Source organism: Ruegeria faecimaris (assembly GCF_900182615.1).
GTDB lineage: Bacteria > Pseudomonadota > Alphaproteobacteria > Rhodobacterales > Rhodobacteraceae > Ruegeria > Ruegeria faecimaris.
In genome coordinates, this window is record NZ_FXTE01000009.1 from 55,892 (window position 1) to 112,790 (window position 56,899).

Sequence of the window (56,899 nt, forward strand, 5' to 3'; positions counted from 1 at the left end):
ATTTCGATCATCAAATCTACATTGGACCCGCGATAATGGCCGGTCTCATCGGCCAACGCATGGCCGGGGTCATAGATGCGCGACAGGTCGCGATGATCAAGCTTAACGCGCCCGGTCTCGACCATTTGCGCACCATCTTTGCTGACCGCTTCAAACGGCACGGTTTTGCGCCGATATCCCGGCGTATCCGCGTTCGAGATGTTTTCGGAGACGTGCCGCAAACGGGCCGCCTGCGCGCGCAGGGCGCTGGCCGAGGCGGAAAGGGAATGGGAAAAATCGCTCATCTCTCAGCCCTCCTCACCCGCGACCAAGGCTGGTACGCAGGATGCCAATCGAGGATTTATAGATCGCCAACGCGCGGTCATGTTGACGCTTGACCTCGACCGCTTTGAGCATTTCTTCCTCAAGGGAAACGCCATTTCCGTTGGGATCGCCCGAGGGTGCGGCATCGAACTCGGCCCAGGGCTGGGCTGCGGCGGCGCCGTTCAGATGCCCGGCCCGCGTGGCGGTCATCGCAACCTCATGCCCGGAATTTTCGAAAGCTTCCTGAAAGGCCTCGATATCGCGGGGCTGATAGCCCGGCGTATCCGCATTTGCCATGTTTCGCGCAATGACAGACTGCCGTTGCCCGGCATGGGTTGCCATTGCGTACGCAGTCTTAAAGACGTTCAGGTCAGAGAACATCGGGGCTTCTCCCTCGATCAATTTCAATCAAGGCTTAACCCCGATTCCTTTAGAAACCGTTTTCAGAAACCCGTTGGAGAACCCACGATGACCGATCTCGACCCGATGCTTCTGAAATGCGAATTCGACCGTTTGTCTGCCATGCGCCATATGGGCCGCGTGGCCAGTGTTGGGCGCGGCGTCATAGAAATAGAGGGGTTGGAGTGCGTTGCCCGCATCGGCGACAACCTGACCCTGCGGCGGCGCAGCGGCCCTGATCTGGCGGGTGAAGTTCTGCATGTCGAATCGGATCTGATCCACATGTTACCCGCCGCTGCACCCGATGGGGTTTGCTTGGGTGATAGGGTGATTCTAAATCAGACACCGGCATTTTCCCCCGGACTGCACTGGCTGGGTCGGGTCATTGATCCCTTCGGCAAACCGCTGGACGGCAAGCCGTTGCTGTCGGGCACTCAGGAAAGAGATATCCTGCAAAATCCGCCACCTGCCGTTGTCCGCAAACCGCTGGGCGCACGGATGGAAACCGGGCTGAGCATTATGAACACCATGTTACCTGTGGTGCAGGGGCAGCGTATCGGCCTGTTCGCCGGGTCAGGGGTCGGCAAGTCGACCCTGTTGGCCACGCTGGCGCGGTCGATGCAGGCAGACGCGGTTGTGGTCGCTCTGGTCGGCGAGCGGGGTCGTGAGGTTAATGAGTTCGTTGAACATGCGCTTGGGGCCAAGGGGTTGGCACGATCCGTGGTTGTGGCGGCAACTTCGGATCAGTCAGCACTGGCCCGCAGGCGCTGTGCATGGTCGGCACTTTCAGTCGCGGAATTCCTGCGGGATCAGGGGCTGAACGTCCTGTTTCTGGCCGATTCGGTCACCCGCTTTGCCGAGGCGCACCGCGAAATCGCCGTTGCGATGGGTGAGGCCCCCTCTTTGCGCGGGTTCCCACCTTCGGTCACGCCCTTGATTGCAGGTCTGTGCGAACGAACCGGGCCGGGCACCGCTGATCAGGGTGATATCACCGCGGTATTCAGCGTTCTGGTCGCGGGCTCGGACATGGATGAACCGATTGCCGACATTCTGCGCGGTGTCCTGGACGGGCATATCATCCTGAGCCGCGACATTGCCGAGCGTGGCCGTTTCCCGGCCATTGACCTCAGCCGGTCGGTTTCACGCAGCCTGCCCGCGGCTGCCTCGGATGCGGAAAACCGGATGATCTCGGAAACCCGCAAGCTGGTTGGCAGTTACGAGCAATCCGAGGTTATGATCAAAGCCGGGCTTTATGCCGAAGGGGCAGACCCGTTATTGGATCAGGCAGTCCGGGTTCATGATGAGCTTGATGGTTTTTTCGGCAAGGCCGAACCGGACGGAATCAGCAACAGTTTCAACCACCTGCAACTGATTCTGCGACGTGCCGGGGCCGCGCTTCCGCAGTAAGGAATTCAAGACAGTTTTAAGTGTTAAGCCCACCTTAAGACCTGCCCGGCTACCCCTGTAACTGGGTGATAAAAAGGTGGTGGAGATGGGTGCGCAATCCAATGTGGCGCCAATCATCATCAAGAAGAAACGTGTGTCAGGTCGCGGTGGTCACCACGGTGGCGCGTGGAAAGTCGCATATGCCGACTTTGTCACGGCCATGATGGCGTTCTTCATGTTGATGTGGCTGCTAAATGCAACAACGGAACAGCAACGCAAAGGGCTTGCGGACTATTTTTCGCCGACCATTCCCATAAACCCGGTTTCGGGTGGCGGCGATGGGGCCTTTGGCGGCAATAACATGTTCTCCGAGGAAACTCTGGTCATGGACGGCACCGGCGCCAGCAAACGCAGCCCGACGCCCGCGCGACAAGCGCGTGGATCGGTTGGCGTCAGCTCGGACGGCGGCGGAAAAGAAACGGTCCAAGACTTTTCCTCACTGGAATCAGAGCTTATGGGGCGAACCGGCGAAAGCATGGTGTCCGACAAGGTCCTCAAACATATCGTCACCCGCGTGACGGATGAGGGTCTGGTGGTCGAACTCTTCGCCACCAAGGATCAACCTCTGTTCGAATCAGGGACGAACCAACCAACCAATATGCTGCGTGCTCTGACATTGTTGGTGGCCCGATCCTCTGATCTGGTGACAAATGACATGGCGGTCGGAGGACATGTCGGTTCCTCGCCGGTGGTTCTGGCCAAAAACCCGGCCTGGGATTTGTCTACCTCGCGCGCTCAGCAAGTTCGCCAAATGCTGCAGGACAAGGGTGTGGCGCCGCTCAGGTTGGACCGCGTAACCGGCCATGCCGACCGAAAATTGTCGGATGAAAACCCGATGGCCGCACGCAACAACAGGATCGAGATTATCTTTCTGCGCGGCACCTGAGAATAAAAGGATAGACGGCATTTTACCTGTTAGCGCGCTGTTAAGGCCCAGCGCGTTAGCTGTTGCATCAAGATTTTACGCAACAGAAGGGCGTGCCAATGACAATTTCCTCTTCGCTGAACGCTGGCGTGGCCGCATTGAAGGCCAACGCAAACCGGCTGGCGACGATCTCGGACAATATCGCGAATTCGTCAACCTTCGGGTATAAACGGGTGGAAACTGATTTCCATTCTATGGTCACCTCCGGCCAGGGCGGCAGCTATTCCGCTGGGGGCGTTCGCACTACCAGCCAACGCCTGATCGACCAGCGCGGTTCGCTGGTGACAACCAACAACTCCACCGACCTTGCGGTGCGTGGGCGCGGCATGATGCCTGTACGACCAAGTTCTCAGATCGCGGCCGGTTCGAATGAGATGTTGCTGACCACGACAGGGTCGTTCCGCACCAATGAAGAAGGATATCTGGTCACCGAATCAGGGCTTGTTCTGCTGGGTTGGCGTGCGAATGCGGATGGAACCATCCCTGCGGTTCCGCGTGACACGCCAGCTGCGCTTGAACCCATTCAGCTCAGTGTTAATCAACTGTCGGGCGCGCCCACGACGCAGATGAATCTGCGCATGAACCTGCCCGCGACCGCTACGGATGCGGGTTCCCCTGGCGACATGCAGCCCTTGTCCGTTGAATATTTCGACAATCTGGGAAAATCCGAAAGCGTTGATATCGAACTTGTCCCTACAGTGCCGGCCACCGGCAGCAGTAACGAATGGACGATGATCATGCGCGATTCAGCCTCGGGCGGCGCCATTATCGGTGAATACACCCTGACCTTCACCGATAGCCGAACTGCGGGTGGCACGCTGGCCAGCGTAACTGCGGTCACCGGCGGTGCATATGACCCAGCAACCGGCAGCGTTGTGGTGAACGTGGCCGGCGGCCCGATGGAGATCAATATAGGGGAAATCGGGGATGCCGACGGAATCACGCAACTGTCCGATACATTTGCACCAGTTTCGATCACGCGCGACGGTTCGGCGGTCGGCACCATGACCAGCGTTCAGGTTGACGAAAACGGGTATGTTTATGCGTTCTACGATACCGGCGTCAGCCGACGCATGTACCAAATCCCATTGGCGGATGTTCCGAACCCAAATGGACTGACCGCGCTGGACAGCCAGACCTATGCACCATCCCGGGAAAGCGGGACGTTCTTTCTATGGAATGCGGGGGACGGGCCAACCGGCGACCTGGTTTCTTTCGCACGAGAAGAATCCACTACCGATGTGGCAACCGAGCTGACCTCGATGATCCAGACACAGCGGGCTTACTCTTCCAGCGCAAAGGTTATCCAAACGGTGGATGAGATGCTTCAGGAAACAACCAATATCAAACGCTGATCAGGGTTTTGATTCAGGAAAGGGACCTGCAGAATGAATATGTCCACAGCATTGAACAACGCGTTGGGCGGCCTGACCGCCGCCAGTCGCGGTGCGGCGGTTGTGTCCGAAAATATCGCAAACGCATTGACGCCCGGCTACGCGCGCAGGTCACTGGAACTGGCAACCAATACGATTTCCGGTCACGGCGTGCGTACCGTAGGTGTCATTCGTCATCAGGATCCCGTCCTTACGTCCAACCGCCGGGCCACGGATGCCGATCTGGCCTTCCACACCACCATTTCAGACTTTCACACAAGGTTGGAATCTTTGGTAGGGTCCGCCGATGATCCCGCATCGCTTTCGGTTCGGCTGGCTGATTTTGACAGCAGCCTGCTAACAGCGGCAAGCCTGCCGGATTCCAGTGAACGACTGGACCAGGTAGCGCGCACGGCTCAGGATCTGGCACGCGGCCTGAACGCAGCCTCTGAAGGGTTGCGCCAGATGCGATCCGACGCGGACCGATCCATCGGCAAACAGGTCGATACCCTGAACCAGACCCTAAAAGACATTGAAGAGCTGAATGCCAAAATCCCGGCCATCAAGTATTCCGGCGGCGATATCGGCGGGCTGCTGGATCAGCGACAGGTTCTGATTGATCAGGTCAACGAGCTGGTCCCGGTGAATGTGATCCAAAGGGAAAATGATCAGGTCTCGATTTACTCCGATGGCGGCTTGATATTGCTGGAAAACACTGCGGCCGAGTTCTCCTTTTCGACAACCGGCGACACCAAGCCCCATATGACCCTGGCAAACGGGTTGTTGTCCGGGCTTGAGATGAACGGAAACCCTGTCCGCACCAGTGGCGATTTTGCCCAAATTCGCGGCGGTGCCTTGATGGCCCAATTCCAGATTCGGGATGAAATCGCGGTTGAGGCTCAGGTCGATCTGGATGCCGTTGCGCGCGATCTTATCGAAAGGTTCGAAACGCCGGGGCTGGATCCGACGGCGCTGGCCACTGATCCGGGCGTTTTCACCGATGATGGCAGCCGGTTTGATCCGGCATCGGTGACGGGATTGGCCTCGCGCATCAGCTTGAACGCAATCGTCGACCCGGACGCCGGAGGAGACAGCTGGAAACTTCGCGCCGGGCTGGGTGCGACCGCCCCCGGCAGCGCCGGAGATGCCAGCCAGCTGCGCGCCTTCATCTCAATTCTGAACGACGAACGCCCTGTTTCCGGCGCTGTTTTCGGGGCCGGAAACATGCGTGCCGCAGACATCTCAGAGGCGCTGTTGTCACGGATTGGGTCGGACGCAAATGTGGCCGATGGGCGGCGGGTGTTTGCAAACAGCGCCAATCTGGAAATGACGGCCATTGAGGCCGAACAGGGCGTCGATACCGATCAGGAATTGCAGCGGCTAATGCAAATCGAACAAGCCTATGCGGCAAATGCCAGACTGGTTTCGGTCGTCGATGAACTTATGGACACGTTGTTGAGGCTGTGATGATGAATGTAACCTCTATGGGCGACCTAGCGCGCGGATTGACCCTGAAATCGCGGTCGATTGATATCAAAAATCAGATCGAAACCCTGTCATACGAGATGTCTTCAGGCAAGGTGCAGGATGTCTCCGGCCATCTGGATGGGGATTATTCCTATCTTCTGGATATGGATCGAAACCTGTCACGCCTGGATGCCTTTCAGGTGGCCACAGCCGAAGCTGGCCTGTTCACCGACGCTATGCAGCTTAGCCTTAAAACGGTCAACGACGCGGTGAGGCGCCTGACGTCATCCTTACTGGCATATGGGACCTCCAATCAGGCGGTCACGCATGAACATGCCTCTGTTCAGGCCAGAAATGAGCTGGATACGGTCATGTCGGCATTGAACACCCGTGCGGGTGGCCGAAGCCTGTTTTCCGGCGTGGATACTGATGTGTCGCCTCTGGCATCTGCGGATACCTTGTTGACCGCGTTAGAGGCGGAGTTGACGGGGCTGACAACACTCACGGACATCACACAAGCTGCGGAAGACTGGTTCAATGATCCTGCGGGTTTCGATGCGGTTATCTATCAGGGCGCAGACACAACTCTGGCACCGATGAGCATTTCGGAGAATGAAAGTGTCTCTATTCCGATCACTGCGACCGATCCGACGCTCAAAGCCGCGTTGCGGGACATCGCCGTCGCCGCTCTGGTTTCGAACGATAATCTGGGACTTCCCAATGATCTGCGGACATCCTTGTTTACCCAGTTGGGTGTCGAGCTTGCCAATACGCAGGACGGCACAGTGAATTTGCGGGCGGATGTTGGCGCCTCCGAAGCCAGAATTGAACAAGCCGCCACGCGCAATGCGGCGGCGCGTACAAGCCTGGAATACAGCCGAAACTCTCTGATCGCCGCGGACCCGTATCAAACCGCAGTGCAACTGCAGACTGTCCAATTTCAATTGGAAAGCCTGTATTCTGTCACCGTTCGCAACGCGAACCTATCGTTGGTGAATTTCCTGAGATGAGATTACTTGCCATTCTCTTGATCCTGCTTCCGAGCCTGTCTTTTGCCGGGGCAATCCGGCTGAAGGACCTTGTCGATTTCGACGGGGTGCGCGGCAATGACCTTGTTGGCTATGGCCTTGTGGTCGGATTGAATGGAACCGGCGATGGGCTCAGGAATTCTCCGTTCACCGAAGAGATCATGTCCAATATTCTGGAACGGCTTGGTGTGAACGTGAATGGTGAGGATTTTCGCCCCAAAAACGTGGCCGCCGTTCTTGTAACCGCCAGCCTGCCCCCCTTTTCGCGGGTTGGTGGGCAGATTGACGTCACCGTTTCGGCAATCGGCGATTCCAAAAGCTTGTTGGGCGGGACGCTTATCATGACACCTCTGAATGCCGCAGATGGCCAGATCTATGCGGTGGCGCAGGGGTCGGTTTTGGCGGGTGGCGCCGTTGCCGAAGGCGATGCGGCTTCGGTCACCCAAGGGGTGCCGACATCCGGTGTGATCCCATCCGGAGCTCGGGTCGAACGCGAAATCGACTTTGAGCTTTCCGATCTGACCCAAATGCGCCTGGCTCTGCGTGAACCGGATTTCACAACCGCCGGTCGGATCGAGCAGGCAATCAATACCGAATTCAACCGGGCCGTAGCGATCATGCGCGATTCCGGGACGGTCGAACTGAATATTGCAGCGACACAGGCGATCTCGACCGCGCATGCGCTTGGGCGCATTGAAAATATCCTAGTAGAGCCAGAAACAAAGGCGCGAGTAGTAGTCGATCAGCGTTCGGGCACGATTGTCATGGGTCAGGAAGTGCGTATCTCACGCGTGGCAGTCTCGCAGGGCAACCTGACACTGACGGTCGAAGAGGCCCCAATCGCAGTTCAGCCAAACCCGTTCGCCCGAGGCGAAACCGTCGTGGTTCCGCGTACCGTAGCCGGTATCGAAGAAGAGGAAGGCACCGGTCTGGCGGAAATTCCCGAGGCCACGACCTTGTCCGAAGTCGTCGCAGGGCTAAACGCTTTGGGTGTCTCACCCCGCGACATGATCGACATCCTGAAAACGATCAAAGCGGCCGGAGCATTACACGCCGAGTTCACCGTTCGATGAAGGGCTATCCCGGCGGTAGGCGCACAGCCCCAAGACCCGCCGGGAATTCACGTCACTTTGATTTCCAACTGTCCAACCATTTGCGGAATCGGTTGCGATGTTCACCGATGGCGTCGCCGGTTGCATACAACCCATCCTCGACACTCTCGATCATCGGATCGATCCGCGCCTGGCGGAACCTGCGCCAGCGCACCCAGATTGCCCAGACAATCGCAAAGAAGACCGTCAGGAAGACGATGTTGAACCAAGGGATCAGACGCGCATCCGGACCATCGACATGTTTGATAAAGACAGCGTTGGGAAAGATCGACATGAACTCATTCCGCCAGCCATAATGCGTCACGGCAACCCAGTCCGGGTCGTTTTTGTCCGAGATCGCGTCATTGGCTTCGGTATACAAATTGGCAGTGTCGAATTTGAAATAGGGCGGCCAACCCCAGCTGGTATCTTCGTTGCGATACACAATCGGTTTGCCATTGGCACGTACGGCCTGAATGAACTGTACATCCCGGTTCGACAGGCTGGCCGACTGATCATCGGGCTCGGACCAGAAGATCCGGGTCCAGTCGTTCAGGTCCTGCCGTTCTTCATAAGTGTTGACGATCCGAACCACATCCCGTTGCGGCAGAGAATACTGAAGGACTACGGCGACCGTTCCCCAGAAAATCAGAATGAATGCCCATTTCAAATAGGCCATGCTTTACCTCTCACATGTAGTTCACAATGTAGATCAGCGACCCGATCGCTACCCAAGGCACAACATAGACACCCAGGATCAATTTGCGCCGGAACGAATTGTCATAGACGTGCAGCCCACGTGCGACAAAGGCTGCCTTGTCTCCGGTTTTGCCCTTTTCGTCCCACCAATGCTCTAGCCTGCGGCGACGCACACTGCGTGAATACAGCGACAGGGCAAAATAGGCCACGGTCTGGATGACCAGCAGGATCAGAAACAGGCGCATCGCTCCGAACATTTCAATCCTTTCCTAACGCGCCCCAGGGCCCAACGCGGGCGATAACAGTTTCGCTGATCCTGTCTCGACCGCTCATATCCGGCTCATGTCCGAACAGGGCAGCGCGGGCACCCGCCTTGTCCACCTGATACTCACGCGCGAGGAAATCAGCAACATAGGCCTTCTTGGCCTCGGGCCAGGATTTGTAGGTGCTATAGAACAGCTCTTTGTGGCAGATGAACATCTGGCGCGGGTCCAGTGGGGCCAATTCGGCCAGCAGCATGTTCACCAGATCACGGTTCGGCGTATCGGCGGCCCGCAGCGTATAGAAATACGCCGAATGATCCGAGGTGATCCGGGGCCACCGCCCGCCATCCGTCGCCCAACGCAATAGCTGCGCCAGCCCATGATAGGCCTCTGGCAACCGATCCGCGTGGGTGCGCGCCAGCCGACGCATATCACTGCGGTTCAGGCCAGTCAGATCGACCCCGGCATCAGCGGCCGCGTCGACGGTCAGGAAGTCCATCTTTTGCTGCAGGATCGCAGCAGCATCCACGCCGCGCGCCTTGACGATGGGTTCGACCAGGTCGTTATAGTCCAGGAACTTGGCGATCTGGTTCCGCTGCGACGGGTCAAACGTGTATTTGATGTTCAGATCGTCGGGCTTTTCACCCATGCAGATCGCCGCCGGGTGATCCATGTCTGGAAACAGATACAGCCCGCCGAAATGCGCGGTCCAGAAATTACGCTGTTCAAAGGCAGTGTGGCGCAGGTGGACCGGGTTGCGGGTGACATCGCCGGTTTCCTTGGCCGTTTCGATCATCTTTGCGATCAACACATCATCGAACCAGGCGTCCTCTTCGGTTTTGAACTGCTCGACCATGCCTGCCAGTTGCTGAGCCTTGCGTAGGGTGCCGCCAGCAGTATCGGCCTCAATCTCGATCTTCTGGATGTTGAAAAGATCGCGCGGGGTGCTGAGCTTGATGACCGAGTTCACCAGTTCTCCGGCCACCGCATCGGTGGCGGTCAGAGCGAACAGCTGCGCTTCGTTCATTTCGATGAATTCGCGCAGGATCTCGCGCGAGGTCGAGAATTTGACGTTCAGCAGAGGCGCACGCTTCTGCTCGGTCGTCAGCAGGATGAACTGCCGGTTGACCCCGTTGGGGTTGAGGTAGAGCTCGTCCTCCAGCTCGATCCCCACCTCTGGCGAATAGCCCGAGATATCGACATGGAAATCCGTCAGCTCCGTGGTCTTGCCCGCCAGATGCTGCAGCGCGCGGTTATACCGCTCGACCAGAGCCGGGCTGGAGATGTGGACGAGATTGCCAAACATCAGGCCTTTTTCGATGAGGCGGATCATGACACTTGCTCTCTGCCCAGTTTTCCTCGGACGAATACTTCAACCGGCTTCAAAGCCTTCAAAAAATCTTGCCGGTATACATCCTTCTCATCATCCAAGCGGTCATAAAGGATATCGCGTTTCTCTCCTAAGATTTCTCGATAGGACTTCGCTAATTCAGTATCCCCGTAGTAGTTAGCGTCCAGAAAAAGCTTAATGTAGACAAATAGCTCATGTTCAAGTGTCTTTAGAGGTTCAAAGAGTTTGGACAAATCTTCTCCCCAGACTGCATCTGCCTCTAGCAACAAAGCGTCGAGTTCGTTTCGTTTTTCCGAGTGGCGTTCCCAACGTTTTGCGTAAGCGTTGATAACTCCTCGCCGACGTAGTTCTGCATCTGGCAATCCGTCGGCTTCAGCCTCGTCGATCCGCAATTCAGAGTTCGACTTAGCGGGGTGGCGAACCGAATAAAGCGCATCGCGGTATCGGTATGTTGCAATCATGATGCGGCGCGCCAGATCAGAGTCGGCTGTCCAGATGTTTTGGTTCTTCCAGGTGCTCAAGCCTCGAAATGCGGCTATTGCTGCCGCAACGGCAGCGCCCGCCATAACAGTGTTAGCCAACGCAGCCCAAGCTTCAGCACTCATCTGCCTTTCCCCTCCAGATACCGCCGCTTGGCCTCTTCCATCCGGCCCATCTCACGCACCGCGTTTTCGATGGCGACCTCGTCGCTCTTGTCGGCATAGCGGAACTCGCTGTCGGCGTAGCGATTGATCTCTTGCATCACCATCTCGACCGTGATCGGCTGGCGCAGGTCCTCGATCATGGCCTTCTTGGTGTCGTAGTCGCGGAACAGGAACAGGTCGGGGTTTTCCATCCACTCGTCGGGCAGTTCGAAATCCATCGCGCGGACCTTGACCGCGTCGGTGATGTTCTTGATCGCGCGGCCGGTGAACCGCTCATCCGCCTGTTGGATAGCCTTCAGATACGCCCCCATCTTGGCAATCGTATCCATCTGACCGATCTGGCCCTGAACCCGATCATAGACCTGCAATAGAGCCTCTTCATGCGGGCGGGAATGGCTTTCGAAACTGGCGGCGACGGCCTTTTTGATCTCCTGTGCGGCATAGGCTTCGTGCTCGCCCAGCGGGATGTCGTGGTTGCGGCCCATCAGCAGGTGCAGGATATCGATGTAATCCTCGCGCGTTTGCGGCCCGTCCACCAGGAACCGCGCGCCCGCACGCTGGCGCAGCGCGTCGTCCACATTCTCGGGGTAGTTCGAGAACATACCAAAGGTGCAGTTGCCGCGCACGACGGTGTTGGCACCCGCAAAGCTCTCCATCAGCACGGCGGTGATTTCCAACTGCCCGGCCGAGGACTGTCGGTCGCCGCGCTTGCCTGCCAGCTGGTCGATATCGTCGATGGTGCCGAAACCGATGACCGAAGGGTCGATGATCGTGTTGATAAACGCCTTGGCGTTCTGGCCGGATTTGCCCTGATAGCTGTCGATATTGTCGGTACTCAGGTTCTGATAGCGGAACGGATAGCCCGCGTTCTGGCAATAGTCGTTGATCAGCCCGGCCATCATCTGGATCAGGGTGGTCTTGCCGGTGCCCGGTTTACCGTCGCCCATGAAGGTAAAGATGAACCCGCCAAGCTCGGCAAATGGGTTCAGGCGGCGGTCGAAATCATAGGCCATCACCATCTTGGCCAGCTTCATCGCCTGATACTTGGCGATATGGTTGCCGACCACCTCGTTCGGTTTCTTGAACGTCATGGTCAGGGTGGTGGATTTGGCTTTGGACGCTGGCTCAAACCCTCGGATCGTCAGATCATCAGCCTCTATATGCCAGGCGGCGTTCTGGAATGGGGCCAGATGGCCGGCGGATTGGGCGCGTAGGGCAGCCTTGTCCATCAGTTGCTCGGCATAGGCGCTGGTGGCCGCGATCAAATGCGCATCATCGGGCGCGTGTTTGGCGAGGGTTTGGTCCAGCTCCCACAGCGCGCCGTGCAGGGCAAGCTGGCCATTGTCGGCCAGAACTTCTTCGATTTCCCCGACATCAACTGTGGTCTCGCCCAGATGTGAGGACATCAAATAGGCCAGTGCATTGCCGAAACTGTGCGAGGTGATCAGCGCCTCGGCCGTCAGCAGTTCCGAGAATTCGGTCTTGCGCGCGGCGGGCAAATCCCCGGCCAAATTCGCACGTTTTAGATCGGCCAGAGGGGTTTGTTCGGCATAGGCCTCAGACACGGCCAGAGCGATGGCGACGGCGCGACGAATAGCCTGTTGCGTGGTGGCCTGCGGCGGAGAAACCAGCGTATCGCCATCATCAGACGCCTCAATCCGTTCCACCAGATGCACCCCGTCGGCCCGCACAGTGCGCCGTGTCACCAGACCCGGCGTGGTAGACCGAAACCGCCGACCTGTGGAGACGCCCGGCGACCTCTCAACCGCGGACTCAACCGCTTTGGCAATCCGCGGGGCGTGTTCGAACCCGTTCAGCAAAGCGGTGGCCGCGGTGTAGTGCTTGCGAATATCGTCTTCGCGCAATTCCATCTGGTCTGACGTCAAACTCATCTAAAATACTCCCAACTGTAATCATCGGAGTTTAAGTTGCAATGAACTGAAATTTCGCCGCCGTCTTTCACGAAGAAATCAGCTTTTCCCCAACCGCACATTGCTCGCAGTTGCTCCGAAGCGTTTTCATATTGAACCCTGTAACTCGAGCCGCTGTGAGCTAAAAAGTAGTCGACTTCGAAGTCACCATTTTCTGCCCTGCAAACATCAACCACGTTGGCGCTCATTGGGTTGACTAGCCTTGATCTCCAAAAGCAGTCGGAAAATAGTATTGAATCTGTTCCATTCTGCTGCACTTCACCTTCTGAAAAGCCTCGCTTTTCTAGGAACATTTCGAATTCAGCCGAATTTACATTGTATTCGAGACCCATCGAGAGAGCCTCCTCGGCCAATGGGTTTAGCTCTGCGCAGCCAGCAACTGCAAAAGTTAGGAATATCGCTGTTCTCAAACTCAATACCTCAACACCTGCCCGGTCTTGCTGACGACGAACGTGCGCACGTCACCAAAACCCGGCGGGTTGCGCTCGGCCAGTACCTGGAACGGGCGTTGTGGCAGAATGATCGAGCGTTCGGTTTGCGTCGCCCCCGTCTCGGCCCCCTGCCCGCCGAATGGGTCCAGCGCAAAGACCTCGCGGTCTACGGTCCCGAACCAGCCTGAGCGTTCTTGAATCACATCCTCGCTTCGCAGCGCTTCAGTGGTCCAGGCCAATGCCCAATCCTGACCCGCAGGGGATTTCGCATCCTCCAGCACCTGCCGCAGCGGGCCGGATTGCTCGGTAAAGGCCGAGGAATACATTGGCCCCACATGAATGCGGCGCAGGTGTTTGGGATGCAGGTCGTCGAAATCCTGATCAAAGCCTTTGGCAATGGTCACCAGTTTCAGACCACCCAAGGATTGCGCCATCAGATGCGCCTGCACTTCGGGCCAGCGGCGTTGATCTTTGGGCAGGGCCGTGCGCCCCGAATCCTCCAACTCCATCAGGTAGATGACCGGCAGGTTTATTTGGCTGTCATAGACGGCCCAGTGGATCAGGAACCTGCGCCGTTCGCCCTCATTGCCAATCCAGTGACATTCGGGATCATTGCGGGCCCAGAACAGCTCACCCTTCAGCAATTCCTCGTAATAGAGCCTTTGGGACAGCGCGAATTGCAGCTTGGTCGGGATCTCCCGGTCGCTGATGATGGTGCGAACCATGTCGGTTTTCAGCTCATCCTCGGACGGCATATTCGCCAGATGCATCTGCGCCTGCTGCGCATCGTTGGCCATGGTCAGCAGCTCGGCCGCCACCGGAAACCCACTGTCGCGCTTGTCCATGGCGAGGCTTCCAAAGAACCGCCCCGTATCGCGCCCGACCAGCAGGTATTTCATGGATAGCGCGCGGAAGGTGAAGAGCAGCCCCGAGAGGTAGCGCGACACGATCCGCACCTCTTGCTTGCTGATCGCGCCCTCAGCCTCCATCGTCGCGGCCACGCGCAGGAGGTGGACGGTGATCACCTCGAATTTGCGAAAATAGCGGCGCGAGGCGAAGGTGTCGGTCAAGCCGATATGGTCTTGGGTTGGGTCAGTCATTTGCGAATCCCAAACCTATCGAAGAGCCACGGGCGATGTTTCCTTTCGATTTTCTGCATTTCTTCTTTGAGCATCCCAATCGAATATAGAAGGGCGCAAAAACTAACGAGCCCAACAGCTAGGTTCACTAACAGGAACAAGAATTCGTATTCACCAAAAAGCTTCTGGGAAACGAAAAATACTAAGAGGATAACCACCGAAAGGCAGGCACACATCGCCAGCATTTTTAAGAGTAGAAGAACTACGTCTTTTGCCACGTCGAAATCCGCCGTCTGGCTCACCCACCATACAAATTCTTGTCATGCTTCTCGACAATCGAGGCAAACCGGCGGGCAAAGCGTTCATCTGCCTTGGCCTTTTTCTCCAGCACGTCGCGGGCAAAGACCATGTGGTCCTCATGCGCCTCGAGCATGTCGGCCATTTTCTGGTTGGTCGCGGTGCCGATCGAGGCCATGGCGGTTTGCGCCTCTTGGTCGGTCTGCACGCCGATCTCGTTGATGCGGTGGGCCACGTCCTGCTGCTGCGCGGTTTTCAGCGATTTGGTCAGGGCGTCATACAGCACCACGCGCTGCTGCGTGTCTGTCTGCAGCTTGTTGATCAGCACCATCTGCGTCGCCGCCTGGTTTTGCAGGGAATCGACCCAGGTCTTGCCCTTTTCGATATAACGCTCCAGCGTTTGCGACTTGGCCAGCTTGACCTGCTCTTCCTGAACCTTGGCGTTGTATTGCTTGTTCAGCTCAGCCAGTTCGGTCTCCAGCTGGGTGCGCGCGGCGGCGTCTTGTTCGACGCTGATCTTGTTCTCCAACGTGATGATTGTCGGGTCCATGCCCTGAATTTCGGCGCGCAATGCCTCCAGCTCGGCCACGGTGCCCTCACGGTCGTCCAGCGTGCCGGTCAGGTTGTTTTCAACCTTCACGCGCTGTTCTTCCAGCACCGACAGCTGCCCTTCCAGCAGTTTCACGATCACGTCGGATTTGGCGATCAGGTCCTGCAGCTTGTCGTCGATACTGGCTGTGCGCATCCGCTCCTGCCGCATCGATTCAGATTTACCCTTCGAGAAGATGCCAACAAACGTCTCCCACCCGGATTTTGAGCGCATCTCGTCAAAATCCTTAGAGAACGCGCTGGTGACGTCATCCAGACCCATGATCAGCTCGGCGATATTGGCGTTCATGACTTCGGTATGGGCGTGCACATCTTCCAAAGTGGCGTTTTCGATATCGATATCCGCCTCGGCCGTACCGATCTTGGCCCGCGCAGCCTCAATCCGCGAGGTCAGTCCTTGGATCTGCGACTGGCTTTCGCGCACTTTCGTCTGTGTTTCTTCAATTAACGCTTCGAATTGCTGGTTCGACATCTCTGCTGTCCCCTGTTTTCTTTATTTACCCAATAAGATAGGGAATGTTATGTTCATTTACATCCCCTTGAGCCCTCAAATCACCGAGACTTTTACAATTTCGTATCGAAAAAGATAGGCCACGCAGGCGAGATATCTGCACTCTGCAACGATGAATTTGATCAAATCTGGATTGATCCTGACCGCCGAGTGGACATAGACAAATGCGACGCCACCTGTTTGGGTGCGCGCAAACCCTTTTCTGCCGGAGTCCGACCCATGCTGGATACTACGACCGACCTGAAATCCATTCTGAAAAACCCCGATCTGCTGGTGACCAAGGCCTATATCGGCGGCCAGTGGGTCGATGGTGACAATGGGACGTTTTCCGTCACCAACCCTGCGCGGGGCGACGTGATCGCCGAGGTCGCCGACCTGAGCCGCGCGCAGGTTGCAGGTGCCATCGCACAGGCCGAGGCCGCGCAAAAGGAATGGGCCAAGCTGACCGGCAAGGAACGCGCCGTGATCCTGCGCCGCTGGTACGATCTGATGATGGAAAACGCCGAGGATCTGGGCAAGATCCTGACCGCCGAACAGGGCAAGCCGCTGGCCGAAGCCGTGGGTGAGATCGGCTATGGTGCCTCGTTCATCGAGTTTTTCGGCGAAGAGGCCAAGCGCGTTTATGGCGAGACTATTCCAGGTCATCAGCGCGACAAACGCATCATGGTGCTGAAGCAGCCCATCGGCGTTGCGGCCTCGATCACGCCCTGGAACTTCCCCAATGCGATGATCACGCGAAAGGCCGGACCGGCGCTTGCAGCCGGATGCGCCTTTGTCGCCCGGCCTGCCGCCGAGACACCCTTGTCGGCGCTGGTTCTGGGCGCATTGGCCCAGCAGGCAGGCATCCCCGCCGGTGTGTTCAACGTGGTGCCCTCGTCGCGCGCCAGCGAAATCGGCAAGGAGTTCTGCGAAAACCCCGGCGTGCGCAAGCTGACCTTTACCGGCTCGACCGAGGTGGGGCGCATCCTGCTGCGGCAGGCGGCGGAACAGGTGATGAAATGCTCGATGGAACTGGGCGGCAATGCGCCGTTCATCGTGTTTGACGATGCCGATCTGGATGCCGCCGTCGAAGGCGCGATGATGTGCAAGTTCCGCAATAACGGCCAGACCTGTGTCTGTGCCAACCGCATCTATGTGCAGGCCGGTGTCTATGACGCGTTTGCTGCCAAGTTGAAGGCTGCGGTCGAGGCTCTGAACGTCGGCGACGGCCTGAACGAAGGCATCACCACCGGACCGCTGATCAATGATGACGCCGTTGCAAAGGTGCAGGAACATATCAAGGATGTAACCGACAAAGGCGGCCAAATCCTGACCGGTGGCCTGCCGCACGATCTGGGCGGCACCTTCTTTGAGCCGACCATTGTCACCGGTGTGACGCAGGACATGCTGGTGGCGCAGGACGAAACCTTTGGCCCGCTGGCACCGCTGTTCAAGTTCGAGGATGAAGACGACGTGATCGCCATGGCCAATGACACGATCTTTGGTCTGGCCTCGTATTTCTATGCCAAGGATCTCAGCCGCGTTTACAAAGTGGCCGAAGCGCTGGAATACGGGATCGTTGGTGTGAACACCGGCATCATCTCAACCGAGTTGGGCCCGTTTGGCGGCGTCAAACAATCCGGCTTGGGCCGCGAAGGCAGCCATCATGGCATGGAAGACTATCTGGAGATGAAATACATCTGCCTGTCGGTCTGATCCGCCCAAACCTTCGCTGTACAGATGGCCGTAAAGGCAACGCCCCGCGTCTGGAGGAACGCGGGGCGCATGGTGCGGTAATCCAGAGAGGAACGATTACCGCGGCGTGGTGACTGACTGCCTCAGTTTACGGCTTTGGCGTCAACCACATCCTTTTCGATGGCCTTGCTGGACGAAATCTCGATCCGGCGGGCTTTCAGGGCTTCGGGCACCTCGCGCTTGAGATCGATATTCAGCATGCCGTTCTCATGGCTGGCACCGGTAACACGAACGTGGTCGGCAAGGGCAAAACGGCGCTCGAACGCGCGGGTGGCGATGCCGCGGTGCAGATAGCTGCGATCTTTGTCTTCCGCAGTTTTCTTACCGGCGACGACCAACGAATTCTCTTTCACTTCGACCGAAAGATCGGCCTCGGAAAAACCGGCAACAGCAACCGAGATACGATAGGTGTCGACATCGGTTTTTTCGATGTTGTAGGGCGGATAGCTGGGTTGAGCCACATCATTGGTCAGAACGCGATCCATCATGTCAGCGATCTGGTCAAAACCTACAGTGGCGCGGTGCAGCGGTGCAAAGTCAAATGTACGCATATGTCGTATCCTCATGTTTGAGCGATGAACGTAATGCCCTCCGATCGGACGGGCGTTCGATTGTCTCAGGCCCCGTTTGCGGCGACCCGATACATTTGACATGGGAAACGTTCTGGCCGAGTTCAACCCCCTCCGGAGCTGATGAATTTCGCACCGGTATCCGACTTGCCTGATCCCACCTGCAATCGCTTTATTGTCGCCTTTGGTTTAGGGGCATCCCGGCGCAGAGTCGCCTTCAGATCGGCCACAATTTCCTGCAATTCCATACCGAATCCCACTTTCTGCCGACCATCCGTACCAACTGCAGAGACTACTGAAAGTATTTGCCAGCGCGGACCGTTTCGCGCCAACAGAGCCGAACCCGAGGACCCAAAGGTAATGTCGCAGTTGAATGTGATCAGGCCCTGATAGCGCTGCAGGATTTTGCAGGACCGTTCCCGCGTAATCGCATTCGATCGGCCCCGACCATACGATGCAAGACTGACCTCATCCCCCGCCACGCGCCCGTTATGCAACGCAAAGGGATCGGCCACGGAATAGGGGATCGGTTGATCCAGCCGCATCAACGCGACATCAACGCGCACGGCATCGGGCGACAGTTGAGCGAAACGTGTGTAATCCGGATGTGCCGCGATCTGCACCACCTTGCGATCTGCCAACGCAGTTCCGTCGCTTAGCCCTGCCCGAAAGGTTACCTGCCCTGGCCCATAGGGTTGACCGGTTCTTTTGTCCAAGGCGCAATGGGCCGCGGTCAGTACCAGATCCTGTGCGATCAACGTACCCGTACAAAACCCCTCGGCGCCGATATCCAGGCGGCCGACGGCCTCCCAGCCATATAGGTCATCGCGGTCGGTGAGTTTGCGTTTTGCACTTTGCGCCTGGGACATCGTTGTCATCATAGCCAGGCATAAAAACAGGCTTGCCCAAAATCGCATCATGGCCGGACGAACCTGGCGCCAATATGACGGCTTGCCGAATCGCCGGTGTCCGAGCCGCTGAATCCGCGCCCGGCGGACAGTTCACTCCGCAGCAAAGGCAACGAAACCTCGACCGCGGTACCTATGGCCACAGGCTCGCCATTGAATTCCGCCTTGGCCGCCACGACCGAGACGATCCGTGGTCTTTCGCCCTCGAACGCAAATACCGGGGCGCCGGAGGATCCAAACTCGACATCACAGGACAGGACAAGAACCTCGGAAACGCCGGTCACGACCGAGCAGACCTCCTGCAATGATGGCGCCTCGGCGCGGTCCTTCGCATAGGACACAACCCCAACTTCCTGTCCGCGAACGGGCCGATCGCCGGTATCAAATGGAATGACCGAGGTACTGCGGATTGGCTGCCATAGCTCGATCAGCGCAATATCGCTACCGATCCGGTTGGTCGGGGTTTCGTCGTCGTAAAAGTAATCGGGGTGAATCACCGCCCTGCGCGCCGCACGATAGGCTGATGCCCGACCCAGACGCCAGGCGGCAAGAAATTCGACCTTAGACAGGTCAATACGTTGGCCTGTGGCCTTATCATAAAGACAATGCGCTGCCGTCAGCACCTGGTTCTGCGCAATCAGCGTCGCGGTGCAGAATGCTTCGCCGTCAATATTCAAGCGCCCGACAGCCATCCAGGCTCGCCCTGCATCGGTGGTGTCCAGACTTTTCAGCCCGCTATCCTGCGCCAGTACGGCCATCGGCATGAGTGCCAGCGCAAAAGCCTTGATCCAGTTTTTCAAGCGGTTCTCCGGCGTTGCTTCCAGCGCATACTCATAGCTGTCGTGTACGGCGAAAATAGGGCCGGTACGTTTCCCGTTCTATCTGATGCAGCCCTGCATCAGGCAGCTAACGCAGGATCGGCACGGCCGTTCCCATCTCATGACCCTGCTGCATCGCACGCGGCAACGGCCCGCCTGTGGACCAATCCAACAGCTCGACCGTATGCAAAATAGGTATCTGCGTGGCCGAACCGATCTGCATCATGCAACCTATATTGCCTGCAGCGATAACATCAGGGTTCTTAGCCTCAAGCGTCCGAACCTTGCGTTGCTTTAACAGACCCGAGATTTCGGGCTGCATCAGGTTATAGGTCCCGGCGCTGCCACAGCACAGATGGCTGTCTGAAGGCTCTAACACGGTGAAACCCGCATTCTTCAACAGGTCTTTGGGATGGTTTTTGATCTTTTGCCCATGCTGCAAAGAACAAGCGGCATGATAGGCGACGGTCATGCCCTTGTGCTGGCCTCCGGGCAGGTCCAGTTGCACCAGCAATTCGCTGATATCCATGGCAATCGCCGAAACCCGCGCGGCATCTGCCGCCAAAGCCTCGTTTCGGAACATGTGCCCGTAATCCTTGACGGTCGTACCACAACCCGAAGTGTTGATGACGACGGCATCCAGCCCCTGGCCATCGATCTCTCTGGTCCAGGCCTGTATATTGGCCGCCGCCGCTTTGTGGCTGTCAGCCACCTTGCCCATGTGATGGGTCAGCGCACCACAGCATCCCGCGCCTTTGGCCACAACGACTTCGCAGCCCAGCCGGGTCAGCAGGCGAATCGTGGCGTCGTTGATATCCGTGTTCAGCGCCTTTTGGGCGCAGCCTGTCATCAGTGCCACGCGCTTTTTCGGCGCTCCTTTAGGGGCAAAGCGTTGCGGGTCATCGTTGCGGCTGACCGGAGGGATATGTTTTGGTGCCATCTCCAGCATCGCCCGCAGCCGCGCATCCGGCATCAGAAACCGGAAGGGACGGCCCAGCTTGGCCCCGATCAGGGCCCAGCGAAACCGCGTCGGATAGGGCAGAATCTGCGCCAGAACCCAACGCAGAAGGCGATCGGTCAGCGGGCGTTTGTAGTTTTGCTCGATATACTCCCGCGCGTGATCGACCAGGTGCATATAGTGAACGCCCGACGGACAGGTGGTCATGCAGGCCAAACAGGACAGGCAGCGGTCGATATGTTTGACGGTTTTCTCATCCGGGACACGCTCATTCTCAAGCATGTCCTTGATCAGGTAGATCCGTCCGCGCGGGCTGTCGAGCTCATCCCCCAGCACCTGATAAGTCGGGCAAGTGGCGGTACAAAAGCCGCAATGAACACAGCTGCGCAGGATCTGGTTCGAGCGCTGGGTCGCCGGATCCTGCAGCTGTTTTTCGGTGAAATCTGTCTGCATTGCCCTACCCCATCAGCCCCGGGTTAAACAGCCCTCGGGGATCAAATTTCGCCCGAATGCCTTTTATTAGAGCCTGTATAGCTACACTCTCAGGCTGGAACCGGCCCAGCCGCTCGACCGTTTCCGCATCGCCGCGCACAAGGGTTGCATGACCAGAAAAAGTGCCAAGTCGCGCCCGCAAATCGGTTCCCGCAGGAAGGCGCAGCCAGATCAGACCGCCGCCCCAGTCGTAGAACACCTGTTCAGCCTCGGCCCGCGCCGCGATCATCGGGGCGTCACCGGGCGTGACAGACAGACGCCACACGTCGCCAGCCTTGCCCCGGAACGCGTGAACATCGCGGGTCGCCGTCCACAGCGTTGCCGGTTCATCGACATTTGCGATCTGGCCGAACCCAGACAGTTCGGATGTCAGCCTCTCGGTTCTGTAAGCGACGGAATCCGCAAATCCTTCGACCCTAACAAAGGCTTTTTCGCACTCCGGGTCATAAGCTGCGCCAGTGACCTCGAACGGAGATCTAAGCGCTGCGGACAGCGTTTTTATCGCTGCTTCTGCATTAGATACGGTCACTGACAGCGTTGCTGTGTGTTCCGGCTTGGGCAGGACTTTCAGCGACACTTCGGTCAGCACGCCCAACGTTCCCCAGGACCCACAGATCAGCTTGACCAGATCATAGCCAGTGACATTCTTCATCACCCGCCCGCCACTTTTGATCACCTGCCCGGTGCCATCGACATATCGCACCCCCAGCAAGAAATCGCGACATGCGCCTGCCTGAATGCGGCGCGGCCCCGAGATGTTGGCGGCAACCACACCGCCGATGGTCGGCTCGCCTTGGGTGCCCAACAGGCTGCGATGGTCCATCGGCTCAAAGGCCAGTTGCTGGCCCTCGGCCTCCAATGCGGCCTCAACCTCGGCTAGCGGTGTTCCGGCCTGCGCAACCAGCGTTAAGGCGCCGGGTTCATACAGTGTGATGCCTGTCATCCCGCCGGTTTCAATCACTTGGCCGGGACCCTCAACGCCACGAGTGCCGCCGCCTGTGATACGCACGGCGCCTGTAAGTCCGGCAACCATCTGGGCCAGTTCAGTTTCGGACGTGGGTTTCATCATATATCTCTTTGTTAGAGCCTATTTTTCGGCTATTTGCGGGTTGCGACGCGGTTCGGAGGCGTCCAGCGGGAACACTTTAGCCGGGTTCAGCAACCATCCTGGATCGAACACATCTTTAACCGCCATCTGCGCCTCAAGATCGGCAGGGGCATATTGATGATGCATCAGATCGCGCTTTTCGATTCCCACACCGTGCTCGCCGGTCAGGCAACCGCCCTCATCCACACAAAGTTTCAGGATTTCCGCCCCGAACGCCTCACATTTTTCGAGGTCGCCGGGTTTGTTGGCATCAAACAGGATCAAAGGGTGCATGTTCCCGTCGCCGGCATGGAATACATTTCCAACCGGCAGGCCGAACTCATCGCTCAGCTCACCAATCCGGCGCAATACGGCGGGCAGCGCCGATACCGGGATGGTCCCATCCAGGCACATATAGTCGTTCATCTGCCCCATGGCGCCAAAGGCCGATTTGCGGCCCAACCAGATCCGGGCGCTTTCATCCGCCGACTGGCTCTCGCGCAGTTCGACCGGATTGTGGCGTTTTGCAATCTCGACAATCTTGGCCAGCTGGCTGTCGATCTCGGCCTCCGAGCCTTCGACCTCGACAATCAACAATGCTTCGCATTCCGGATACCCGGCATGCGCAAAGTTTTCGCAGGCCTGAATGCACAGGCGATCCATGAACTCAATCGCGACAGGCAAGATACCGGACTTGATGATGTCCGAAACGCATTGGCCTGCGATTTCATTGTCATCAAACCCCATCAGAACGGGCCGTGCGCCTTCTGGCTTGCGCAGGATGCGCAGGGTCGCCTCGGTGACGACGCCCAGTTGCCCTTCGGACCCGCAGATCACCCCCAGCAGGTCAAGACCCGGCGCGTCCAGATGAGCGCCACCGATTTCGACTACGCTGCCATCCATCATCACCAGGGTCACACCCAGCAGGTTGTTCGTGGTTACCCCGTATTTCAGGCAATGCGCCCCGCCGGAATTCATCGCGATATTGCCCGCAATCGCGCAAGCCAGTTGCGACGACGGATCGGGGGCATAAAAGAAATCCTCTTCCTCGACCGCGCCGGTGACGCTCAGGTTGGTGCGCCCAGTCTGGACCTTGATGAATCGGTTGTCATAATCAACCTCCAGCACGTCGTTCATCCGCGCCACGCCCAGTATGACGCAATCAGCTGTTGGCAGCGCCCCCCCGGCCAGCGACGTACCCGCACCACGCGGTACCACCGGCACGCCTTCGTCATGGCAAATGCGCAAGATATCCGAGACCTGCTGCGTGGTCGAAGGCAAAACCGCCAGCATCGGCGGGCATCTATAGGCGGTCAAAGCATCACATTCATAGGCGCGTGTCTCGGCCGGGTCATGAATGATCGCGTCGTCCGGCAGAACCCCCGACAGGCGCGCCACCACCGCATCTTTGCGACGCAGGACATCAGGGCTTGGCTTTGGCATTTCCATGGCAGGCTCCTTGGTTTGGTAAAATAATATTACCAATTTGTCAGTATGGCAAGTTCCGACTTCCGGAAGTACTGTCACGGCCATGACCTGGATTGACCGCGCCGCTCTGTTTGCCCCTTTGGATTTTGCCGCCATAACGCTGATGATGGGGGCCTGGCTGTGCCTTGGGTGGATGATCGAAAACCCGTCGCCAAAGAAGCGGTCAGTGGCCTTGATGATGGATGAGTATCGCCGCGACTGGATGCGCGAGATGGTCACACGCCAGCCAAGGATGTTTGACGCGCAGGTCGTGGCCACGATGCGGCAAGGCAGTACCTTCTTTGCCTCGACCACGATGATTGCCATCGGTGGTGGCCTGGCCCTGCTGGGCAATACCGAGCGTCTGGCCGGTGTCGCCAGTGATCTGGCCATCGGCAGCTTTCCAGCCCTGGTGTGGGAGATCAAGATACTCGCCGTCGTCCTGCTGCTGGCCAATGCCTTTCTGAAATATGTCTGGGCGCATCGTCTGTTCGGCTATTGCGCGGTACTGATGGCCGCGGTCCCGAATGAGCCCGAAAATCCCATCGCCTATCCCCGCGCCACGCAATCGGCCGAGATCTGTGTCACCGCCGCCCGCAGCTTTAACCGCGGGCTGCGCTCTACCTATTTCGCACTGGCCTTGCTTGCATGGTTTCTGGGGCCACTCGCGTTGATCGTCGGCACAGTTATCACTGCAGGCCTGCTTTACCGACGCGAATTCGCCTCGCAATCCCGCGCGATCTTGATGGCGCAGGTTGGCAACACGCAGTCGTGACCCCATGCCATCGCCGTGGCGTTGACGCCCGGCTTTTGGTTCTTACTTTTTGCCAGCAGGTTTTCATGTGGGTCGAAGCGAGCTTTTGGTCAACACGCAACGATTGTCCGATCTGAGTCCTGAGCAGCCGAGTAGCATTATCCTTGCCGACAAGATTTGACAGTTAACTCAAATCTGCCAAGATGCTTCAAATTTTTTAAAGAAAGATAGTTCCATGAAAAAAGTGTTCGTAGGCATAGCAATAACTTTGTTGACTTCGATGTCACCGGCCTTGGCTCAGGATATCGCGGCAGGGTCCAGACTTACGGTAACTTCCGACTGGCACTCAAAGAACGGAGGGCCTTACAGTCCGCAGATCGTATCTTGTAAATCCAACAGTGGTTTGTGCTTGCGAGACACTAATACTTCGCCGGTAAACAATCCGATGACAAAGACCAAGAACGGTCTGCAGGTCGTCTTCAAGGAATTCGGGGTCGTTTATTTGTTCAAGCCCAGTGGAAAGGGTACTTTTCACGACATGAACGGTAAACAAACTGGCAAGTTCAAGTGGTCTCAGTAGCTTGAGAATCGAACGCTCAATTCGTGCTCTAGACACGCTCCGATAACTGTCTGTTTCACCTTGCATAGCTTGCATCAAAAATATGCTTCCAAATATAAGCCTTGCTGCAGTGGGCAATTCCATAGACTTCGGCCGGGAGCTGATTCTATTAGAGCGAAGCTCTATACCGCCAAGAGTTTAGGATCGAAACATGCGATATGTGATTCTCTGCACCTTTCTGGCCAGCCCCACCCTAGCCGATCCGCCAACGATCGAGCAGGTCAACGCCTCGTCCAGCGGTGGCAGTTGGCGTTTCGACGTGACGATCCGGCATCCGGACACCGGATGGGATCACTATGCCGATGGCTGGCGTGTGCTGGATATGGACGGGAATGAGCTGGGGATGCGTGTGTTGCATCACCCGCATGAGACGGAACAGCCCTTTACCCGCTCGCTGGGCGGGGTGGCAATTCCTGATGGTACATCTCAGGTCCAGATACAGGCCCGTTGCAGCGTGGATGGCTGGGCAGACGAAACCATTGTTGTGCCGCTGAACTGACCTCAGAATACGCCCAACGCCAGCCCTGCGGCCATCGCCTGCCCCAAGTCGCGGCATGTCTGCAGTGCTTCTTCGGGGATGCGTTTTTCGGCTAGGATCGCCTCGGGCGTTTGTGCATGGGTGCATATGATCAACGGCAACTGAACTTCTTTCAGCCGCCATCCGGTTGCAATTCGGGCCGTCTGTCGTGCCGCATTCTGCCCGTCGGACCCGGCACAGATCATCTGGGCAAAGGGGCGACCTTCGATGCGACCAAGAACCGGATAATAACAGCGGTCGTAAAACTCTTTCATCACGCCCGAAATCGCCGCCAGGTTTTCGGGTGCGCAGAAGATATAGCCATCTGCGGCCAGCAGATCTTGGGGTCCGGCCCGCTCTGCGGGCTTCAAAACGGTGTCGGCCTCATCGTGCGCACCTTCGGCAGCAGCTTCGGCCATCTGCCGGGCGCCGCCGGTGCGTGAATGGTAAACGATCAATAGCTGCGCCATGTCAGACCCGGTGATAGGGACCGCCCGACAGGATGGTTGCGGCCCGATAAAGTTGCTCGGCCAGCATCACACGGACCAGCATGTGGGGCCAGACCATGGACCCGAAAGAGATGGAGAAATCCGCCTCGGCGCGCAGATCAGGGTCTATTCCGTCGGCACCGCCAATAAGCAGCGCCAGATCCTGCCGCCCCGCATCACGCCAACCTCCCAGTTTTTGTGCAAAATCGGGCGAGGACATCACCCGCCCCCGTTCATCCAGCGTGCAGATTACGGTGCCTTTGGGCAGCGCCTTGCGCAGCAATGTGGCCTCGGCCCCAATCCCTGCGTTTTTCTTGTCTTCGACCTCGATCACCCGCGCAGGCCCAAGGCCCAGCGCGCGGCCGGTCCGATCAAATCGGGTCAGGTAATCATCAAGCAGGGACTTTTCGGGTCCGGCGCGCAATCGCCCGACCGCAACTATGCTGATCCGCATATCTCTCTCGCCGCCGACCCGTTAATGCAGGCCGGGATAGCGCCTCAGTTCGCCGAGGCGCTGCCGCCCGCAGGCTGCCACATCTTTTCCAGCTGATAGAATTCACGCACTTCGGGGCGGAAGATATGAACGACCACGTCGCCCGTATCGATCAGCACCCAGTCGCCGGCATCCTTGCCTTCGACCTTCGAGGTGAAACCGAATTCCTGCTTGATGCGATCCGTCAGCTTTTCCGCCATGGCCGAGACCTGACGGGTCGACCGACCCGAGGCAATAACCATGTGATCCGCGACGGACGACTTGCCCTGCAGGTTGATCTGCACGACGTCTTCGGCCTTGTCATCGGAAAGTGAGGAAAGGATACGTTCAAGCAGCTTGTCGCTGATTGACTGAGAGTGGGCCATCATGTTGGCCCCATCTTCGGCGGGCAAACCCGCCTGAGTGTGTAGAGACAGGACATAGTCCTCCTTTGCTGCGCGCCATGATATCCCGGCGCCGGGGTACTAATAAGGTAGCAAGGAGATTGCAACATTTCAATGAACACGGGGTCAAAGGGCCGCAACGTTTGCTTAGTCGGTGGCAAGCTGTTGCGCATCGGTGTCGTCGTTCAGCACGCGCACCTCTCGCTGCGGGAAGGGGATCGAGATGCCTTCGGCCTGGAATGCGTCCCACAGCGCCAGATAGACATTGCCCCGTATATTGGTCAGCCCTTTGGTCGGATCGCTGATCCAGAACCGCAGCACATAGTCCACGCTGCTGTCGCCGAAGCCGGTGATATGGCAAACCGCGTCATGTCCGCTGCCACTGAGCACACGCTCGACAGATTTAACCGCATGGATTGCCGTTGCCCGCACATTATGGGGGTCATCCGTGTAACTTGTGCCAAATGTCAGATCCAGCCGCACGAACCGGTCCGAATGCGACCAGTTCACCACCTGATTGGTGATCAAATCCTCGTTCGGGATCAGGTATTCGCGCCCATCCCGTGTGACCACCGAGACATAGCGCGCGCCCAGCGCGTTGATCCAGCCGAACGTGTCGCCCAGCGAAATCACATCGCCCGGTTTGATCGACCGATCCATCAGGATGATGATGCCCGAGATCAGATTCGACACCACTTTCTGCAAACCAAAGCCGATGCCGACGCCAATGGCCCCCGACAACAGCGCAATACCCGTCAAGTCAAAGCCCAGCGTCCGAATGGCGGCCATGAAGACGGCGCCATAGATGACGACCTGTAATCCCTTGGCCAACAAGACCTGCATTGACGGCGAGATATCGTCATTGCGTTTGAGGCCACGTTCAGCAGCACCGGTGCCAAGACGGGCCAGCGTCAACAACACGCCAATCAGCAAAAGCGCCTTGAGGATACCCAACGCCGAGAGGTGCAGATCCCCGATCGAGATCGCCACCCCATCCAGAAACCCGGCGACGTCATCGGTCAAGTTCAGCGCAATCAGCGTCGCATAGGCCCACATTGCCCATTTGAAAATTCGCCGCAGCGTCCGGTTTCGGACCAGACGGGCCACTAGCGCAATCGCCAGCCAAGCGGTAGCCAAAGTTGCTACCACCCCGATGATATAGCTGCGCGATGGCCAGGTGATCTGCTGCATCACCAGATACAGCATCCAGGACAGCGTGACGAAATAGACAAGCGTCAGACGTTGCATCAGCTGGATCAGCGTGCGCAACCGCCATTTGGGCCAACCAGAGCGGGCACGGGCCCAGGCCTCCCATCGGCCCTGCGTAACCAGCTTCAACACATAGGCCAGCGCCCAGAGACCCAGGATGATGACCAGCTGATGTTGACGCCAGCCCGGTGTAATGACCAGATCGACCAGTCTATCGAATTGCAGGGAAAAGGCCTCGATCATGGTCTGATACAGATCAGACAGCGAACTGGGTATCAGGTCTGGGTTCATGCACGTCTCCTGCTTGCCAGCTTGGACAGCGTTGACGCATGATGCAAGCCCGCCGCAGGATTGCGCCTTGATTGACGGACTGACGCGATATATCTGATGCGCATGAGACTCAATCTGACCCCAGCACCTACGTTGCAAGACCACACGCGACTGCGTGAACGGTTCTTTGGGGCCGCCCGCACGGTTCTGGCCCGCCTATAAACGGCGTCCAGCCACTCGCCAGCTAAATCTCAATACATACGGGAGAGGACCGATGTCCCCCAAAACACTCTATGACAAGATCTGGGATGCCCATGTCGCGCACGAAGCCGATGATGGCACCTGCCTGCTGTATATCGACCGCCATCTGGTCCACGAAGTGACCAGCCCGCAGGCATTCGAAGGCCTGCGCATGGCGGGTCGCAAGGTGCGCGCGCCGGAAAAGACCATCGCGGTACCGGATCACAACGTGCCCACCACGCCGGATCGCGTGAACGGCATTGAAAACCCCGAGTCGCGCATTCAGGTCGAAGCACTCGACAAGAACGCCAAGGATTTCGGCATTCACTATTACCCGGTGAATGACGTTCGCCAGGGCATCGTGCACATCGTTGGCCCCGAACAGGGCTGGACCCTGCCCGGCATGACCGTTGTCTGCGGCGACAGCCACACAGCGACTCATGGAGCGTTTGGTGCGCTGGCCCATGGCATCGGCACGTCCGAGGTTGAACACGTTCTGGCCACGCAGACCCTGATCCAGAAGAAATCCAGAAACATGAAGGTGGAAATCACCGGCAAATTGCAGCCGGGTGTGACCGCCAAGGATATCACTCTGGCTGTGATTGGTGAGACCGGAACCGCTGGTGGCACCGGCTATGTCATCGAATATTGCGGCGAAGCGATCCGCAATCTGTCGATGGAAGGCCGCATGACCGTCTGCAACATGGCAATCGAAGGCGGCGCCCGCGCTGGCCTGATCGCCCCGGATGAGACCACGTTCGAATATGTCAAAGGCCGCCCACACGCGCCGAAAGGGGCCCAGTGGGAAGCGGCGATGGACTGGTGGAAAACGCTGTTCACCGATGAAGACGCGCATTTCGACAAGGTCATCACCCTGCGCGGCGAAGACATCGCGCCGGTCGTCACCTGGGGCACCAGCCCCGAGGACGTGCTGCCGATCACTGCATCCGTGCCTCACCCCGAGGATTTCGAAGGTGGCAAAGTCGATGCGGCCCGCCGGTCCATCGAATATATGGGTCTGGAAGCCGGTCAGAAGCTCAGCGACGTCGAAATCGACACCGTCTTTATCGGGTCCTGCACCAACGGCCGCATCGAGGACCTGCGCGCCGCTGCCGAGATTCTGAAGGGCAAAAAGATCAAGGACGGGATGCGGGCGATGGTTGTGCCTGGTTCAGGCCTTGTCCGCGCGCAGGCCGAGGAAGAAGGTCTGGCCGAGATCTTCAAAGAGGCCGGGTTCGAATGGCGTTTGGCGGGATGTTCCATGTGCCTGGCGATGAACCCCGACCAGTTGCAACCGGGCGAGCGCTGCGCCGCGACCTCGAACCGCAACTTCGAAGGCCGTCAGGGCCGCGGCGGGCGCACCCACCTGCTAAGCCCCGCAATGGCTGCCGCAGCGGCAATCACAGGACGGCTGACAGACGTCCGCGAGTTGATGTAAGCTGCCCTCATAACTGGATATTTGAGGGATTTAAGACATGAGTGACTGGATCAAATGGCTCCTGATGGGGCTTCTGTCCATAGTGTTCGGCCTTTTTGTGCTGGGCGCGCCTGCAGTGGCGTCGATTGCCGTAACGGTGGTGACCGGCGTACTGCTGCTGATTTCAGGGGCATTGCAGGTGGTCGGTGGGTTCACCGTCGAGGGCACCGGCAACAAAATCCTGTCGCTTATTATGGGTGCGGTGATGCTGTTTCTGGGCTGGTCCTTCCTGGATCACCCGCTGCAGGGCACCGTGACGCTGGCGACGGTCTGCCTGATCCTGTTCATGGCAGGCGGTATTGCGCGGGTCATTTTGTCGTTCCAGATGAAAGGTACGCAGTATTTCTGGGCGACACTGATCTCGGGCGTGATGTCGATTGTTCTGGCGATGCTCATCTGGCGGTTCGCAGCAACCGATCCTGTCGTGCTGTTGCAACTGCTCGGCATCCTGCTGGGGATCGAGATGGTGTTCAACGGTCTGGGCCTGGTGTTCATGGCGCTCTTCATCAAAGACGCACCCAAAGACGAAACAACTGAAGCGAAACAAGCTTAAACGCGGGGCATGGGCGCGGCCCTCCCCCGCAGGAGTGTAGACATGGAAAAGTTTGACAAAGTCCACGGGGTGGCCGCCCCGATGCCATTGATCAATATCGACACCGATATGATCATTCCGAAAGTGCACCTGAAAACGATCAAACGATCCGGCCTTGGCGTCGTACTATTTGACGAGATGCGCTATCACGATCACGGCGGTGAGAATGAAGAGTTCATTCTGAACAAACCCGCCTATCGGCAAACCGAGATTCTGGTGGCTGGCGACAATTTCGGCTGCGGCTCATCGCGCGAACACGCGCCCTGGGCGATCAAGGATTTCGGCATCAAGGTTGTGATCTCGACCAGCTTTGCCGACATCTTCTTCAACAACTGCTTCAAGAACGGCATCCTGCCCATCGTGGTCGAAGAAGAACATCATGCGGTTCTGATGGAAGACGCGCATAGAGGCGAAAACGCCCGCATGACCGTGCATCTGGAAGATCAGCAGATCACCACATCCGATGGTGTCGTGATCGAATTCGAGGTGGATTCTCATCGTAAGCACTGCCTGCTGAACGGTCTGGACGATATTGGCCTGACGATGGAAAAAGACCATCACATCGAGAAGTTCGAGGATCATGCGGGCCAAGCACGCCCCTGGGTGTGATTCTGGGAACGAATCTGTTGATACTCAACTTTATGGGGACGCCACGGCGTCCCCATTCGCCTTCTTGGGGTTCTGAACGGCGAAACCACTACATATAGGTCTCGACTTGAAACACACGTCGGATTTGCGTCAAAAATGATGCAATCCCGCACCAGTTGCGCCATCATTTTGCCCAAAATTGAGTGTTTTCTGCCACCTGGCTTGAGCGAAATGTCGCTTATCGCCAATGTCGGCGGGTACAGGCACCCACCATGGCAAAACATTGGTGAGAGATGACATCTGCTGCAACGGTAACGTGGCAGGCACAAGTTGGAATGAAGTCGGCAAAGAATCGGCTAATCCAGTTTGAAAGGGTTCGGATAGTGATTGCGCGCACAACAGGGGCGGCAATTCGGGGAATATTGGTTGCACTTTTGGTGCTGACACCCGCGTTGTACTTGCCCGTATCATCAACGAATGGGACCGAGATTGTCGTCTTTCTCGCCATTCTCGCGTTTTTCCTGACCTTCGCCGAATATAATTCGGCCTTCCCAAGCTTTATTGAATTTCGCGACGCACCACCAGTGAACCGCCTGCGCTTTGTTGGGCTGGTTTCGATGGTCGCTTTCCTGACGCTGATCTGCAAAAACGCCTATTCGCCGACAGAATTGACCTCAGGTTTTTATGTGATCGGGTTGGGCGTCGCCAATGTGGTCGATTTCCCCTATTCACCCGTGCGTCTGATCGTGTTGATGCTGCCTGTCAACGCAAGCGCGCCGCTGATCGAACTTGTTCGTATCGCTGCCAGTGTGGCCTATGTCGCAGCTATGGTCACAATCGCCAGTTTCTACTACGCGGTGAAAATGCGTGGTTGGCCCACCGGAAACGGAGCCTTCAACGTCTGGACAAATCTGCCGCTGTTCGATCCGACCAAGGGTGGCGATGTCGTGACCCGTCTGCAGCGTGATGGACGGTTGAACATCTCGATCGGCGTCCTGCTGCCGTTTGTAATCCCGGCTCTGATCAAGATCCTGACCGATTATGTGAGCCCGATCTCGCTGAACAGTCCCCAGACGCTGATCTGGACGTTGAGCGCTTGGGCCTTTCTGCCTGCTAGCATGATCATGCGAGGAATGGCGACACTGCGCATTGCAAACCTGATTGTCGAAAAACGCCGCGCCTATTCTACGACTGAATCAACACAGACCGCATGATTCGCGTTTTTCTGCTGCTTTTGCTGCCATTCGCGGCACAGGCAGAGACGATACGCATAGCCACCTTCAACACCGAACTCAGCCGTAAAGGACCGGGCATTCTGCTGCGCGATATCCGGCGCGGGGATGCACAGGTTCGTGCTGTGATGCAGGTGTTGTTGGAAACCCAACCCGATATCGTTGCCTTGCAGGGCATCGACTGGGATCTCAATGGCGAAACGCTGACCGCATTCGGTGAGGCGCTGCGCGACGAGGGGCTGGACTATCCCTATCGCTTTACCGCCAAGCCTAATTCAGGAATGGAAACCAGTCTGGATCTGGACGGGGACGGGCAGGTCAATGGACCAAGAGATTCCCAAGGCTATGGCGAGTTCACCGGTCAGGGCGGGCTGGCCATTCTGTCCCGGTTTCCCATAAGCCATGACGACATGCAGGATTTCTCAGGAGTACTGTGGCGCGACCTGCCGGGGGCTGATCTGCCGACGGTCGATGGCACGCCATTTCCCTCTGAAGCCGCCCAGCGCATTCAGCGACTGTCCTCGGTGGCACATTGGATCGTACCAATCGAGTCCCCGATCGGCCACCTGAACCTGATGACATTTCACGCGACCCCGCCCGTTTTCGACGGACCCGAGGACCGGAACGGGTTGCGCAATCGTGACGAAATTCGCTTGTGGAACGCTGTGCTGGACGGTGCTCTAGGCCCTGCCCCACACGGGCCTTTCGTGATTGCTGGGGATGCAAATCTGGATCCCACGCGCGGGGAAGGCCGGAAAGAGGCTATCCAGGGCTTGCTGGCAGACCCGCGGTTGCAGGATGCAAAGCCTGCCACCCCCTCGGGGGCATTGGCCACGGTTGAGTGGAAAGCCGTCGGAGAAATGCGGGTAGATTACGTTCTGCCCTCGGCAGATCTACGCGTTGTGGATGCGGGCATCTTTTGGCCCGACACGGGCGCAGACCTGCGCGCAATCGCCGAACAGGCCAGCCGGCACCGGCTTGTCTGGGTGGACCTGGGACATCGCTAACGCTGGTCAGGCCCGGGCAGTTCTGACCAAAGTCGCTTTCTGCTTGGCTGTTTTCGGGATCGCAGAAGCCATCGCCGCGTCCAAGTCGGTCGTCTGAAATCCAGGAATAAGGTCGTCAAAGAATGCGCCGTCCAAACTATGCGGCAGATCCCATAGATAGCGCATCTCAACCAGATGTGGCGCTAACTTCCAGAAAGGCCGCAGTGCCTGAATCGGCCACCATTTCATGGGGCTGACGGCTATTTCGGCACCGGTCACCCGCGACAAGGATTGCGCAATATCCCGGCCGGTCAGGGTAAACCCGGCATAAGGAACCTCGCAGAACCGGGGAAGGTCCTGGCGGATATCAGCCAACGCAACGGCCGCTCGGGTGAGGTCGGGCAGATAGGCCCAGGCGTGTGGGATATCCGGGCGACCGGGATAAACCATCTTGCCGCGTGCCAAAGGCTTGATCATGACCTGATCGAACCAGTTCCCCGAGGCGCAAGTGTCAATGAAATCACCTGCCCTGAGAAGAATCGTTCTTACAGAGCATTTTCGATAGGCTTCTTCCATCTCAACCCGGATCCTGCCCAGGGGATTATGCGCCGCATGCGGTGTTGCACACGACCATGGCCCCGGCGTTTGCGCGCCAAAAACATAGACATTGCCGGGAAGGATCACAGTTGCACCGTGATCCGCTGCCGCATTGATCACGTCACGATGCAGTTCGGGGACTTGTCGCGCCCAGTCCGGATAGGCCGGATTCCAGGCATTGACGACAACATCCACCCCTTCGACAGATCGCTTCAGGTCCTGCGTCTTGCGATCAAAGCAGTGTACGGTCCAGCCCGCCTCGCGAAAAGCTATTGCGGCATTGCGTCCAAACCGACCCGTCGCACCCAGAATAAGGACTGTTCCCGTCATATAAGCCTCCTCTTGTCCATCTAATATGAGCCATTCAGTTCAATTCAGGAATTGCCGCCAAACGCAGAACGTGTATTCATTTTTGAATGGACAAATCTATCACCCACTCTGACTGGTCTCTGATCCAGAGCTTTCTGGCTGTAGCGGAAACCGGATCTTTGTCTGCCGCTGCCCGGCAGTTGAACCGCAGCCAGCCTACCCTGGGTCGCCAGATCCACGCACTTGAGGATGAGCTTGGCGTCTCGCTGTTTGACAGGCATGCGCGGGGCTTGAAGCTAAGCGAAGTTGGGGCGCAGCTTTTCCCGATGGCGCAACAGATGCACGTAGCCATGAACGCGTTCAGCCTGACGGCCGCAGGCCAGTCTCAGGAATTGGAAGGGTCGGTGCGCATCACCGCGTCGGTCTTTGCCTCTCATCACCTGCTGCCGCCGATTCTGGCCCAAATACGGGCAGCAGAACCCGCGATACAACTGGAACTGGTCGCCACCGATGCCACCGAGAACCTGCTCTACCGCGAGGCCGATATCGCAGTGCGGATGTTTCGGCCGGAACAGATGGACATTATCACGAAACATCTGGGGGAAATCAGACTGTGCTTTTGCGCAAGCCGGTCCTATCTGGATCGTGCCGGCCGCCCCAATTCTCCCGACGATCTGTTGAGCCATGACCTTGTCGGGTTTGATGCGAACGAGCAAATCATTATCGGCATGCGCGAAATGGGCTGGCCGGTGAACCGGGACAGCTTTGCCACACGCTGCGACTTTCAGACTGCCTATTGGGAACTGGTCCGCGCGGGCTGCGGTATCGGTTTTAGCGCCGTGAGAGTTGCCGAGGCCGACCCAGAGGTAGAGGTTTTGGACATAAACGTCGAAATCCCTGCGCTGCCGGTTTGGCTTGCCGCTCCGCAGGCGATGCGGCAAACGACACGAATCCGACGAGTCTGGGATATGTTGGCCGAAGGGATAAAGGCCGATCTCTGACTGATTCACACTATCCGTGACGTAGCAAGGGCACGGAAACCCGATTTCCCGTCCAGAACCTGCGTTTAGGCCGGTTCGTCTCATTGACCCGATGCGGCGCAGGCGCTAGGGCCTTTGCTGTCAAACGCAAGGAGATCCTTCATGTCCAACCCCTCGCTCCTCATCCTGCCCGGAGACGGAATTGGCCCCGAAGTCATGGCCGAAGTGCGCCGTATCATCGACTGGTTCGGTGCCAAGCGCGGCCTGGAATTCGACGTGAGCGAGGATCTGGTCGGCGGTGCCGCCTATGACGCCCATGGCAAACCGCTGTCGGACGAAACCATGGCCAAGGCGCAGGAGGCGGACGCAGTTCTGCTGGGTGCTGTTGGTGGACCCAAATACGACGATCTGGATTTCAGCCTCAAGCCCGAGCGCGGCTTGCTGCGGCTGCGCAAAGAGATGGACCTGTATTCGAACCTACGCCCGGCACAATGCTTTGACGCGCTGGCGGATTTCTCGTCTCTGAAGAAAGACATCGTTGCCGGTCTGGATATCATGATCGTGCGCGAGCTGACCTCGGGCGTCTATTTCGGTGAGCCGCGCGGCATCTTCGAGGAAGGCAATGAACGCGTCGGCATCAACACCCAGCGCTATACCGAATCCGAGATCGAACGCGCCGCACGCTCGGCTTTTGAGCTGGCGATGCGCCGGAACAAAAAACTGTGCTCGATGGAAAAGGCCAATGTCATGGAATCCGGCATTCTATGGCGCGAAGTCGTAAACCGGGTCGCTCAGGACTATCCCGAGGTCGAGCTGAGCCACATGTATGCCGACAATGGCGCGATGCAGCTGGTGCGTGCGCCCAAGCAGTTTGATGTGATCGTCACTGACAACCTGTTTGGTGACATCCTGTCGGACTGTGCCGCGATGCTGACCGGTTCACTGGGCATGCTGCCGTCCGCCTCCCTGGGCTCACCAATGGCCAATGGCCGCCCCAAGGCGATGTACGAGCCGGTCCACGGTTCCGCACCCGATATCGCCGGTCAGGGCAAGGCCAACCCCATCGCCTGTATCCTGAGCTTTGCCATGGCACTGCGCTACAGCTTCGATCAGGGGGCCGAGGCTGACCGTCTGGAAGCCGCGATCGAAAAAGTCCTGGCCGATGGTGTCCGCACCGGCGACCTGCTGGCCGACGAAGGGGTCACGCCGGTTTCCACCACGGAAATGGGCGACGCGATTCTGGCGGCGCTGGACGACAGCCTCTGATCAGAGGTCACAACCGAAAATAGAGGCGGCGCCAGATGCGCCGCCCATCTATAGCCGATGGCGTGGATCACTGGCACGCAGTCTGCACGGGCTCTTGCCACGGACGACGTTAGTCTGCTTTGAGCCCAATGTGTTCGTTAAGATCGGCGCATAAACAGATAACCGCGTTCTGCGAAATGTGTTTTCCAATCCAAACCATGGGCCAAAGCGGTGGCTTTAAAGTCTGCAATATTGGGCGACTCATCCGCGATTAGAAGCCATCCGTCATCGCTTACATGGTCCATCAACGAATTCAGAACCGTGCCCCGAGATGGGCGATCTAACATGTGCAGTGTTCGGTCGATCAGCACTATGTCAAATAGACCCTCTGGGTTGTAGGTAGTGATGTCAGCCACAACACCTTCAACTTCTAAATTTTCTTTTGTCGCTGCAGCTCTTAGATCGCGAATGCCATTGGGGGATATGTCCACTCCCACAACGCGATGCCCCAAATTCGCAATGAAAATAGCGTCACGGCCTTGTCCGCACCCCACGTCCAGGACACGAACGTTATGTTGGTCGAGTTGGTCGAAAAATTTGACAAAAACCGAAGTTGGTTGCCCCAATGCATTTCGTGTCTCGCCGTACAGTTTGTCGTAATTGTAAGCCATGGAATCAGCGTTAGTAGATATCCACGTGATTAGCTAAGTGAAATATTTCGTGAGCGGCAGGAATGTCCCGCATATCGGAAGTTGCAATGTTGGCAGCGGCAGAGCAGTTCAGAGATGGGATTCACGTTGATACGGATGCGAATCGGGCATTCTGCACCATATGCTGTCATTGGCTGACCCTGCGCGCCGACTTTTCCTTGCCTACATCAGTTGCCAAAGAGGTTGTTCAGCAGGTTGTTGATCGCATTTTCGAACCCATTGCCCTGATTGCGGCGCTGACGCCTCGGTTGCTCTTGCCGGACGGGCGGATCGGGGGCCAGCATTGGCAGCGGTGTGGGCGTCATCCCGTCAGTCACGCGCACCATCGTCTCTTTCCAAATCTCGGCTGGCAACCCGCCGCCAGTCACGCCGGACAGGGGGGTGTTGTCGTCATAACCCATCCAGACTCCGGTCACATAATCAGCCGTGAACCCGATGAACCAGGCATCCCGCGCCGCCTGCGTGGTGCCGGTCTTACCTGCCACCTGCCAGCCGGGTAGTTTCGCGCGCCCGCCCGTGCCTTCGGACACGACACGTTCCATCATCCAGGTCAGTTGCTTGGCAGCCTTACCGTTGATCACCCGCTCACCGATGCCGGTGCTCGTCGCCATCAGAGGGGCGTCGTCGCCCAGCAGCTTCAGCTCGGTCAACCCATAGGGCTCAACTGCAGAACCGCCGTTCAGGATACCGGCATAGGCCCCGGTCATCTCAATCAGCGTGCTTTCCGATGCGCCCAGCGCCAGCGCGGGTCCCTCGGCCAGATTGCTTTCAATGCCAAACTCACTGGCGACGGTACGGACATTTTCCAAACCGGCAACCTCGGCCACTTTCACGGCCGGGATGTTCAACGAGTTCTTGAGGGCATCAGCAAGCGTGACGCGCCCATAATGCTTGTTGGTATAGTTCTTGGGGCACCATTGCCCCGAACCGGCGATATTGATGCAATAGGGCTCGTCCACCACCGTATCCAGAGGCGAATAGCCCAGTTCCAACGCGGTAGCATAGACGAAGGGTTTGAAGGACGACCCTGTTTGCCTCAGCGCCTGTGTGGCCCGGTTGAATGCGCCCGATACGCGGGTCTTGCGCCCGCCGACCATCGCCCGCACGGCACCATCTGCGGACATCACCACAATCGCGGCCTGCGCCTTGGACCCTTCGCGGACCTTTTCCTTGAAGATATATTGCAATGCCTCTTCTGCGGATTTCTGCAGGCGCTGGTCCAGCGTCGTCCGGATCACCACGTCATCGGTGGTGTCCGAGCCGAAAAAGCTGGGCAGTTCCGTGATGACCCAATCGGCAAAATACCCACCGGCGCGTGCAGCCGCAGCCGCAGACAATTGCGCCGGGTTGCTGCGCGCCCCGCTGGCCTGGGCAGTGGTCAGATAGCCCTGCGCCTCCATCAGCCCAATCACCAACTGCGCCCTATCCTGCGAGCGTTGCAGGTTATTTGTCGGCGCATACCGCGTCGGCGCCACCAGCAGACCAGCCAGCATCGCCGCCTGCGAGGGGCTGACCTCGGCGGCAGAAATCCCGAAATAGCGCTGGCTTGCCGCCTCAAAACCCCGCGCACCGGACCCGAGGAAGGCACGGTTCAGATAGATGGTCAGGATTTCATCCTTGGAGTATTTGACCTCCATCGCGATCGCATAGACAGCCTCTTTGCCCTTGCGCCACAGGGATCCCTGACGGCAATCAGCCTCATAGGCGGCCTCAGACTCCCACTCGCTAGGGACATATGGCACGCCCAGGCACAACAGTTTGGCCGTCTGCTGGGTGATGGTCGATCCGCCATGACCAGACAGAGGCCCGCGCCCTTCGCGCAGGTTGATACGCACAGCGCTAGCGACACCCCGAGGACTGACGCCGAAATGGCGGTAGAATCGCTTGTCCTCGGTGGCGACCACTGCATTTTTCAGATACGGAGAAACCGTGTCCGCGGTGATTACCCCGCCGAACTGATCCCCACGCCAGGCAAAGACCTTGCCATCCCGGTCCAACAAGGTGACAGACCCGCGCGCACGCCCGTCCAGCAAGGCGCCGACATCAGGCAAAGAGGTATAGACAACCCCGACAGCCAGCGCCAGCAACAGGGCAGCCACAGCGCCCACGCGCCAACTTACCCCCCAGATCAGGCGCCAGACCCAGCGAAACAACCGGCGAAAAAAGCCACCACCACCGCCGGATTTCCGGCGTGTCTTTCTCCGTGTGCTTTTTCGGGTTGTCGTTTTGCGCGCCGCAGCCTTTTTGCCTGCGGGTTTCGCAGTGCCTTTGGTCGCCGTGGGTTTTCGCCCCTTCGACGCGTATCTTTTGTCCGCCACAAGCGGTGCCTTGCGGCGCCTGGACTCAGTCATGCTCAAACTCTGCCCGGTTATCGTTTTGAGGCACCATACCCTGCTATACCGATGAAGTAGAGGTCTGAATTTCCGGAATGCACCCTCTCTAACGCGCCTATATTTTAATCGATATGCAGAATCTGTGCAAAAATTGTGCACTCACTCACCAATTCCTCCCGAATTTGACCACTGAACCGTTCCTTACACAGCTTCGGCACGCTCTTTTTCTGCAGGTGCAAACACGCCGGACAGACCGGGGAAGCAGAGGGGAACAGCGTGAAACTGATTATTGCAACAATCAAACCGTTCAAGCTCGAGGAGGTGCGCGAGGCACTGACCGACGCGGGCATACGCGGCATGATGGTAACCGAGATCAAGGGCTTCGGCTCGCAATCGGGGCACACGGAAATCTATCGCGGTGCCGAATACGCGGTGAACTTTGTACCCAAGATCAAGCTTGAGATCGTGGTGCCCGCCACGATGGCCGACCAGATCGTAGAAACCATCACCAAATCCGCCAAGACCGGCAAGATCGGCGACGGCAAGATTTTCGTCCTCGACGTTGAGCAGGCCCTGCGCGTGCGGACCGGGGAAACGAACGAAGAGGCGCTTTAAGCGCCCCCACTCAACACTATTCGAGGACTGACAATGAACCTGATGAAATCTCTCATCCCTGCCGCCGCGATAGTCGCGCTGCCGCAGATTGGCCTAGCGCAGGAGGCCGCCACCGGCGAAGCCGCGCTGCACACACAATACATCTTCACCACGCTGCTGTTTCTGATGGCAGGGTTCCTGGTGTTCTTCATGGCCGCCGGCTTTGCCATGCTCGAAGGCGGGCTGGTGCGGTCGAAAAACGTGGCCATGCAGATGATCAAGAACGTGGCGCTGTTTTCCTTTGCCGCGATCATGTACTGGCTGATCGGCTTCAACCTGATGTATCCCGGCGACGGCTGGACCATCGCGGGGTGGGTTGGACCGTTCTTCAAAACCACAGTCCTGGATCCGGTGGGCGTGGGTGCTGACGCCGCGGCATTGGATTATGCTTCGGTTGGTTCGGACTTCTTCTTCCAGCTGGTGTTTGTGGCCGCAACCGCGTCGATCGTATCGGGTGCTGTAGCCGAACGTATCAAGCTGTGGCCCTTCCTGGTTTTCGTGATTGTTCTGACCGGCGTCATGTACCCGATCTCTGGCTCGTGGCAGTGGGGCGGTGGCTGGTTGTCCGAGGCTGGTTTCTCGGATTTTGCTGGCTCGACCATCGTGCATTCGGTTGGCGGCTGGGCGGCTCTGGCAGGTGCCCTGATCCTGGGTCCGCGGATTGGCAAGTACAAAGACGGCAAGGTTCATCCGATGCCCGGTTCGAACCTGGCGCTGGCCACTTTGGGGACATTCATCCTGTGGCTGGGATGGTTCGGCTTCAACGGCGGCTCGCAGCTGGCGATGGGAACCGTGGGTGACGTATCCGACGTGTCGCGCATCTTTGCTAACACCAACATGGCCGCAGCGGCAGGCGCAGTGGCAGCCCTGATCCTGACACAGCTGCTGTACAAAAAGCCTGATCTGACCATGGTGCTGAACGGCGCGCTGGCCGGCCTGGTGTCGATCACTGCAGAACCGCTGGCCCCGACGCTGTTCGGCGCGCTGTGGATCGGTGCCGTAGGCGGTATCATCGTGGTCTTCGCGGTTCCGATGCTGGACAAGTTCAAGATCGACGACGTTGTCGGTGCCATCCCGGTTCACCTGTTCGCCGGGATCTGGGGCACCATCGCCGTGATCTTTTACGGCGAAGCCAGCCTGGGTACGCAGCTGCTGGGTATCCTCGCCTACGGTCTGTTCACCTTTGTCGGCGCTTTGATCCTGTGGTCGATCCTGAAGTCCACCGTCGGCATTCGAGTCAGCGAAGAGGATGAGATCAACGGCCTGGACATGGCGGAACTGGGCATGGAAGCGTACCCGGAGTTCTCCAAGGGCTGATATCCAACCCAATCCAACAAAAAACCCGGGCGGTGTCGCCCGGGTTTCTTTTTTTTCCGCAGATTTAAACTCCGACGTCGATAATCGCTTTGGCCAGAATCGGAACCGTGTTGGCATTCAGCCCGGCAATGTTCAGACGGCTGTCGCCGACCATGTAGATGCCGTGATCAGCGCGCAGTTGTTCCACCAGTTCCGGTGCCGCGCCCAAGCGCGAGAACATGCCGCGATGCTGGGCGACAAAGCCGAACCGGTCGGAGCCGCTGTGGCGTTGCAGCTCATCGGCCAGTTGCTGGCGCAGCCCCAGCATGGACAAGCGGATCTCTTCCAGCTCGGCCTCCCAGTCGGCCCGCAGGACGGGGTCGGTCAGGATCGTGGTGACCACGCGCGCGCCGTGGTCGGGCGGGAATGAATAGTTCTGGCGGTTCAGAAAGGCCAGCGTGCTCTGGTTCAGCGCGGTCTGTCCCGCATCTGCGCTGATTGCCATCAATAGGCCGGTGCGTTCACGGTAGACGCCGAAATTCTTGGAACACGACGCGGCAATCAGGCATTCCTTGACTGAAGACGCAACAAGGCGGGTCGCCTGCGCATCCTCTTCCAGACCGTCGCCAAAACCCTGATAGGCAATGTCGATCATCGCCACGAGGCCAAGCTCGTTGATGATGTTCACCACTTCCTGCCACTGCACCAGGTTCAGGTTGGCCCCGGTCGGGTTGTGGCAGCAGCCGTGTAACAACACCACATCGCCCGACTTGGCGGTATTCAGATCGGCAATCATGCCGTCGAAATCGACGCCACGAGTCTCGCCATCGAAATAGCGGTATGGAACCGCTTCGATCCCCAGGTAATTCAGGATCGACAGATGGTTTGGCCAGGTCGGGTTCGAGACGAACACGCGGGCCGAGGGGTTGGCCATGCGGATCATCTCAAATGCCTGACGGCAGGCACCGGTTCCGCCGGGCGTCGCCACGGCAGCGATGTTGCCGCGTGGAACCGAGGTGCCCAGGATCAGGCCAATCATCGCATCAGCATAGGCCGGATCGCCCGCCAGACCGGTATAGGCCTTGCTTTCCTGCTCTTCCAGAATGCGCTTTTCGGCCGCTTTCACCGCACGCATCACCGGGGTCACCCCTTCGGCATTCTTGTAGACGCCAACACCCAAATCGATCTTTTGATCGCGCGGGTCTTCGCGGTACATCTGCATCAGCGCTAGAATCTTGTCGGCAGGTTGCGGCTTGAGATGTTCAAACATCAGGTCTCTCCGGTTGCGACGGGCAGGGTCGGGAAGGCACCCCATTCAGCCCAGGAGCCGTCATAAAGCGAGTGGTCTTTCTTGCCCATGCGCTCGAGCGCAAGGCTGAGAATCGCGGCAGTCACACCCGACCCGCATGAGGTAATCGCCGGTTTCGACAGGTCGACGCCAGCGGCCTCGAAAATGGCGCGGCATTCCTCGGGCGATTTCATCGTGTGATTCTTGTTCAGCAAGGTGCCGAAGGGGACGTTTCGTGATCCGGGGATACGACCAGACCGCAGCCCTTCGCGCGGCTCGGGATCGGTACCTGCGAAGCGGCCGGCTGCGCGTGCGTCGATGATCTCGTGATCCCCCAGCTTGGCTGCGGCAGATACCTGCGTGACATCACGCACCAGATGGTTCTGAACCCGCACGGTCATGTGGCGGTCGCGGATAACAGGCGGCAGGTCTTCAACCTCTCGCCCCTCGGCCAGCCATTTCGGCAAGCCACCGTCCAGCACGGCAATGTTGTCCTGCCCCATCAGGCGGAACATCCACCAGACCCGCGCAGCCGAAGACAGCCCCGAGCCGTCATAGACCACCACCTGATGGCCATCCCCCACGCCCATCGCCCGCAGGCGCGACATGAATTTCTCGACCGGAGGCACCATATGCGGCAGGTCCGACCGAAGATCGGCAATATCATCAATGTCAAAGAATCGCGCGCCGGGGATATGGGTCGCGTCATATTCCGCTTTGGCGTCGCGTCCGTGTTGCGGCAGATACCATGATCCGTCCAGGACCCGCAGGTCCGGATCCTTGAGATGGGCCGCAAGCCATTCGGTTGAAACGAGGGTTTTGGGATCGTCCTGCATCAATGCCTCCCCTATGCGCGCTTGGTTTGTCCCTATACGCGCGCGCATGTCTGTTCAAGGCTGGATGGCGGCCTGTACCGCTAACGGGCCCGCCTGAGGCGGAAAAACTGAGCGATCCCGATCAGACTGATCAAAATCCAGAAGGATTCGATCAGCATCGAGGCCAAATTGAAGTTCTCAAACAGCGAATAGACGATCAGAATCGACCCCAATAGGTTTACCACTGGAAAGGCCAGGTCGTCGGAATTCATCATCCGCATCTGCGTGGCGAAATACGCAGCGACCACGATCATCGCCCCGATTGAGCCGATTCCATCCGCGATGGTCAAAGTGTCAAGAAACGCAGTCATGATCAGCCCTTGCCGTTTTCAGGAAACTCGCTGTGTTGCCCATAATGGTGCATGTTCAAAAACGCTGCCCCCTGCGCGCCCGCACGATAGCCATGCGGCAGATCGGCGGCAAAACGCAGACCCTGTCCAGCGTTTAGCGGCACCCAGGCCTCACCACGCAGAATTTCAAGCGTACCGGAAAGGACAAAGACCTCTTCGGTCACGCCCGCCGCATGCGCGGGCGACTCGTGGCATTGGTTTGGGGTCAGACTGACGTGAAAGGTTTCGGCCCCTAGCGCGGAATCAAACGGAAAGACGATCTTGACCTCGATGCTGCCCGGAAAAGTCACGGTCTGAAAAACAGAGGGGTCCCCATTCGCGGTTTCAATCAGCGCGCTCAGCGGCAGTTGGAACCCCTTGGCGATCTTCCACAAAGTGGCGATGGTCGGGCTGGATTCGCCACGCTCGATCTGCCCCAGCATGGCTTTGCTGACGCCTGTCATCTCGGCGACTTTGGACAGGCTCAGCCCGGATGCCGCCCGCATGTCCCGTAATTTCAGCGTGATCTCGTCCGGTGCCATGATGCCGTCTTTCGAATCCTCTTGTGCGTTATAGCGCACATGTGGTACGTGCGCTATAACGCACAAACCCCAAGACATGCAACCCGAGGCAAAAGGGAAACAGCATATGCCATTGTACCGATCCAGAACCTCAACCCATGGCCGCAACATGGCCGGTGCCCGCGGCCTGTGGCGCGCGACTGGCATGGGCGACGACGATTTCGGCAAGCCGATCATCGCCATCGTCAACTCGTTCACCCAGTTCGTACCGGGCCACGTGCACCTGAAGGATCTGGGTCAGATGGTCGCCCGCGAGGTAGAGGCCGCGGGTGGTGTTGCCAAGGAATTCAACACCATCGCCGTGGATGACGGTATCGCCATGGGCCATGACGGGATGTTGTATTCGCTGCCCTCGCGTGAGGTAATCGCGGATTCTGTTGAATATATGGTCAACGCGCACTGTGCTGATGCGATGGTCTGCATCTCGAACTGTGACAAGATCACGCCCGGCATGCTGATGGCCGCGATGCGCCTGAACATCCCCGCCATTTTCGTCTCGGGTGGGCCAATGGAGGCGGGCAAGATCGACATCGCCGATCTGGACGCCAAAAAGATCGACCTCGTGGACGCTATGGTGGCCGCGGCCGACGACAAGTTCACCGATGAGCAGGTTCAGCATATCGAGGAAAACGCCTGCCCGACTTGCGGGTCGTGCTCGGGCATGTTCACCGCCAACTCGATGAACTGTCTGGCCGAGGCGCTGGGTCTGGCGCTGCCGGGCAACGGCTCGACTCTGGCCACACATGCGGACCGCAAAGAGCTGTTCCTTGAAGCCGGTCGCCGGATCGTCGAGATCACCAAACGGCACTATGATCTGGACGAGAAAGGCTTCCTCCCGCGCGAAATCGCCACGTTCGAGGCGTTCGAAAACGCCATGAGCCTGGATATCGCCATGGGCGGATCGACCAACACGGTGCTGCATCTGCTGGCCATCGCGCATGAGGGCGAGGTGGATTTCACAATGACCGACATGGACCGTCTCAGCCGTCAGGTGCCCTGTCTGTGCAAAGTCGCACCCAATACCGAAAATGTGCATATGGAAGACGTCCACCGCGCCGGTGGCATCTTCTCAATTCTCGGGGAACTCAGCCGCGCCGGGTTGCTGCACGAGGATTGCAGCACGGTCCATTCCGGCACGATGGGTGAGGCGATTGCCAATTGGGACATCAAGGTGGCCAACAACCCCAAGGCGCAAGACTTGTTCAAGGCCGCGCCGGGCGGTGTGCGCACCACGCAGGCCTTCAGCCAGTCAAACCGGTACAAAGAGCTGGACACCGACCGCGAAGGCGGCGTGATCCGGTCGAAAGAACATGCGTTCAGCCAGGATGGCGGTCTGGCGGTTCTGTTCGGCAATATTGCCCGCGACGGCTGTATCGTGAAAACAGCCGGTGTCGATCCGGCCAGCCTGACCTTCACCGGGTCGGCCTATGTCTGCGAAAGCCAGGATCAGGCGGTGAACGACATTCTGACCAGCAAGGTCAAAGAGGGCGACGTGGTGGTCATCCGCTATGAAGGCCCGCGCGGCGGGCCGGGCATGCAGGAGATGCTGTACCCGACGTCTTACCTGAAATCCAAAGGTCTGGGTAAAGCCTGTGCTTTGCTGACGGATGGACGGTTCTCGGGTGGAACCTCCGGCCTGTCGATCGGCCACGTCTCACCCGAAGCAGCCGAAGGCGGTGTGATCGGGTTGGTGCGTCAGGGTGACCAGATCGAAATCGACATCCCGAACCGCTCGATCCATCTGGCAGTCTCAGATGAAGTGCTTGCCGAACGACGCCAGGAGCAGGATGCAAAAGGCTGGATACCGGCAGCGCCCCGCAAGCGCAAAGTCTCAACCGCGCTCAAAGCCTATGCCAAACTGACAACAAGCGCGGCAAAAGGGGCCGTGCGGGAGGTCTAAGACATAAGGGCCGGGCACCAAATCAACTGATCCGGCCCAATCAATTCCCAAAGCGCTCCCGCGCCTTCTAGCGCTATCGGCTTCGGTCTTGGGCCTGGCGCGGCGCATAGCGCGGCGCCAGGCCCAACCAGAGGAGATGTTTCGCAAGATACATTGCCGATGGGCGGGAGAAGGTGATTTCCAGCTCAATCCCCAAGCTTGGCGTGGACTTCATCCAGATCAATCTCGGCGATCGGCATCTTGTTGGCCGGATCTTCAAAATCGTATTTGAATAGATCGAAATCCTGTTTGTAGATCTCGTAGACAAGATGCATCGACAGGTCGTCGAAATAGTCCTCGACAGGATGCTTTCGTTTGGGTCCGTGGCCTTCGGATTCGTTGAACCGCGGGATTTCGGACAGGGCCACCTTGTGTGGCGTGTCCAAGTTGCTCAGAACACCTTGCATCCCATCGTTGAACTTCTCGGTCCAGAAGATGCGATCATATCGTCCGCCATTTGCAATAAAGGTCGACACATGGCCAGACATGGCGGACCAGTGGATATCCGGGTCCATGGGCCTGCGCCACCTGATCGTGTCACGAGCAAATAACAGGAATCTGCGGAAACTGGCGACCTGGTCGAAATCACCCTGACCGTCCTCTCCGCCAACCTCGATGCCGTAATTGTAGATCAGCGTCGGCACCAGATTGCCGCGATACCGTTTGCCGTTGCGCTGAATTCCACAGATCTTGTCAAAGAACGAACTGAGAATTCGCGTGTACGGGTTCCGCACGCAGGTGAAAGAAAAGGAGTTATGATTTCGGACATTTGTCGAAATCGGCTCCTGGCTGGGACCGAACGCCCATTTATGCATCCCGTCCTTGGCATCGTGGATATCGCCGTCAAAAAACCGGCCATGATCCGAAAAATACATGATTTGCCCGATGGTTGAGCATGCACATTTCGGGACAACACGGTAAACCATGCTCTCGCTCTCGGTCATCCATGTACCGGGAAAACCCATTTGCTGCGCCTCCTCAACAGGTCGTAACTCACTATTCGCGCCTGCTTTTGTATCTACAGAACCAAAAATAATCTGTTTATTCAATCGCTCATCCTCAGTATCACAGAGGGAACCGGGCAGAAACGGATAACAAAGAACTGAAATGGCAAAAATTGCCTACATTTTGTTGTGCCACAAGGACCCTGACGCAATCATTGCGCAGGCCGAGCAGCTAACCGCCGCTGGCGATTGCATGGCCATACATTTTGACGCCCGCGCAAGTCGCGAGGCCTATGCACGCATTCAGGGCGCTCTTCAGGCCAATTCGAATGTCACTTTTGCAACCAAACGCATCAAATGCGGTTGGGGCGAGTGGTCTTTGGTACAGGCCACATTGAACGCAGTGCAAGCCGCCCTCGAGGCCTTTCCCCGCGCGACGCATTTCTACATGCTGTCAGGGGATTGCATGGCGATCAAAACAGCGGAATACGCGCATCAATTCCTGAACGACAACGACAGGGATTTTGTCGAAAGCCACGACTTTTTTGCCAGTAACTGGATCAAGACCGGCATGAAAGAAGACCGGCTGATCTATCGCCATTTCTTCAATGAACGCACCCAGAGCAGACGATTCTATACATCCTATGACGTACAGAAAAAACTTGGTCTGACCCGCGAGGTTCCGGCTGACATCCAGATCATGATCGGCAGTCAGTGGTGGTGTCTGCGCCGTCATACTGTTGAAATGATCTTTGAATTCCTGGCCCAGCGCCCGGACGTAATCCGCTTTTTCTCGACCACCTGGATACCGGATGAGACCTTCTTTCAAACGCTTGTCCGCCACCTTGTTCCCCGTGAAGAGATCGACAACCGAACGCTAACATTCCTGATGTTCTCGGACTACGGAATGCCCGTGACATTCTATAACGACCATTACGACATGCTGTTAGGGCAGGATTTTCTGTTCGCCCGCAAAATCAGCCCCGAGGCACATGAGCTGAAGGACCGGTTGGGCCAGCTCTATTCTGCGGATGGGGTGGATTTTCACATCTCGGATGAAGGCCGCAATCTCCATAGTTTCTTAACCGCAAGAGGGCGCGTCGGACGCCGCCACAAGCAAAGGTTCTGGGAGGCCGGAAATACGCTGGGACCGGACCGCGATGTTTTCCTGATCGTATGCAAGAAATGGCATGTGGCCAAGCGTCTGGTCGATCAGATTAAATCCGAAACCGATATCCCTTGTGTCGAGTATCTGTTCAACGAACAGGATACGGCTCTGCCCGATCTGGGTGGCATCGAAACGACCTTGCTCAAACGGTCCCGCCACCGGCGTGCTCTTGTGCGGATGCTGTTTGACAGTTTCGAAACCGACCGGCTGGTTCTATGCATCGATCCCTCAGATATCGAAATCATTCAGGACTTCTGTGCAGACCAGGTCAAAACCCATGTGCTTGAAGTCGAGTGTGAATATTCCGACGATTACCTGATCGGCCACGCCCGCCGTGTGGGGTTAGCCGGTCAGGACAGCCCGACCGAAACCGTGGCACGGCTTGTCCCAACCTTGCACAACGCGATGGAATACGAATCCGAATTGATCCGGGGCACCGCGTTGGATCGACATGCACGCCTGCGGGAAACCAGCGACCGGGCAGAAAACGAAGACGCCATTGTCCAGTTTCTGAATGTTTCACAGGAACAGGCGCAGGCCATCATGCGACTGGATTATCTGTTTGCAGATTGATGAGCCGGCGGTACCATCAGGTACCGCCGACAGCACGATCAGATGTCGAACTTGACGCCTTGCGCCAGCGGAAGCTCGGCTGAGTAGTTTACGGTGTTGGTTTGGCGGCGCATATAGGCCTTCCACGCATCCGAGCCGCTTTCGCGCCCGCCACCGGTTTCCTTCTCACCACCAAATGCGCCACCGATCTCGGCCCCCGATGGCCCGATATTGACATTGGCAATGCCACAATCCGATCCCGCTGCGGTCAGGAATTGCTCGGCCTCGCGCATGTTCAGAGTGAATACGCAAGACGACAGACCTTGCGGTACGTCATTTTGCAATTCGATGGCTTCGTCGAACGCGTCGTACCCCATGACATAGAGGATCGGCGCAAAGGTTTCGGTCTTTACGGTTGCTGTCTGGCCAGGCATCTCGACAATCGCGGGCTGCATATAGACACCGGCGGGGACGTTTTCGGTCACGCGGTCGCCACCAAAGACTGCGCCGCCTTCGGCCTTTGCAGCGTCCAGCGCAGCGGTCATGGCCGCGCCCGAGGCTTCGTCCACCAGCGGACCGATCAATGTGCCTTCGGTCAGCGGATTGCCGATTGGCAGACCGGCATAGGCTTTTTTCAACCGGCTCACCAGCTCCTCGCGGATCGAGTTGTGAACGATCAGTCGGCGCAGCGTGGTGCAGCGTTGACCGGCTGTGCCGACAGCAGAAAAGACAATCGCACGCACGGCCATTTCCAGATCGGCCGAAGGGCCCACGATCATCGCGTTATTGCCGCCAAGCTCGAGAATACATTTCCCGAACCGCTGCGCCACGATGGGGGCTACTGCACGGCCCATCCGTGTGGACCCGGTCGCCGAAATGACCGGCACGTCCTCGCTGGCCACCAGCGCCTCGCCCAGCGCGGCACCTCCGATCAGGGTCTGCAGCAGGTGGTCGGGCGCATCGCCAAATCGGGCCAGTGCACGTTCAAAGATCTTCTGGCAGGCCATCGCGGTCAACGGCGTCTTTTCAGACGGCTTCCAGATCACCGGATCACCGCAGACCAGCGCCAGCGCGGCATTCCACGACCAGACCGCCACCGGAAAGTTGAAGGCCGAGATCACGCCCACCGGTCCTGCCGGGTGCCACGTTTCCATCATCCGGTGGCCCGGGCGCTCAGATGCGATGGTCAAACCATAAAGCTGGCGCGACAGGCCGACGGCGAAATCGCAGATGTCGATCATCTCCTGCACTTCACCCAGACCTTCCGAGGTAATCTTACCAGCTTCCCAGCTGACCAGCGCACCCAGATCGTCCTTGGCGGCGCGCAATTCCTCGCCCAGCAGGCGGATCAGTTCGCCCCGGCGTGGGGCCGGAACCGTGCGCCACGCCTTGAATGCCGTCTTGGCATTGGCAAACACCGTGCCCATCCCTGACGCAGGCGTTTCATGTACCTCGGCCAGAATGCCGCCATCAATGGGCGAGCGTACAGCCAGTGTGCCGCCCATCAGCTCAGCGGCTGTCAGGTCCAGATTTGCAAGGGTTGTTGGGGCTGTCATAGCGATGTCTTTCATATCTCAGGCCGCCTTGTTCTGTTTGGTTATGTCCCCGGTGCGGTAAAGCTGACCGAATTCGGTGTTTAAGAAGTCAGACAGGTTCACCCGCTCTTGCCGCACGAACCCTTTGCCGGGCAAAGCACCCGTTCGCATCAGATCAACCACACCCAGAACACCGGCAGCAGTGGTGACCTGAATGGCGCTCCAGACCTGACCATTGAGGGTACGGGCATAAGATTTGTTGATCAGGGATTTCTCGCGCAGAGCCCCATCGATCATGCCTTTTGCGGTGCAATAAACCAGAACCACATCCTGATCGGTCCGCGGCAGCGCGGTCTCGAAGATTTCCTTCATCAGGTCGCGACGACGTTCCAATCCAAGATCATTCAGCAGCAAACGCAGAATGTCACGGTGTCCCGGGTAGCGGATCGATCGGTACGACACGTCCCGCGCCTTTCCGTCCAGGGTTTCTGGCAACGTGCCCAACCCGCCCGAGGTATTGAAGCATTCATATTCCACCCCGTCATGACCCAAACGCTCGTAATCCTCGAGCGGAGCGGTCTTGACCCGTTCGCCATTCACGATGGCATCGCACGGGTTGCAATATTCATTGATCAGCCCATCGGTGGACCAGGTCAGATTGTATTTCAGCGCGTTGGTCGGATAGAGCGGCAGCGCCCCGACCCGCATATGCAGGCTGTCCAGCGTATCGAACTCGGCAGCCAAGGCCGCGCCGGCGATGCCGACAAAACCCGGTGCCAACCCGCATTGCGGCATAAACGCCGTCTCGCTGTCGGCGGCCAACTCGCGCACCGCGTTGGTGGCGGCAACATCTTCGGTCAGGTCAAAATAATGCGCGCCGGCCGATTTGGCGGCTTTGGCAATCCGTGGGGTCAGGAAAAACGGAGCCGCCGAGATAACCGCATCGAAACCGTTCAGATCCTCAGCCAGCTGCGTTTCATCGCTGACATCAATCTGGCGGGTCGAAACTCCCTGCCGATTCAGCACGGACAAAGCCGCCAGATCGCGGTCGGCAACCGTGACCGAATAGTTGGATGAAGATTGCAGCAAAGTCGCGATCATCTGACCGATCTTGCCTGCTCCGATGACACAGATATTCCAGCTCAAAACGCGCCTCCTCTTTCGTTTCAGAAAGTATGAAGGCACAGTTGTTCAATCTGCAGAGGCAATCTTGACGAAAACGTCAAAACTATCGCCATATTGACGGACCTTCCGTCATACCGCCAATACTGGAATCGTCACTGACTCAGGATTCGGCGTCCAACCCCTCGGTCGACAGGTCATCAAGCCTGGGCATCAGGCGCAACAATTCGCGGGCATAATCCGTCTGGGGGTTGGCGAACAAGTTATTGGTTTCCTGCAACTCGACAATTTGGCCCTGTTTCATCACTGCCACTCGGTCGCACATCTGACGTACCACCGGCAGGTCATGACTGATGAACAGCAGGGTCAGGCCCAGATGTTCCTGCAGGTCCTTCAAGATGTTCAGAATCTGCGCCTGAATGGACACGTCCAGCGCACTGGTTGGCTCGTCACAAATCAGGAATCGCGGTTGCGTGGCCAGCGCACGTGCAATCGAGATACGTTGCCGCTGTCCGCCCGAGAATTCATGCGGGTATTTCTGCCCGGCCTCATGGCCGAGTCCCACCTGATCCAACAACTCATCGACGCGGCGTTTGATATCTGCACCTTCCATCAACCTGTGATGGCGGATCGGCTCGGCCACGATCTCATCCACCCGCATACGGGGATTGAGCGAGGAATACGGGTCCTGAAAGATCATCTGGATTTTCTTGCGATAGGCATCCAGCGCGGTCCGATTGGTCAGATCGCTGACCACCTGCCCGTCGAATGTAATCGTGCCGCCATCCACAGGGTACAACCCTGCAATCATCCGTGCGACAGTCGACTTGCCCGAGCCGGATTCACCCACAACGCCAAACACCTCACCTGCGCGGATGTCGAAACTTACCTCGTCAACGGCGGTGAAATAGGTGCGGTCCCAGGGCAACAGGCCTTTGCGTTGCAGGAACTTCTTGGTCAGGTTCCGGATTTCGAACACCGGTTTGCTGGTGTCATTATCCACCTTGGGCCAGTGGCGGGCCATGTCTTCGATGGCAAAGCGTGTCTCGCGTCCACCATAGCTGATCTGGGGAAAGCGATGCAGTTTCAGGGTCGGGCGCGGCACGGCAGCGATCAGCGATTTGGTGTATTCATGGGTGGGCTGCCCCATCACCTGCGCGGTCGGGCCGGTTTCGACAACCTTGCCCGCATACATCACCGTCACCTTGTCCGTCGTGTCCGCGATCACACCCATGTCATGGGTGATCAGGATGACGCCCACTTGACGTTCCCGCGCCAGTTCTTTGATCAGGTCCAGAATCTGCGCCTGAACCGAGACGTCCAGCGCCGTGGTCGGCTCATCCGCGATGATCACATCCGGTTCGGTACACAAGGCAAGCGCGATGACCACACGCTGCCGCATCCCGCCCGAGAACTGGTGCGGATACTGGTCCAACCGCGTGTCCGGATCAGGAATGCCAACCCGGTCAATCAGATCGCGCGCGCGTTGGTTCGCCTCGGCATCCGTGCCGCCCAGATGGGCCTGAATGGTCTCGGTCAGTTGTTCGCGCACGGTGAATAACGGGTTGAGCGAGGTCAGCGGGTCCTGAAAGATCATCGAGATCTTTTTGCCGCGCAGCCCTCGCATCGCCTCGGCATCCAGACCACTGATCTGGTCACCGCTCAGCTGGATCGTGCCGCTGGCAATACGGCCGGGGCGATCCAACAATCCCATGATGGCCGCGCCAATGGTGGATTTACCGGCCCCGGATTCGCCAACCAAGCCGTGGATTTCTCCGGGTTCAACCGACAGGTCCACATGGTCCACGGCTGTGAACAATTTGCGGCGGGTGGGGAATTCGACCGTTAGGTCATTGATCGTCAGAAGGCTCATGAAATCACCGCAGCTTGGGGTTCAGCGCATCGCGCAGCCAGTCGCCCAGCAGGTTCACAGACAGGGCCAGCGCCAGCAGGGTGCAGGCCGGGAAGAACAAGATCCACCACTCACCCGAGAACAGGAAGCCCTGCCCGATGCGGATCAGCGTGCCCAATGACGGCTGGGTTGGTGGTGCCCCTACGCCGAGGAAGCTCAGCGTTGCTTCGGCAATGATCGCCAGCGCCAGTGAGATCGTGGCGATGACCAGAACCGGGCTGAGTACATTGGGCAGGATGTGACGGAACATAATCGGGAAAGAACCACGCCCGATCAGGCGGGCGGCCTGCACATATTCCTTGTTCTTTTCCACCAACGCAGCACCGCGGACGACCCGGGCAAACTGCACCCAGTCGGACAGGGCAATGGCGATGATCAGTACATAGATCGCCATCTCGTCACGATATTCGGGTGGGGTCACGCCTTTGGCGATGCCAAAGATCAGCATAGCGACCAGAATGGCTGGAAAGGTCAGCTGCACATCTGCGACCCGCATGATCAGCGTCTCGACCCAGCCGCCGAAATAGGCCGCGACCAGCCCCAGAACAACTCCGATGATCAGCGCCAGCAGCACCGCCGCAGCGCCGACAAACAGGGATATGCGCATCCCAAAGAGGATGGTCGAGAACACATCGCGCCCCTGATCGTCGGTGCCCAGCAGGAACGTGTCCTGCGTAAAGGCATTCGGCGTGCCCGGCGGTGTAAATCCGTTCATCAGGTTCAGCGTTGCCGGATCAAACGGGTTATGCGGCGCAATCAGCGGGGCCAATATTGCCGCCAGCACCAGCAAAACCACAACAAATGAGGCAACCATCGCCACGGGTGAATGACGGAAGGACCATGCGAAATCGCTGTCCCAGAACTGGGCCAGTCGTGATTTGGGCACTTGTCTCGAAGTTTCAGAAGTATCGGTCATGTGGCCCTCGCGTCGACACGCAGGCGCGGGTCAATGGCATAGTACAAAAGATCGACGATCAGATTGATCGACACGAACATGACCGAGATCAGCATCAGATAGGCGGCCATGACAGGGATATCGACAAACTGGATCGCATTTATGAACAGCAGGCCCACACCGGGCCACTGAAACACCGTCTCGGTGATGATGGCAAAGGCGATGATCGAGCCCAGCTGCAACCCGGTGATGGTGATCACCGGCACCAGCGTATTTTTCAGCGCGTGGCGAAAATTGATCACCCGGTCCGACAGCCCACGCGCACGTGCAAAACGGACATAGTCGGCACGCAGGACCTCAAGCATTTCCGACCGCACCAGCCGCATGATCAGCGTCATCTGATACAGGCCCAGCGTGATCGCCGGCAGGATCAGCGCCTTGAGCCCCGAGGTTGTCAGGAACCCCGTGGACCAGCCGCCAATCATAACGGTCTCGCCCCTCCCAAAGCTGGGTAAAAGATCCAATTCAACCGAGAAGATATAGATCAGCAATATCCCGATCAGGAAGGTTGGCAGGGAAACCCCGATCAGCGACACGGTCATGATGATATTCGCCGCCACCCCCTGTCGTCGGATCGCTGTGAAAACGCCCAGCGCGATGCCAAGGGTGATGGCCAGAAAGCCCGACACAAAGGCCAGCTCCAATGTCGCGGGGGCGCGTTCGGCTATGATGGTCGAAACCGGTCGGCCTTGCCGGTAGGACACGCCAAAATTGCCCTGCACCGCGCCTTGCAGGAACTTGAAATATTGCACCGGAAACGGCTGATCCAGACCAAGATCGGACCGCAGCCGGTCGATATCGGCCTGCGTACGTTCCTGCCCCAGCATGTTGTCGATCGGATCACCGACAAAGCGGAACATCGAAAAGGCAACCAGACCCACGATCAGCAGCACGATCACGGATTGGAACATCCTTTGGACAATATAAGCGAACATTCGTTTTCCTCGTTGATCGGACTGTCTATGCAGGCCCGGGCGGGGTGGTCAAGATACCGCTAACGCAAGCTAGCGTTTTCTGGCCCCGCCCCGGTTTCAGTTCACCGTTACCCAGCGCAGCAGAAAGAAGTTGTCCGGGCGCTGCGTCAGTTCGACATTGCTGCGTGTGCCCCAGACCAGAGGTTGCACATACATCGGCAAATAGACCTGTTCGTCCTGAATGATCTGCGTGACCTCATCCAGCATCGCCTGCCGTTTGCCCGCATCCAACTCGGACTGGATCATCGGCAGCAGCTCATCCACCCGCGCGTTCGAAAATCCGCCGAAATTCCAGCTGCCCAGCTTTTTCTCTTCGTTTGGGGTAGCCACAAGAAAGCGCACGGGGTGTTCGGCATCAAATGTACCGGGGCTCCAGCCCAGCAGGTACATATCGTATTTGCCTTCCCTGAGTTCCGGCCAGTAGTTACGGACCGGCATGGCATCCAGTTCCGCAGTGATCCCGATCTGGGCCAGCATGCTGACAACCGCCTGGCAAACGGCCTCATCATTCAGATAGCGGTCATTGGGGCATTTCAGCCCGAACGAAAACCCATCTGCATATCCGGCCTCGGTCAGCAGGGCCCTGGCGGCATCGACATCAAAGGCGGGACGGTCTGCATTCGCCTCGGAATAACCACTCATCGCCGGGCTGACCAATTGCGAGGCCGCTTCGGCATTCCCCCGCATGATAGTCGCAAGAATGGCATCCACATTGACCGCCTGTGCCACTGCCTTGCGGACGCGCGGGTCACGGAACGGGTTCGGTTTGCCCGCATCGTCGGTGTATTTAAGCACCTCGGCCTGATGATCGAACCCCAACATGATGACCCGTGCCTCGATCCCCTGAATGACGTCGACATCCCCGTTTTCCTT

At 58.0% G+C, this 56,899-nt stretch carries 57 protein-coding genes (2 of these 57 cut by a window edge); 22 read left to right on the forward strand and 35 right to left on the reverse strand.

What is annotated here, in order from left to right:
- On the reverse strand, positions 1–284 hold the 5' portion of the coding sequence (flgC, locus tag FN806_RS14340; protein ID WP_142638327.1) for a flagellar basal body rod protein FlgC. The gene continues 103 nt to the left of window position 1, outside the view; 284 of the gene's 387 nt are visible here — the first part of the coding sequence; the start codon lies at positions 282–284; its stop codon lies off the left edge, out of view.
- A 13-nt stretch (positions 285–297) separates the two neighbouring features.
- On the reverse strand, positions 298–684 hold the full coding sequence (locus FN806_RS14345; RefSeq protein ID WP_142638329.1) for a FlgB family protein: 387 nt from the start codon (positions 682–684) through the stop codon (positions 298–300).
- Positions 685–771: 87 nt separating this feature from the next.
- Here FN806_RS14345 and FN806_RS14350 point away from each other — a divergent pair, with 87 nt between their 5' ends.
- The 6 genes from FN806_RS14350 (at position 772) to FN806_RS14375 (ending at position 8,014) form a co-directional block, all read left to right on the forward strand.
- Positions 772–2,109, forward strand: coding sequence for a FliI/YscN family ATPase (locus FN806_RS14350; protein WP_142638331.1), 1,338 nt, complete (start codon positions 772–774; stop codon positions 2,107–2,109).
- An 85-nt stretch (positions 2,110–2,194) separates the two neighbouring features.
- On the forward strand, positions 2,195–3,034 hold the full coding sequence (locus FN806_RS14355) for a flagellar motor protein MotB (RefSeq protein WP_142638332.1): 840 nt from the start codon (positions 2,195–2,197) through the stop codon (positions 3,032–3,034).
- A 98-nt stretch (positions 3,035–3,132) separates the two neighbouring features.
- Positions 3,133–4,428: a flagellar hook protein FlgE gene (locus tag FN806_RS14360; protein ID WP_142638334.1), complete on the forward strand. Its 1,296-nt coding sequence runs from the start codon at positions 3,133–3,135 to the stop codon at positions 4,426–4,428.
- Between the two features lie 33 nt (positions 4,429–4,461).
- Positions 4,462–5,913, forward strand: coding sequence for a flagellar hook-associated protein FlgK (gene flgK / locus FN806_RS14365; RefSeq protein WP_142638336.1), 1,452 nt, complete (start codon positions 4,462–4,464; stop codon positions 5,911–5,913).
- Positions 5,913–6,923 carry a flagellin gene (locus tag FN806_RS14370; protein WP_246097253.1) on the forward strand — a complete coding sequence of 337 codons (1,011 nt, stop codon included), beginning with the start codon at positions 5,913–5,915 and terminating at the stop codon, positions 6,921–6,923. The genes flgK and FN806_RS14370 overlap by 1 nt, the downstream gene beginning before the upstream one ends.
- Positions 6,920–8,014, forward strand: a complete 1,095-nt coding sequence (locus FN806_RS14375; protein ID WP_142638338.1) for a flagellar basal body P-ring protein FlgI — start codon at positions 6,920–6,922, stop codon at positions 8,012–8,014. Before FN806_RS14370 ends, FN806_RS14375 begins: the two co-directional genes overlap by 4 nt.
- A gap of 52 nt (positions 8,015–8,066) precedes the next feature.
- Here FN806_RS14375 and FN806_RS14380 read toward each other — a convergent pair whose 3' ends face one another.
- The 9 genes from FN806_RS14380 to FN806_RS14420 form a co-directional block, all read right to left on the reverse strand.
- Entirely contained in the window at positions 8,067–8,711 is a 645-nt protein-coding gene (locus FN806_RS14380) for a DUF1523 family protein (protein WP_142638340.1), read from the reverse strand.
- A 10-nt stretch (positions 8,712–8,721) separates the two neighbouring features.
- Complete coding sequence (locus tag FN806_RS14385) at positions 8,722–8,988, reverse strand: hypothetical protein (protein WP_142638342.1); 267 nt, start codon at positions 8,986–8,988, stop codon at positions 8,722–8,724.
- A 1-nt stretch (position 8,989) separates the two neighbouring features.
- Positions 8,990–10,327 (reverse strand): DUF6638 family protein, encoded by a 1,338-nt coding sequence (locus FN806_RS14390; protein WP_142638344.1) that lies wholly within the window; start codon positions 10,325–10,327, stop codon positions 8,990–8,992.
- Positions 10,324–10,950 (reverse strand): hypothetical protein, encoded by a 627-nt coding sequence (locus tag FN806_RS14395; protein WP_142638346.1) that lies wholly within the window; start codon positions 10,948–10,950, stop codon positions 10,324–10,326. The genes FN806_RS14390 and FN806_RS14395 overlap by 4 nt, the downstream gene beginning before the upstream one ends.
- Positions 10,947–12,881: an AAA family ATPase gene (locus FN806_RS14400; RefSeq protein WP_142638348.1), complete on the reverse strand. Its 1,935-nt coding sequence runs from the start codon at positions 12,879–12,881 to the stop codon at positions 10,947–10,949. The genes FN806_RS14395 and FN806_RS14400 overlap by 4 nt, the downstream gene beginning before the upstream one ends.
- Positions 12,878–13,252, reverse strand: a complete 375-nt coding sequence (locus FN806_RS14405; RefSeq protein ID WP_142638350.1) for a hypothetical protein — start codon at positions 13,250–13,252, stop codon at positions 12,878–12,880. Before FN806_RS14405 ends, FN806_RS14400 begins: the two co-directional genes overlap by 4 nt.
- Positions 13,253–13,332: 80 nt before the next feature.
- Positions 13,333–14,451: a hypothetical protein gene (locus FN806_RS14410; protein WP_142638352.1), complete on the reverse strand. Its 1,119-nt coding sequence runs from the start codon at positions 14,449–14,451 to the stop codon at positions 13,333–13,335.
- Positions 14,448–14,732: a hypothetical protein gene (locus tag FN806_RS14415; protein WP_142638354.1), complete on the reverse strand. Its 285-nt coding sequence runs from the start codon at positions 14,730–14,732 to the stop codon at positions 14,448–14,450. Before FN806_RS14415 ends, FN806_RS14410 begins: the two co-directional genes overlap by 4 nt.
- Entirely contained in the window at positions 14,729–15,808 is a 1,080-nt protein-coding gene (locus tag FN806_RS14420) for a coiled-coil domain-containing protein (protein WP_142638356.1), read from the reverse strand. Before FN806_RS14420 ends, FN806_RS14415 begins: the two co-directional genes overlap by 4 nt.
- Before the next feature lie 258 nt (positions 15,809–16,066).
- Between FN806_RS14420 and FN806_RS14425 the strand changes: the two genes are divergently transcribed.
- Positions 16,067–17,542, forward strand: a complete 1,476-nt coding sequence (locus FN806_RS14425) for an NAD-dependent succinate-semialdehyde dehydrogenase (RefSeq protein WP_142638358.1) — start codon at positions 16,067–16,069, stop codon at positions 17,540–17,542.
- Between the two features lie 122 nt (positions 17,543–17,664).
- Here FN806_RS14425 and FN806_RS14430 read toward each other — a convergent pair whose 3' ends face one another.
- The 6 genes from FN806_RS14430 to FN806_RS14455 form a co-directional block, all read right to left on the reverse strand.
- A complete protein-coding gene (locus FN806_RS14430; RefSeq protein ID WP_142638359.1) occupies positions 17,665–18,132 on the reverse strand; it encodes an Hsp20 family protein in 468 nt (155 codons plus the stop codon).
- A 122-nt stretch (positions 18,133–18,254) separates the two neighbouring features.
- A complete protein-coding gene (locus FN806_RS14435) occupies positions 18,255–19,028 on the reverse strand; it encodes a trypsin-like serine peptidase (protein ID WP_246097254.1) in 774 nt (257 codons plus the stop codon).
- Between the two features lie 38 nt (positions 19,029–19,066).
- Complete coding sequence (locus FN806_RS14440; RefSeq protein WP_185956711.1) at positions 19,067–19,858, reverse strand: trypsin-like serine peptidase; 792 nt, start codon at positions 19,856–19,858, stop codon at positions 19,067–19,069.
- A 106-nt stretch (positions 19,859–19,964) separates the two neighbouring features.
- Positions 19,965–21,287 (reverse strand): glycolate oxidase subunit GlcF, encoded by a 1,323-nt coding sequence (glcF, locus tag FN806_RS14445; RefSeq protein WP_142638363.1) that lies wholly within the window; start codon positions 21,285–21,287, stop codon positions 19,965–19,967.
- A 4-nt stretch (positions 21,288–21,291) separates the two neighbouring features.
- Positions 21,292–22,392, reverse strand: coding sequence for an FAD-binding protein (locus FN806_RS14450; protein WP_142638365.1), 1,101 nt, complete (start codon positions 22,390–22,392; stop codon positions 21,292–21,294).
- A gap of 21 nt (positions 22,393–22,413) precedes the next feature.
- A complete protein-coding gene (locus tag FN806_RS14455) occupies positions 22,414–23,862 on the reverse strand; it encodes an FAD-linked oxidase C-terminal domain-containing protein (RefSeq protein WP_142638367.1) in 1,449 nt (482 codons plus the stop codon).
- 82 nt (positions 23,863–23,944) lie between these two features.
- Between FN806_RS14455 and FN806_RS14460 the strand changes: the two genes are divergently transcribed.
- The 3 genes from FN806_RS14460 (at position 23,945) to FN806_RS14465 (ending at position 25,752) form a co-directional block, all read left to right on the forward strand.
- Positions 23,945–24,655, forward strand: coding sequence for a DUF599 domain-containing protein (locus FN806_RS14460; protein WP_142638369.1), 711 nt, complete (start codon positions 23,945–23,947; stop codon positions 24,653–24,655).
- Between the two features lie 424 nt (positions 24,656–25,079).
- Positions 25,080–25,214, forward strand: a complete 135-nt coding sequence (locus FN806_RS20740; RefSeq protein ID WP_271950893.1) for a hypothetical protein — start codon at positions 25,080–25,082, stop codon at positions 25,212–25,214.
- A 190-nt stretch (positions 25,215–25,404) separates the two neighbouring features.
- Complete coding sequence (locus FN806_RS14465; protein WP_142638371.1) at positions 25,405–25,752, forward strand: hypothetical protein; 348 nt, start codon at positions 25,405–25,407, stop codon at positions 25,750–25,752.
- 2 nt (positions 25,753–25,754) lie between these two features.
- Here FN806_RS14465 and FN806_RS14470 read toward each other — a convergent pair whose 3' ends face one another.
- The 4 genes from FN806_RS14470 to FN806_RS14485 all read right to left on the reverse strand — a co-directional run bounded on the left by FN806_RS14470 (position 25,755) and on the right by FN806_RS14485 (position 28,634).
- Positions 25,755–26,240 (reverse strand): flavodoxin family protein, encoded by a 486-nt coding sequence (locus tag FN806_RS14470; RefSeq protein WP_142638373.1) that lies wholly within the window; start codon positions 26,238–26,240, stop codon positions 25,755–25,757.
- Position 26,241: 1 nt separating this feature from the next.
- Positions 26,242–26,712 (reverse strand): 23S rRNA (pseudouridine(1915)-N(3))-methyltransferase RlmH, encoded by a 471-nt coding sequence (gene rlmH, locus FN806_RS14475; RefSeq protein ID WP_142638374.1) that lies wholly within the window; start codon positions 26,710–26,712, stop codon positions 26,242–26,244.
- A gap of 44 nt (positions 26,713–26,756) precedes the next feature.
- A complete protein-coding gene (gene rsfS / locus FN806_RS14480) occupies positions 26,757–27,119 on the reverse strand; it encodes a ribosome silencing factor (RefSeq protein WP_142638376.1) in 363 nt (120 codons plus the stop codon).
- 162 nt (positions 27,120–27,281) lie between these two features.
- Positions 27,282–28,634 (reverse strand): mechanosensitive ion channel family protein, encoded by a 1,353-nt coding sequence (locus FN806_RS14485; RefSeq protein ID WP_142638378.1) that lies wholly within the window; start codon positions 28,632–28,634, stop codon positions 27,282–27,284.
- Between the two features lie 102 nt (positions 28,635–28,736).
- Here FN806_RS14485 and FN806_RS14490 point away from each other — a divergent pair, with 102 nt between their 5' ends.
- The 6 genes from FN806_RS14490 to FN806_RS14515 all read left to right on the forward strand — a co-directional run bounded on the left by FN806_RS14490 (position 28,737) and on the right by FN806_RS14515 (position 33,749).
- Positions 28,737–28,835, forward strand: a complete 99-nt coding sequence (locus FN806_RS14490; protein WP_246097255.1) for an isopropylmalate isomerase — start codon at positions 28,737–28,739, stop codon at positions 28,833–28,835.
- 52 nt (positions 28,836–28,887) lie between these two features.
- Positions 28,888–30,291 carry a 3-isopropylmalate dehydratase large subunit gene (gene leuC, locus FN806_RS14495; protein ID WP_142638382.1) on the forward strand — a complete coding sequence of 468 codons (1,404 nt, stop codon included), beginning with the start codon at positions 28,888–28,890 and terminating at the stop codon, positions 30,289–30,291.
- A 37-nt stretch (positions 30,292–30,328) separates the two neighbouring features.
- Entirely contained in the window at positions 30,329–30,883 is a 555-nt protein-coding gene (locus FN806_RS14500) for an HdeD family acid-resistance protein (protein ID WP_142638384.1), read from the forward strand.
- Positions 30,884–30,925: 42 nt separating this feature from the next.
- The gene (gene leuD, locus FN806_RS14505; RefSeq protein WP_142638386.1) at positions 30,926–31,531 is read left to right on the forward strand and encodes a 3-isopropylmalate dehydratase small subunit; all 606 of its coding nucleotides are present in this window, start codon (positions 30,926–30,928) and stop codon (positions 31,529–31,531) included.
- 362 nt (positions 31,532–31,893) lie between these two features.
- The gene (locus FN806_RS14510; protein WP_142638388.1) at positions 31,894–32,724 is read left to right on the forward strand and encodes a hypothetical protein; all 831 of its coding nucleotides are present in this window, start codon (positions 31,894–31,896) and stop codon (positions 32,722–32,724) included.
- Positions 32,721–33,749: an endonuclease/exonuclease/phosphatase family protein gene (locus FN806_RS14515; protein ID WP_142638390.1), complete on the forward strand. Its 1,029-nt coding sequence runs from the start codon at positions 32,721–32,723 to the stop codon at positions 33,747–33,749. The genes FN806_RS14510 and FN806_RS14515 overlap by 4 nt, the downstream gene beginning before the upstream one ends.
- A 6-nt stretch (positions 33,750–33,755) precedes the next feature.
- Here FN806_RS14515 and FN806_RS14520 read toward each other — a convergent pair whose 3' ends face one another.
- Positions 33,756–34,655, reverse strand: coding sequence for a sugar nucleotide-binding protein (locus FN806_RS14520; RefSeq protein WP_142638392.1), 900 nt, complete (start codon positions 34,653–34,655; stop codon positions 33,756–33,758).
- Between the two features lie 86 nt (positions 34,656–34,741).
- On the opposite strand from FN806_RS14520, the gene FN806_RS14525 reads away from it, so the two are divergent.
- Together FN806_RS14525 and leuB are read left to right on the forward strand one after the other, a co-directional pair.
- The gene (locus FN806_RS14525; protein WP_142638394.1) at positions 34,742–35,635 is read left to right on the forward strand and encodes a LysR family transcriptional regulator; all 894 of its coding nucleotides are present in this window, start codon (positions 34,742–34,744) and stop codon (positions 35,633–35,635) included.
- Positions 35,636–35,776: 141 nt separating this feature from the next.
- Positions 35,777–36,880 (forward strand): 3-isopropylmalate dehydrogenase, encoded by a 1,104-nt coding sequence (gene leuB, locus FN806_RS14530; protein ID WP_142638396.1) that lies wholly within the window; start codon positions 35,777–35,779, stop codon positions 36,878–36,880.
- A 137-nt stretch (positions 36,881–37,017) separates the two neighbouring features.
- On the opposite strand, the gene FN806_RS14535 is transcribed toward leuB, so the two are convergent.
- Positions 37,018–37,530, reverse strand: coding sequence for a class I SAM-dependent methyltransferase (locus FN806_RS14535; RefSeq protein ID WP_142638399.1), 513 nt, complete (start codon positions 37,528–37,530; stop codon positions 37,018–37,020).
- A gap of 206 nt (positions 37,531–37,736) precedes the next feature.
- Positions 37,737–39,920 carry a transglycosylase domain-containing protein gene (locus FN806_RS14540; protein ID WP_142638401.1) on the reverse strand — a complete coding sequence of 728 codons (2,184 nt, stop codon included), beginning with the start codon at positions 39,918–39,920 and terminating at the stop codon, positions 37,737–37,739.
- Between the two features lie 258 nt (positions 39,921–40,178).
- On the opposite strand from FN806_RS14540, the gene FN806_RS14545 reads away from it, so the two are divergent.
- Together FN806_RS14545 and FN806_RS14550 are read left to right on the forward strand one after the other, a co-directional pair.
- Positions 40,179–40,517: a P-II family nitrogen regulator gene (locus tag FN806_RS14545; RefSeq protein ID WP_142638403.1), complete on the forward strand. Its 339-nt coding sequence runs from the start codon at positions 40,179–40,181 to the stop codon at positions 40,515–40,517.
- Between the two features lie 33 nt (positions 40,518–40,550).
- Positions 40,551–41,873, forward strand: coding sequence for an ammonium transporter (locus FN806_RS14550; RefSeq protein ID WP_142638405.1), 1,323 nt, complete (start codon positions 40,551–40,553; stop codon positions 41,871–41,873).
- A 64-nt stretch (positions 41,874–41,937) separates the two neighbouring features.
- Here FN806_RS14550 and FN806_RS14555 read toward each other — a convergent pair whose 3' ends face one another.
- From FN806_RS14555 to FN806_RS14570, 4 genes are all read right to left on the reverse strand, one after another.
- The gene (locus tag FN806_RS14555; protein WP_142638407.1) at positions 41,938–43,122 is read right to left on the reverse strand and encodes an amino acid aminotransferase; all 1,185 of its coding nucleotides are present in this window, start codon (positions 43,120–43,122) and stop codon (positions 41,938–41,940) included.
- Positions 43,122–43,976 carry a 3-mercaptopyruvate sulfurtransferase gene (gene sseA / locus FN806_RS14560; protein ID WP_142638408.1) on the reverse strand — a complete coding sequence of 285 codons (855 nt, stop codon included), beginning with the start codon at positions 43,974–43,976 and terminating at the stop codon, positions 43,122–43,124. The genes FN806_RS14555 and sseA overlap by 1 nt, the downstream gene beginning before the upstream one ends.
- Before the next feature lie 80 nt (positions 43,977–44,056).
- The gene (locus tag FN806_RS14565) at positions 44,057–44,326 is read right to left on the reverse strand and encodes a CBU_0592 family membrane protein (protein WP_142638410.1); all 270 of its coding nucleotides are present in this window, start codon (positions 44,324–44,326) and stop codon (positions 44,057–44,059) included.
- A 2-nt stretch (positions 44,327–44,328) separates the two neighbouring features.
- Positions 44,329–44,886: a helix-turn-helix domain-containing protein gene (locus tag FN806_RS14570; protein ID WP_142638464.1), complete on the reverse strand. Its 558-nt coding sequence runs from the start codon at positions 44,884–44,886 to the stop codon at positions 44,329–44,331.
- A gap of 106 nt (positions 44,887–44,992) precedes the next feature.
- On the opposite strand from FN806_RS14570, the gene ilvD reads away from it, so the two are divergent.
- On the forward strand, positions 44,993–46,825 hold the full coding sequence (gene ilvD, locus FN806_RS14575) for a dihydroxy-acid dehydratase (protein WP_142638412.1): 1,833 nt from the start codon (positions 44,993–44,995) through the stop codon (positions 46,823–46,825).
- A gap of 185 nt (positions 46,826–47,010) precedes the next feature.
- Here ilvD and FN806_RS14580 read toward each other — a convergent pair whose 3' ends face one another.
- Complete coding sequence (locus tag FN806_RS14580) at positions 47,011–47,829, reverse strand: sulfotransferase family protein (RefSeq protein ID WP_142638414.1); 819 nt, start codon at positions 47,827–47,829, stop codon at positions 47,011–47,013.
- Between the two features lie 142 nt (positions 47,830–47,971).
- Here FN806_RS14580 and FN806_RS14585 point away from each other — a divergent pair, with 142 nt between their 5' ends.
- Entirely contained in the window at positions 47,972–49,549 is a 1,578-nt protein-coding gene (locus FN806_RS14585; RefSeq protein WP_142638416.1) for a DUF5928 domain-containing protein, read from the forward strand.
- Positions 49,550–49,587: 38 nt separating this feature from the next.
- On the opposite strand, the gene amaB is transcribed toward FN806_RS14585, so the two are convergent.
- The 6 genes from amaB to FN806_RS14615 form a co-directional block, all read right to left on the reverse strand.
- Complete coding sequence (gene amaB / locus FN806_RS14590) at positions 49,588–51,084, reverse strand: L-piperidine-6-carboxylate dehydrogenase (protein WP_142638466.1); 1,497 nt, start codon at positions 51,082–51,084, stop codon at positions 49,588–49,590.
- Between the two features lie 18 nt (positions 51,085–51,102).
- Positions 51,103–52,209, reverse strand: coding sequence for a saccharopine dehydrogenase family protein (locus FN806_RS14595; protein WP_142638418.1), 1,107 nt, complete (start codon positions 52,207–52,209; stop codon positions 51,103–51,105).
- 139 nt (positions 52,210–52,348) lie between these two features.
- Entirely contained in the window at positions 52,349–54,058 is a 1,710-nt protein-coding gene (locus FN806_RS14600; RefSeq protein WP_142638420.1) for an ABC transporter ATP-binding protein, read from the reverse strand.
- A 4-nt stretch (positions 54,059–54,062) separates the two neighbouring features.
- A complete protein-coding gene (locus tag FN806_RS14605) occupies positions 54,063–55,013 on the reverse strand; it encodes an ABC transporter permease (RefSeq protein WP_142638422.1) in 951 nt (316 codons plus the stop codon).
- Positions 55,010–55,987, reverse strand: a complete 978-nt coding sequence (locus FN806_RS14610; protein WP_142638424.1) for an ABC transporter permease — start codon at positions 55,985–55,987, stop codon at positions 55,010–55,012. Before FN806_RS14610 ends, FN806_RS14605 begins: the two co-directional genes overlap by 4 nt.
- Positions 55,988–56,083: 96 nt before the next feature.
- Positions 56,084–56,899 carry the 3' portion of an ABC transporter substrate-binding protein gene (locus FN806_RS14615; RefSeq protein ID WP_142638426.1) on the reverse strand. 750 nt of this gene lie beyond the right edge of the window, so only the last 816 of its 1,566 coding nucleotides appear in the window; its start codon lies beyond the right edge, outside the window; the stop codon is at positions 56,084–56,086.

What these genes read in the sequence shown, in the direction of transcription:
- FN806_RS14455 (WP_142638367.1), bottom strand. Translation starts at nt 23,862, where the DNA reads ATGGAAATGCCAAAGCCAAGCCCTGATGTCCTGCGTCGCAAAGATGCG.
- FN806_RS14555 (WP_142638407.1), bottom strand. Translation starts at nt 43,122, where the DNA reads ATGTTTGAACATCTCAAGCCGCAACCTGCCGACAAGATTCTAGCGCTG.
- FN806_RS14610 (WP_142638424.1), bottom strand. Translation starts at nt 55,987, where the DNA reads ATGTTCGCTTATATTGTCCAAAGGATGTTCCAATCCGTGATCGTGCTG.
- FN806_RS14390 (WP_142638344.1), bottom strand. Translation starts at nt 10,327, where the DNA reads ATGATCCGCCTCATCGAAAAAGGCCTGATGTTTGGCAATCTCGTCCAC.
- FN806_RS14350 (WP_142638331.1), top strand. Translation starts at nt 772, where the DNA reads ATGACCGATCTCGACCCGATGCTTCTGAAATGCGAATTCGACCGTTTG.
- amaB (WP_142638466.1), bottom strand. Translation starts at nt 51,084, where the DNA reads ATGACAGCCCCAACAACCCTTGCAAATCTGGACCTGACAGCCGCTGAG.
- FN806_RS14600 (WP_142638420.1), bottom strand. Translation starts at nt 54,058, where the DNA reads ATGAGCCTTCTGACGATCAATGACCTAACGGTCGAATTCCCCACCCGC.
- FN806_RS14375 (WP_142638338.1), top strand. Translation starts at nt 6,920, where the DNA reads ATGAGATTACTTGCCATTCTCTTGATCCTGCTTCCGAGCCTGTCTTTT.
- FN806_RS14605 (WP_142638422.1), bottom strand. Translation starts at nt 55,013, where the DNA reads ATGACCGATACTTCTGAAACTTCGAGACAAGTGCCCAAATCACGACTG.
- FN806_RS14430 (WP_142638359.1), bottom strand. Translation starts at nt 18,132, where the DNA reads ATGCGTACATTTGACTTTGCACCGCTGCACCGCGCCACTGTAGGTTTT.
- rlmH (WP_142638374.1), bottom strand. Translation starts at nt 26,712, where the DNA reads ATGCGGATCAGCATAGTTGCGGTCGGGCGATTGCGCGCCGGACCCGAA.
- FN806_RS14520 (WP_142638392.1), bottom strand. Translation starts at nt 34,655, where the DNA reads ATGACGGGAACAGTCCTTATTCTGGGTGCGACGGGTCGGTTTGGACGC.
- FN806_RS14410 (WP_142638352.1), bottom strand. Translation starts at nt 14,451, where the DNA reads ATGACTGACCCAACCCAAGACCATATCGGCTTGACCGACACCTTCGCC.
- FN806_RS14450 (WP_142638365.1), bottom strand. Translation starts at nt 22,392, where the DNA reads ATGAAACCCACGTCCGAAACTGAACTGGCCCAGATGGTTGCCGGACTT.
- FN806_RS14405 (WP_142638350.1), bottom strand. Translation starts at nt 13,252, where the DNA reads ATGGGTCTCGAATACAATGTAAATTCGGCTGAATTCGAAATGTTCCTA.
- FN806_RS14565 (WP_142638410.1), bottom strand. Translation starts at nt 44,326, where the DNA reads ATGACTGCGTTTCTTGACACTTTGACCATCGCGGATGGAATCGGCTCA.
- FN806_RS14345 (WP_142638329.1), bottom strand. Translation starts at nt 684, where the DNA reads ATGTTCTCTGACCTGAACGTCTTTAAGACTGCGTACGCAATGGCAACC.
- FN806_RS14435 (WP_246097254.1), bottom strand. Translation starts at nt 19,028, where the DNA reads ATGACAACGATGTCCCAGGCGCAAAGTGCAAAACGCAAACTCACCGAC.
- FN806_RS14570 (WP_142638464.1), bottom strand. Translation starts at nt 44,886, where the DNA reads ATGGCACCGGACGAGATCACGCTGAAATTACGGGACATGCGGGCGGCA.
- FN806_RS14485 (WP_142638378.1), bottom strand. Translation starts at nt 28,634, where the DNA reads ATGAACCCAGACCTGATACCCAGTTCGCTGTCTGATCTGTATCAGACC.
- leuB (WP_142638396.1), top strand. Translation starts at nt 35,777, where the DNA reads ATGTCCAACCCCTCGCTCCTCATCCTGCCCGGAGACGGAATTGGCCCC.
- flgK (WP_142638336.1), top strand. Translation starts at nt 4,462, where the DNA reads ATGAATATGTCCACAGCATTGAACAACGCGTTGGGCGGCCTGACCGCC.
- FN806_RS14420 (WP_142638356.1), bottom strand. Translation starts at nt 15,808, where the DNA reads ATGTCGAACCAGCAATTCGAAGCGTTAATTGAAGAAACACAGACGAAA.
- FN806_RS14380 (WP_142638340.1), bottom strand. Translation starts at nt 8,711, where the DNA reads ATGGCCTATTTGAAATGGGCATTCATTCTGATTTTCTGGGGAACGGTC.
- FN806_RS14470 (WP_142638373.1), bottom strand. Translation starts at nt 26,240, where the DNA reads ATGGCGCAGCTATTGATCGTTTACCATTCACGCACCGGCGGCGCCCGG.
- FN806_RS14360 (WP_142638334.1), top strand. Translation starts at nt 3,133, where the DNA reads ATGACAATTTCCTCTTCGCTGAACGCTGGCGTGGCCGCATTGAAGGCC.
- FN806_RS14585 (WP_142638416.1), top strand. Translation starts at nt 47,972, where the DNA reads ATGGCAAAAATTGCCTACATTTTGTTGTGCCACAAGGACCCTGACGCA.
- leuC (WP_142638382.1), top strand. Translation starts at nt 28,888, where the DNA reads ATGTCCCCCAAAACACTCTATGACAAGATCTGGGATGCCCATGTCGCG.
- FN806_RS14535 (WP_142638399.1), bottom strand. Translation starts at nt 37,530, where the DNA reads ATGGCTTACAATTACGACAAACTGTACGGCGAGACACGAAATGCATTG.
- FN806_RS14425 (WP_142638358.1), top strand. Translation starts at nt 16,067, where the DNA reads ATGCTGGATACTACGACCGACCTGAAATCCATTCTGAAAAACCCCGAT.
- FN806_RS14490 (WP_246097255.1), top strand. Translation starts at nt 28,737, where the DNA reads ATGAGACTCAATCTGACCCCAGCACCTACGTTGCAAGACCACACGCGA.
- FN806_RS14395 (WP_142638346.1), bottom strand. Translation starts at nt 10,950, where the DNA reads ATGAGTGCTGAAGCTTGGGCTGCGTTGGCTAACACTGTTATGGCGGGC.
- FN806_RS14465 (WP_142638371.1), top strand. Translation starts at nt 25,405, where the DNA reads ATGCGATATGTGATTCTCTGCACCTTTCTGGCCAGCCCCACCCTAGCC.
- leuD (WP_142638386.1), top strand. Translation starts at nt 30,926, where the DNA reads ATGGAAAAGTTTGACAAAGTCCACGGGGTGGCCGCCCCGATGCCATTG.
- FN806_RS14500 (WP_142638384.1), top strand. Translation starts at nt 30,329, where the DNA reads ATGAGTGACTGGATCAAATGGCTCCTGATGGGGCTTCTGTCCATAGTG.
- FN806_RS14460 (WP_142638369.1), top strand. Translation starts at nt 23,945, where the DNA reads ATGACCTGGATTGACCGCGCCGCTCTGTTTGCCCCTTTGGATTTTGCC.
- ilvD (WP_142638412.1), top strand. Translation starts at nt 44,993, where the DNA reads ATGCCATTGTACCGATCCAGAACCTCAACCCATGGCCGCAACATGGCC.
- FN806_RS14525 (WP_142638394.1), top strand. Translation starts at nt 34,742, where the DNA reads ATGGACAAATCTATCACCCACTCTGACTGGTCTCTGATCCAGAGCTTT.
- FN806_RS14400 (WP_142638348.1), bottom strand. Translation starts at nt 12,881, where the DNA reads ATGAGTTTGACGTCAGACCAGATGGAATTGCGCGAAGACGATATTCGC.
- FN806_RS14580 (WP_142638414.1), bottom strand. Translation starts at nt 47,829, where the DNA reads ATGGGTTTTCCCGGTACATGGATGACCGAGAGCGAGAGCATGGTTTAC.
- FN806_RS14550 (WP_142638405.1), top strand. Translation starts at nt 40,551, where the DNA reads ATGAACCTGATGAAATCTCTCATCCCTGCCGCCGCGATAGTCGCGCTG.
- FN806_RS14370 (WP_246097253.1), top strand. Translation starts at nt 5,913, where the DNA reads ATGATGAATGTAACCTCTATGGGCGACCTAGCGCGCGGATTGACCCTG.
- sseA (WP_142638408.1), bottom strand. Translation starts at nt 43,976, where the DNA reads ATGCAGGACGATCCCAAAACCCTCGTTTCAACCGAATGGCTTGCGGCC.
- glcF (WP_142638363.1), bottom strand. Translation starts at nt 21,287, where the DNA reads ATGCAGACAGATTTCACCGAAAAACAGCTGCAGGATCCGGCGACCCAG.
- FN806_RS20740 (WP_271950893.1), top strand. Translation starts at nt 25,080, where the DNA reads ATGACAAAGACCAAGAACGGTCTGCAGGTCGTCTTCAAGGAATTCGGG.
- FN806_RS14355 (WP_142638332.1), top strand. Translation starts at nt 2,195, where the DNA reads ATGGGTGCGCAATCCAATGTGGCGCCAATCATCATCAAGAAGAAACGT.
- FN806_RS14540 (WP_142638401.1), bottom strand. Translation starts at nt 39,920, where the DNA reads ATGACTGAGTCCAGGCGCCGCAAGGCACCGCTTGTGGCGGACAAAAGA.
- FN806_RS14515 (WP_142638390.1), top strand. Translation starts at nt 32,721, where the DNA reads ATGATTCGCGTTTTTCTGCTGCTTTTGCTGCCATTCGCGGCACAGGCA.
- FN806_RS14385 (WP_142638342.1), bottom strand. Translation starts at nt 8,988, where the DNA reads ATGTTCGGAGCGATGCGCCTGTTTCTGATCCTGCTGGTCATCCAGACC.
- rsfS (WP_142638376.1), bottom strand. Translation starts at nt 27,119, where the DNA reads ATGATGGCCCACTCTCAGTCAATCAGCGACAAGCTGCTTGAACGTATC.